Source organism: Nocardioides luti, assembly GCF_014212315.1.
Lineage (GTDB): Bacteria > Actinomycetota > Actinomycetes > Propionibacteriales > Nocardioidaceae > Nocardioides > Nocardioides luti.
In genome coordinates, this window is sequence record NZ_JACKXE010000002.1 from 227,203 (window position 1) to 283,710 (window position 56,508).

The following is a 56,508-nucleotide window of genomic DNA, read 5'->3' on the forward strand; positions in this document are numbered from 1 at the left end:
CGGTGCCGAAGATCGGCCTGCGCATCGGCGCCGGCGAGATGGCCCCCGAGCTGCTCGGCTCGCTGAACGTCCGGCCGGCGGCGCTCGAGGCCGCGGGCTACGTCTTCCGCGACCCCGACGTGACCGCCGTGCTGCGCACCGGGCTGGCCTGAGCCGGGCTCAGGAGCCCGGCACCCAGCGGGCCAGGGTGCTCTCGAGCAGCGCGGGCACCACCGGCTTGGTCAGGAAGTCGTCCATGCCCGCCTCCTGGCAGCGGGCGCGCTCCTCGGCGGTCGCCGCGGCCGTCATGGCGATGATGGGGATGTGGTCGCCGTTGCGCATCGCCCGCACCGCGCGGGTCGCGTCGAAGCCGTCCATCACGGGCATCTGGCAGTCCATCAGGATCGCGTCGTAGCCGTCGGGGTCGTCGGCCAGCGCCGCGACGCCCGCGGCCCCGTTGTCGGCCAGCACCACGTCGTACCCGAGGCGGCGGAGCACGCCCTCGGCCACGAGCTGGTTGACCTCGTTGTCCTCGACGACGAGGACCCGGCCCCGCAGGTCGCCGGCGGGGGCGCTCACCGGCGCCGGGGCCACCAGGTGCTCGGCCCGGCGACCGCCCAGGGTCGCGAGCGCGTCGAGCAGGCGTGAGGGCAGCACGGGCTTGCTGAGGAAGGCGTCGAGGCCGGCATCGGCCAACCACTCCGCCCCCGGCTCGATCGCCGAGGACAGCAGCGCCAGCCGGGTGTCGCGGTGCCGCTCCTCGGCCCGGATGATCCGCGCGAGCTGCTCGCCGTCGGCGCCCGGCATCATGTAGTCCAGCAGGACCACGTCGTACTGCTCGCCGTGCCGGACCGAGGCGTCGAGCTCCACGAGGGCGTCGTACGCCGACTCGACCGCCGTCACGCGCACGCGCCAGGCCTCGAGCTGCTCCTGCAGGATGAAGCGGTTCGTGGCGTTGTCGTCGACGACGAGCACGTGCAGCCCGGACACGGCGTCCTGCAGGGTCGCCTCGGTGGGCAGGGCCTGCGCGACCGAGGGGGCGAACGGCGTGGTGAACCAGAAGGTGCTGCCGGTGCCGGGCTCGCTGTCGACGCCGATCGCGCCGCCGGTGGCCTCGACGATGCGCTTGCTGATCGCCAGGCCGAGGCCGGTGCCGCCGTACTCCCGGGTGGTCGAGCTGTCGGCCTGCGAGAAGGCCGTGAAGAGCTGGCGCTGCACGTCGGGCGGGATCCCGATGCCGGTGTCGCGCACCTCGACGCGGACGCCGGCGGGGTCCAGGCTCGCGCGGACGACCACCTCGCCGGCCTTGGTGAACTTCACGGCGTTCGACACCAGGTTGGTGATCACCTGGCCGAAGCGCACGGGGTCGCCGCGCACCATCGACGGCACCTGCTCGGCGCTGGCGACGACCAGCTCCAGGCCCTTGGCGCTGGCCCGCTCGGCGTTGATGCCCACGCTCTGCTCGACGATGCTGCGGGGGTCGAAGTCGACCTCCTCGAGGTCGAGGCGGCCGGCCTCGATCTTGGACAGGTCGAGGATGTCGTTGACGAGCGCCAGCAGCGCGCGACCGGCCTGGTCCACGCCCTCCGCGAGCCGGCGCTGGTGGGAGGTGAGCTCGGTGCGGCTGAGCAGCTCGCTGAGCCCGATCACGCCGTTGAGCGGCGTGCGGATCTCGTGGCTCATCGTGGCGAGGAACTCCGACTTGGCCCGCGACGCGGCGAGGGCGTCGTCACGCGCCGCCGCGATCGCCCGGCCCGCCTCCTCACGCTCGGAGACGTGCGCGAGGAAGGCCAGCATCTGCGCGAAGATCGCGACGTCGGACGGCTCCGCCTGCTCGCGGACCCCGGTGTCGGACACGACCACGCAGGCGACCCGCTCCCCCACCAGCGCCGGCCCGGCGATCTGGACGATCCCGCCCGGGCCGGGGGCCTGGACGAGCCGCCGCTCGGTGGCGGCGCGCTCGGCCAGCGCCTGCGCGGCGGCCACGACGTCCGCGTCGTGGTCGCCCCACCCGCTCGGGAAGTGCACGAGCCGGCCCTCGTCGGCCGGGTCCGGCGCCGACACGATGATCGCGGGCCAGCGGGCGTGCGGCCGGACCGAGGTGGCGGAGGTCATCAGCACGTCGACCAGGGTCCGGGACTCGTTGGCGGCGGCCGCCATGGCGCTGAGGAACGAGAGACCCTGCTCGGCCTCCTTGCTCTCGGTGATGTCCTGCACGGTGCCACCGCTGCGCAGCGGCCGCCCCTCGGCGTCGCGCACCATCCGGGCACGGGTGCGGACCCAGCGCGTGCGCTCCCCGGGCACCGAGACGAGCCGCGACTCGAGCACGAGGTCGTCGTGCCCCTCGACCATGGCGGCGTACGCCGCCCGGGCGGCCGGCCGGTCGTCGGGGTGCAGGAGGTCGAAGAAGTGCTCGGTCGACGGCTCGAAGGTCGCCCGGACGAGCCCGAACAGGCGGTAGAGCTCGTCGGACCAACGCAGCACGCCGCCGGCGTAGTCGCGCTCGAAGCTGCCCGTGCGCGCGATCGACTGCGCCTCGGCGAGCTGCACCTCGCGGCGCTGCAGCTCCTCGAGGATCCGGCGCTGCTCGGTGTGGTCGCGCAGCCGGTGCAGCCAGCCGCGCCGCCGGCCCTCGTCGTCGACGAGCGGTGTGTGGCTGACCAGGGCCCAGAAGGTGCTGCCGTCCTTGCGGACCAGCAGGCACTCGAGGTCGTCGCCGGGCTCCGGGTCGTCGCGCAGCCGGTCCAGGTGGGCACGGAAGTCGACCCGGCCCGCCTCGTCCAGCGCCTCGACGGCCGGGAGGCCGGGCATCTCGTCGGGGGTACGGCCCAGCATCGCGGCCAGGCGGTCGTTGGCGTACGTCGTCAGGCCGGCGTCGTCGAGCACCCAGAGCCCGTCGGGAACGGCTCGCACGAGCCAGGAGTCGATGCCGTCCATGTCCGTCATCGTCCCGCATCCGCCGCCGCCGCGTCCGGCGGGTCGCGACATTCACCCGGTCGGTGGGGCCGGCCCGACGGCGGCCACCCGCCACCGGCCGCCCGACGCGGAGAACGCGATCCGCCGGGTCGTGGCGCGGTCCCGGGGCAGGGGCGTCCGGAGCGACCCGCGCACCGCCGTACCTCCCGCGAGCCGGTCGGTCACGAGCAGGACCAGCCGGTGCCCCGAGCGCGCCAGCACCCGGACGGCCAGCACCTGCATCCGCAGCCCCCGCACCCGGACGTCGCGCCGCTCCCAGGCCCGCAGCATCGCCACGTCACGACGGCCCGCCCGCGCCCCCGGCACGTAGAGCGCCCGCAGGGCGCCGACGTCGCCCGCGGCCCACGCCGCGGCCCGCCGGGCGTCCCAGGCGTGCAGCACCTCGAGCGCGCCCGGCTCGCCCCGGTCCTGCGGGACCGAGGCCGCGAGCCGGGGCGACGGCGGCCCGCGCAGGAGCGAGGCGGCGGTGGCGGCACCGGTCACCACGAGGGTCAGGACGAGGACGGCGAGGAGCACGCGGGGCAGGGTCGAAGCAGGCAGGGTCACGAGGTCCTCCTACCCGTCCCGCGGGCGTCACCGCGCGTTCTCCACAGGCTCTGGCGCCGGAGTAGGGTCGAGGCCGTGAGCGACCTGACCTTCCGCACCGTCGGCCTCGGTGACGACGCCGTCGACTACCTCGCCGCGTGGGACCTCCAGCGGGAGGTGCACGCCGGGGTGGTGGCCGGCGACCTGCCGCCGACGGTGCTGTTCCTCGAGCACCCGCCGGTCTTCACCGCGGGCAAGCGGACCGACCCGCACGAGCGTCCGGCCGACCCCGGCGGCGCCGCGGTGATCGACGTCGACCGCGGCGGCAAGATCACCTTCCACGGGCCGGGCCAGCTGGTCGGCTACCCCATCGTCGCGCTGCCCGACCACGTCAAGGTCGTCGACTACGTACGCCGGGTGGAGGAGGCCCTGATCGCGGTCTGCCGCGACCTCGGCGTGACGACCGCGCGGGTCCCCGGCCGCAGCGGCGTGTGGCTGCGGGCCGACGAGCGCGGCCCGGAGCGCAAGATCGCCGCGCTCGGCATCCGGGTCAGCCGCGGCGTGACCATGCACGGCTTCGCGATCAACTGCGACGTCGACCTCGGGTGGTACGACCGGTTCGTCCCGTGCGGCATCGCCGACGCGGGCGTCACCTCGCTCTCGCGCGAGCTCGGCCGCGACGTCCCCGTCGGCAACGTCATCCCGCTGGTGGAGCGGCACCTCGGCGAGTACCTCGCCTGGACGGCGTACTCCCCCACGCCCGACTACGAGCCCCGCCCGGAGCCCGGTCGGACCCCGCGCATCGAGCTGATCTCGCCCGCGCGCTGACGGCGCGTCCCCTCCCGGCACAACCTTCTCGCGTGGTTGGCTCGTCTGACGGGTGAGCCGCGGGGGCGGCGCCACGGGGGAGGCAGCATGAGCGACCTGGTCATCGAGACCACCGACCTGGGCAAGGAGTTCCGCACCCGCAAGGGCGGCCTCCGCGTCGCCGTGCGGGGGCTCAACCTCGCGGTCCCGCGCGGTGGGGTGCACGGCTTCCTCGGGCCCAACGGCTCGGGCAAGACCACGACGATCCGGATGCTGCTGGGCCTGGCCCGCGCCACCGAGGGCTCGATGCGCCTCTTCGGCGAGCCGGTGCCCTCGATGCTGCCGTCGGTCATCGACCGGGTGGGCGCCGTCGTGGAGTCACCGAAGTTCTCGCCCAACTTCACCGGCCGTCAGAACCTCTCCCTGCTCGCCCGCTCGATCGGGGTGCCCCGGGCGCGCGTCGACGCGGCCGTCGAGACGGTCAGCCTCACCGGCCGCGACGGGGACCGCTACAAGTCCTACTCGCTCGGGATGAAGCAGCGGCTGGCGATCGCCGCGACGCTGCTCAAGGACCCCGAGCTGTTGATCCTCGACGAGCCGACCAACGGGCTCGACCCGGCCGGCATCCGCGAGATCCGGGACACGATCCGCGACCTCGGCGAGGCCGGCGTGACCGTGCTGCTCAGCTCGCACATCCTGGCCGAGGTCCAGCAGGTCTGCTCGTCGGCCACGATCATCGGCAACGGCCGGATGCTGGCGAGCGGACGTGTCGACGACCTGCTCGGTGGCGGGACGTCGTACCGCCTCGCCGTCGCCGACCCGGCGGCCGCCCGCCGGGTGCTCGAGGAGGCCTCCTTCGTGGTCGCTCCCCCGGCCGCCGGCGACGACGGCCAGCACCTCGTCGTCGAGAGCGACGACCCGGCCGCCCTCACGCGCACGCTGGCCGCGGCCGAGCTGTGGCTCACCGAGCTGACCGCCGTCCGGCCCGACCTCGAGACCGTCTTCCTCGAGCTGACCGCGGCCGACACGCTCGGCTCCGACCGCAGGGCGGTGGGCGCATGAGGGCCCTGCTGAGCGTCGAGCTGACCCGCTTCCGCTGGCGGCGGGCGGTGCTGCTGATCCTGGTGGCCGCCGTCGTGGTGCCCGGCCTGATCTTCGCCGCGACCGCCTGGAACACCCGTCCGGTCTCGGCGTCCGAGGCCGCCGAGGTCCAGCGGATGGTCGAGGAACAGAGGCAGGACCCCTCGGTGCAGAAGCAGCTCGACCGTTGTGTCGCCAAGCCCCAGCGGTACGGCGTGGACCCGAGCGGCGACGTCCAGGCCGCCTGCGAGGAGATGACGCTGCCGCAGCCGGAGTGGTTCTCCACGCGCCAGCCCCTCGACCTGCGCACCGAGCTGGAGCAGGGCTCCCTGCTCGGGGTCGCCGTCGTGCTGACGATGCTCCTGCTGCTCGTCGGGACCACCTTCGTCGGCCACGACTGGAACAGCGGCTCGATGAGCAACCAGCTGCTCTTCGAGCCCCGCCGCGCCCGGGTCTGGGCCGCCAAGGGCGCGGTCGTCCTGGGGACCGGTCTGCTCCTCGCGGGCGTCGTGCTGGCGTCGTACTGGGGTGGCCTGCTCGCCCTCGCCCACGCCCGCGACCTGGCGGTGCCGGACGGGCTGGTGTCGAAGGGGTACGGCGTGGTGCTCCGCGGCGCCCTGCTGGCGGCGTTCGCGGGGCTCGGCGGCTACGCGCTCACCATGCTGTTCCGCAGCACGGTCGCCACCCTCGGCGTGATGTTCGCGGTCGCCATCGCGGGACCGCTGCTCATCACGCTGCTCGGCTTCCCCGGCAACCAGCGCTACATGCCGCAGAACAACTACGCGGCGGTGCTGTTCAAGGACACGACGTACTACGACGAGTCGGCCTGCGCCCAGAGCCCGGACGGGTCCTGCGAGCAGCACCTGCGGCTGGCCGGCGGGACGACCTACTTCGCGACGCTGCTGCTGCTCGCCGGGGTGCCCTCGGTGCTGTCGTTCCGGCGCCGGGACGTGCCCTGACCGCTCCGGTCAGGGCACCTAGCCGACGGTGAAGGCGACGACGTCGGGCGCACCGCCGCCGATGCTCTTGAGGTGCACGTCGAACGGCAGGCCGCGGATCGTGATCTGCACCTGCGCGCTCTCGCCGGGGCCGAGCCGGACCTCGCCGTTCTTCACGGTGGCGAGCTCGGGCGGGTCGACCGTCACCTGGTAGCCGTCGGGCAGCCGACCGGTGTTGGTGAGCGTCTCGGTGATCGTCTCGCCCGGGGTGCCGGAGCGCGGCCCGGTCAGCGAGGAGTCGAACGGGTTCTCGGCGCTGCCCTGGCCGGGGACGGGCGTCGACGTCGCGGGGCCCTCGGGGCCGTTGCCGTCGGTGTTCGCGTCGCCGCTGCAGGCACCGAGCAGGCTGCCGAGGAGGACGGTGGTGGAGGCGGCCACGAGGAGCCGTGTGCGAGTGGAGTTCATGGTGTCCCGACGGTATCCCGGCGGGCGTCGAGGCGAATTGGGCGGCCCTGTCCCCCGGCGTACAGTTGGGCGATGTGACCCAAGCTCCCGCACCAGAAGGCCGCAAGCTCCTCCGTCTGGAGGTCCGCAACGCGGAGACGCCGATCGAGCGCAAGCCGGAGTGGATCAAGACGCGGGCGACGATGGGCCCGGCGTACAAGGAGCTCCAGAGCCTGGTCAAGGGCGAGGGCCTCCACACCGTCTGCCAGGAAGCCGGCTGCCCCAACATCTTCGAGTGCTGGGAGGACCGCGAGGCGACCTTCCTCATCGGCGGCGACCAGTGCACGCGTCGCTGCGACTTCTGCCAGATCGACACCGGCAAGCCGCAGCCGCTCGACCGCGACGAGCCGCGCCGCGTCGCGGAGTCGGTGCAGAAGATGCAGCTGCGCTACGCGACCATCACCGGCGTCGCCCGCGACGACCTCGAGGACGGCGGCGCGTGGCTGTACGCCGAGACCGTGCGCGCCATCCACGAGCTGAACCCCGACACCGGAGTCGAGAACCTCATCCCCGACTTCAACGGCAAGCCGGACCTGCTCCGCGAGGTCTTCGAGTCGCGGCCCGAGGTGCTCGCCCACAACGTCGAGACCGTCCCGCGCATCTTCAAGCGGATCCGCCCGGCCTTCCGGTACGAACGCTCGCTCGACGTGATCACCCAGGCCCGCGACTTCGGCCTCGTCACCAAGTCCAACCTGATCCTCGGCATGGGCGAGACCCGCGAGGAGATCTCCCAGGCCCTGCGCGACCTGCACGGCGCCGGCTGCGAGCTGATCACGATCACGCAGTACCTCCGCCCCTCGCTGCGCCACCACCCGGTGGAGCGCTGGGTGAAGCCCGAGGAGTTCGTCGAGCTCAAGGACGAGGCCGACCAGATCGGCTTCTCCGGCGTCATGTCCGGGCCGCTGGTGCGCTCGTCGTATCGCGCCGGTCGGTTGTACGGTCAGGCGATGGCGGCCCGCGAGGGCGCGGCCGTCTGACCGCCCGCCCGGCAGGGCTCGCCCGCGAGTAGCCTGCTCCCGCCCGCATCGAACCCCGCATCGACCCGCACAGGTAAGGCAGCACCCACATGGCCAAGGCACCGGAGACCGACCCCGAGAAGATGGGTCGTCGGCAGCAGTTCGTCGAGACCTACCGGATGGCGAAGAAGACCGACACCAAGCTCGGGCTCTACCTCCTGGCGTCCTTCCTGGTGGCCGGCCTGCTCGGCTTCGTGGTGTTCTACCTGCTGCCGGGCGACGGCGTCATCGGCGTCGTCATCGCCGTGGTCGGCGGCCTGCTCTTCGGGGCCCTCGCGGCCATGATCGTCTTCGGCCGGCGCGCCCAGTCGGCGGCGTACGGCCAGATGGAGGGCCAGCCCGGCGCCGCCGCGGCCGCCCTCCGGATGCTGCGCCGCGGCTGGAAGACCGACCCGGTCATCGCCTTCACCAAGCAGCAGGACGTCGTGCACCGGGTCGTCGGCCCTCCCGGCATCGTCCTCATCGGCGAGGGCAACCCGAACCGCCTGCGCCAGCTGATGGCCAGCGAGCGCCGCAAGCACGAGCGCGTCGTCTCCGAGACCCCGATCCACGAGATCGTCAGCGGCAACGGCGAGGGCCAGGTGCCGCTGCCGAAGCTGGTCAAGCACGTCACCAAGCTCGGCCGTCAGGTCAAGCCCGCCGACATGACCGACATCCTGAACCGCCTCAAGGCGCTCGACGCCAACCGGTCGGCCATCCCGATGCCCAAGGGCCCGGTGCCGACCAGCATGAAGGGCATGCGCCAGAACATGCGCGGCCGCTAGGCGACCGTCCGGTGGTTGAGGAGGTCGCGCAGCGACCGTCTCGAAACCACCCGACCGCACTGTGTGGTTGATCGGTGTCACCAGGTGACACCGATCAACCACACAGCTGCTTCCAGCCGGCTCAGCCCGCCTGGTTGAACGGCGAGTCCTCGGTGACCTCGCTGGCCGGGGGCGCCTCGATCGAGACGTCCTTGCCGTAGTCGGACAACGTCGTCAGGGTCGAGCCCGCCTGGCCGAGGTCGACCTTGAGCTGCTGGAAGCGACCCTCGGAGTCGAACCACACGTCGTACGGCAGCGAGGCCGGCATGCCGGTGGCCGGGAGGTCCTGGCCGAAGCCCTCGAGGAGCTTCTTGGTGTTGACGGCGGCGGTGTAGTGCCGGGCGGTGCCGCCGGCGAGATCCTCCTCGCCCACGTAGGTGACCTTCTCGATGGCGCCGCCGAGGTTCTCGAGCGCGCTCTTCGGGTCCATGCTGTCGGCGAACTGGCCGCCGAGCGGGTTGTTCGGGTCGCTGAGGTCGAGCTTGGCGAACTTGCCCTTCGTCATCGACCCGAGCTTGAGGTAGAGGATGCCGTCGATGATCCGGGACTCCACGTCCTGGTCGCCGAACAGGTCGCCGGTCATGGTCATCGCGGCGGCCGGCGGGTCGGTGGAGTAGTCGACGTCGCCCTCGCCGTTCATCGCACCGCCCATCACCTTGGAGGTGAGGGTCGCGTGCGCGGTCGTGACCTGGTCGAAGCTCGCCTTCATCAGCGCGGTGAACTCGGCGGGGTCGACGTCCGAGCCCTCGGCGGGCGCCTCGGCCGGAGCCTCGGCGGACGGGCTGCTCGACTCCTCCGGCGTGGACGCCGAGGAGGAGCTGGAGGAGCTCGCGTCGGTCGCCTTCGTGTCGTCACCGCCGCAGGCGGAGAGCGAGGTGAGCGCCAGCGGCACGAGCGCGGCGGCGGCGAGGGAACGGCGGACGGTGTAACGACGGGACACGGTGGTCACCTTTCGACGAGGAAGCTCTCGTCGAGACTATGTCCGCCCCACGGGTCTCAGAAACCTCGGGACGTCCCACGCGCCTCGTCGAGCGTCACCGTGGCCGTCCCGGCCATCAGGTCGTGCAGCCCGCGCCCGTCGGGGCGGAAGACCAGCGGCGGGACGACGGCCGCCACGAGGATGCTGCGCGCCAGCGCGACCAGCAGCCCCACCGGGCGGCCGGTGCCGTCGCTGCGGACCGTGCGGAGGCGCGTGGCGAGCTTGCCGAAGGAGCCGCCGGAGAGCGCCGTCAGCACGGCGGTCTCGACCACGAACACCACGATCGTGAGGATGCCGGGCAGGGCGTCGGGCTGCTGGGACTGGTCGGCGAAGAAGCGGGCCGGGCCGAGGATCACGATGACCACCAGGCTCGAGGCGAACCAGTCGACCAGCAGCGCGAGCATCCGGCGGGGCCAGGACGCGGTCTCCACCACAGCAGGCTCGGTCACACGAGCAGCCTAGGTCGGGTGCTGCGGCGCCCAGAGGCTGGGCCACCTGTTACATCGCAGAAACAAACCCGATACGGTCGGGAAACTGCCCGTGCGTACGTTCGGGCACGTTCGGTGCAGCGCCGCTCCGGACCTCGTTCGCACACTTTCGTGTCGGCTGCCGCAGGTCGCAGCCAAGGAGGATGAATGTTCCAGAACAGCGAGGAGCTGCTCAAGTTCGTCAAGGACGAGGGCGTCGAGATGGTCGACGTCCGCTTCTGCGACCTGCCCGGAGTCATGCAGCACTTCACGGTCCCGGTGTCGTCGTTCGACCAGTCCGTCTTCGACGACGGCCTCAACTTCGACGGCTCCTCCATCCGTGGCTTCCAGGCGATCCACGAGAGCGACATGTCGCTCTTCCCGGACCCGACCACGGCGTACCTCGACCCCTTCCGCAGCGCGAAGACGCTGGTCGTGAACTTCTTCATCCACGACCCGCTCACCGGTGAGGCCTACTCCCGGGACCCGCGCAACATCGCGCGCAAGGCGATGTCCTACCTCGGCAGCACCGGCGTCGGCGACACGGCGTACTTCGCCCCCGAGGCCGAGTTCTACGTCTTCGACAACGTGCGCTTCGAGACCAAGGCGAACGCCGGCTACTACGAGATCAACTCGTCGGCCGGCGCCTGGAACACCGGTGACTCGTTCGAGAACGACAACCGCGGCTACAAGGTGAAGTACAAGGGCGGCTACTTCCCCGTCGCGCCCACCGACCACTTCGGTGAGCTCCGCGACGAGATGGTCATCGAGCTCGAGCGGGCCGGCCTGCAGGTCGAGCGCGCCCACCACGAGGTCGGCACCGCCGGCCAGGCGGAGATCAACTACCGCTTCGACGAGCTGCTCAAGGCCGCCGACGACGTGATGAAGTTCAAGTACATCATCAAGAACACGGCCTGGCGCAACGGCAAGACCGCGACCTTCATGCCGAAGCCGATCTTCGGCGACAACGGCTCGGGCATGCACGTGCACCAGTCGATCTGGAACGACGGCGAGCCGCTGTTCTACGACGAGACCGGGTACGGCGGCCTGTCGGACATGGCGCGCTGGTACATCGGCGGCATCCTCAAGCACGCGCCGTCGCTGCTGGCCTTCACCAACCCGACGGTGAACTCCTACCACCGCCTGGTCCCCGGCTTCGAGGCTCCGATCTCGCTGGTCTACTCCCAGCGCAACCGCTCGGCCTGCGTCCGGATCCCGATCACCGGCTCGAACCCGAAGGCCAAGCGCATCGAGTTCCGCTGCCCCGACCCGTCGGCCAACCCGTACCTCGCCTTCTCGGCGCTGCTGCTGGCCGGCCTCGACGGCATCAAGAACAAGACGGAGCCCGCGGCCCCGATCGACAAGGACATCTACGAGCTCCCGCCGGACGAGATGGCCGACATCGACCAGGTCCCCACGTCGCTCAACGCCGTCCTCGACTCCCTCGAGGCCGACCACGAGTTCCTGACGGCCGGCAACGTCTTCACGCCCGACCTGATCGAGACCTGGATCGACTACAAGCGCACCCAGGAGATCCTCCCCGTGCAGATGCGCCCGCACCCGCACGAGTTCGAGCTCTACTACGACATCTAACCGGGCCGCCGGCTGCGGTCGTTCAGGAACGCTGAACAACCGCAACAAACAGCCGCTGACCTGCAGAAACGCCGCTGAGCGACCCTTTGGTCGCTCGGCGGCGTTTGCTGTTGCTAGCCGCTCGCCTGTTACAAATCCAGTACAAATCTCGGGAGCGCCACCTTCCGCCAGGCTCGTCTCTTGGCGCTCCCCGGGCGGTCCACCCTGGGGGTCTCGGCGTAACTCGGTCGCCCGAATCGTCGCCGTCGCATCGCATGAGCTGACAACCGTCGTAGCGGATGCTCGGCGAGCGCGTTGCCAGATCATTTCCACCTGCGTGATCGCTCCCGCGCGGTTGTCGGACATAGGTGCCCGTAGACCAAACGTTCGTCAACGCCGCGAGGAGGGGCTTGATGATGGCAACAAACTCGAACGTGCCGACTGCGGAACCGGGAGTCTTCGGTCCGCGGCGTCGCGGAAACGCCAGCAGCCGGTCACCCAGGCTGGTCGATGCGCAGGAACTGTGGGACATCGACGATGTCGCGTCTTACCTCGGCGTCACCAAGCAGACCATCTACTCGTGGCGGACGACAGGCTACGGTCCCGCCGGCTTCCGTGTCGGCAAGCACCTGCGCTGGCGAGCAGCAACCGTCATCAATTGGACGGTTCGACTCGAGGAGAATCAGTGATCCCGACGGGTCCTCGGCCAGACCCGGGACCGGCGATAGCGACGGGACATCCGGCAGCACGACTTGTCCCTCGATCGGATTGTGCCGAGGACAGCCATGGCCAGCGTTAGCTCTGGCAGGCCAGCCGACGACGGCAGCCCTCGTTACGTCGTCAACTACCGAGATCCCGAGGGGCGGCAACGCCGCAAGACCTTCCGACGCAAAGCCGAGGCGGTCGCGTTTCGCAACACAGTCGAGGCGGACAAACTCCGTGGAACCTATCTTGATGTCGACGCGGGCAGGATCTCGTTTCGGACGTATGCCGAGGAGTGGCTGGCAAGCCGGACGTTCAGTCCGCTGACCTACGAGGCGACCGAGCTGCGACTCAGGCTCCACGTGTTCCCGACCCTCGGACACCTCGAACTTCGCCAGATCAAGCCGTCGACGATCCAGAAACTTCTCCGGTCGATGGAGATGGCCGAAACCTATCGACGCGTCATTTTCTCAAACGTGTCCGCCATCTTCTCTGCTGCAGTCGATGACGACATGATCGCCAAGAATCCCTGCAAGGCGAGTTCAGTGACACGGCCCGCCACGTCGCGACGAAAGGTTGTGCCGTGGCCGTCAGAGTGGGTTTCCTCCATGCACGACGCGCTGCCACCGCAGTACGGGATCGCGGTGACGTTGGGTTCGGGACTTGGACTGCGTCAAGGCGAGGTTTTCGGCCTGGCAGTCGAGGATGTCGATTTCCTTCGTGGAGTTGTCGAGGTGAGGCGTCAGGTCAAGGTCTTCGGTGGCAACCGCCTGGTCTTCGGTCTGCCGAAGGGCGACAAGACCCGGACCGTCCCACTGCCCGAAAGTGTCGGGACGGAACTCAGCAGCCACCTCGCCGCCTACCCGCGGCGCAGTGTCACGCTGCCGTGGGGCGCGCCCGAGGTTGAGAGGAAGTCGAGCGCGGGGCTCATACTGACGACACGCGAACGCTCGGCCCTCAACCGCAACTACTTCAACACGCGCCTCTGGAAGCCCGCGCAGGCGCGCGTGGGCATCGAGCAGGTGCGGGATAACGGCATGCACGCCCTCCGCCATTGGTACGCATCCGTCTTGCTGGACGCCGGCGAGTCGATCCGCGCGGTTTCTGAATACCTAGGACACAGCGATCCAGGCTTCACCTTGCGGACGTACACGCACCTCATGCCCAGCAGCTCCGAGCGTACGAGGGCCGCCATCGATCAGGCATTCGCGGAAGTGCAGGATGAGAAGCCCACGGCAGTGAATGGCGATGGCATCACCGAACTCGGCGCACCCTGAGAAGATCGACACCCGCAAGCAGCGAGTAACCCTGCACAAGGTTGGTCTTCTACAGAGAAGGTCGATGACCCAACAGGTAAGACGACAATGGGACCCAGGGCCAAGAAGTTCAGCGCCAGCTAGGTCGCATCCGATCCATCGGCTGTGTCAGCCTCAGCAGCATTCGTCGCCTGACTCGCCGTCGACCTCTTGGCCGGGGTCTTCTTCGCGGCCATCGCGCCCGCGGAGGCCTTCGCTGCGCCAGCTACGGAGACCTCCGCAACCGACTCCCCCAGCAGGTAGGCGCGAGCTTGTACCCGAAACTCCGGGTCGATGCCGGTCGCGGTCACCAGGAACCCGCAGACGTCCGCGACCAACTTGGCGGCGATCTCATCGAACTCGTCACCGAACGCGTTCGAGAGCGTCATCCGCTGCCGCGCCGCGGCGAACGCGGACGCAGCCTCGGCCTGCCGGAGCGCGTTCTGCATGTGGTCAGGGCGCCGCATCAGCCGGGTGACGAGCTCCCGGAGCGTCGGGTAGTACTCAGGCAGGTGGTCGCGCTCCTTCGCGCCGTCAGGGCGTAGTGACTGCAGGAGCTGAGCGACCTGCTTCTTCTCCTTCAGCCCGGTCGCGCCGCCGTACAGATACTCCTGGAGCCCGCGGTCGGGGTCAGAAAGGAAAGCACCTCGCACGTGCTCGGTGACCTTGATGAGGGTCACCAGGTACAGCCACGCCAGGTCGAAGAACAGCGACAGGTGGTCGGGGTCCTTCGGCTTGAGGAACTTCACCGCGTCAGAGAGGTGCGCGACGAGCTGGAATGGGTTGCGGTGGTCGTCGTAAATCCAGTAGTCGAAGTCGCGGTAATCGATGAGCGGCTTCAACCGCTTGTCCAGGTTCGTGTACGCCTTCAGGTGCGCTTCTGCTGCGGCCTTGTCGAACAAGATGGCCAGCGGGCTGCCTTCGGGCACCGGCGGACCGTGCAGGGTCTGCATGTGGGCCAGGTCCGCTGAGGGGAGCACCGTGATGCGGAGCTTGTCCGACAGCTGCCTGGTCGAGTCGAGGACCTCGTGCTCGCGCACCAGCATGGCGTCGTCGGCGCCGAACAGGTCAGCGACACCGCGGACCCAGAACATCCGGGCGGTCGGCTTGTCCGACTTGCCAGACTTGCAATCAGCGATGGTCGTCGACAGCCGGTACCCCGGCGTGACGGAGACCCCGAGAACGTCTAGGTCGGTGAACGTCTCTGCCGGCCCTCCGTCAGCACGCTCGTGACCACGCAGCACCACGTCGAGTCGGGTCGAGAAACCCATCGACCACAGGAGCGACCGGACGCCTACCTTCAGGCCCAGATCGAGCTCGCTCACAGAGACCTCGTTCCCATCGCCGCCTCGAAGATCTTGTCGAACTGCTTCGCCGAAGGCTGCGCACTTTTCCGGAGCCGATGCACGGTCTGCATCGGCGCCACGTACGACCGGTCCGACGCCAGCGTTTCCCGCGCCAGCGCGTCATCGACCCGGTGCTCGACCAGCTCACCGTGCGTCAGCAGCTCCCGCGCAAGCTTCAGCGCCTCCCGGTTGTCGGCGGTGTCGATGAACCGAGGAGTCACCCACCGACCGCCAGGCAATGTGTCCGGAGCGAACTCGATGAGGCGGGCGTTCCGCATCAATTCATACTGCCGCTTGTGACCGCTGTGCGGCGCCAAGAACCCCCGGTTCGGGTCCAGCAACTTGTCGATGACGTTGATGAGCCCGGCTGCATCCAGACTCGAATACCCACCGAACGACTCCGCGCACCGCAGACACGCGATGACCGCGAGCGCCTTGTCCAGAACGGGCTTGCGGGCGGTCAGGAGCTTCCTATCCGCGATGTATGGCAGCGCAGCGAACGGCTGCGCACCCCCACCAGGAACGGTCACGGCCGGCGCCATGATGAGGCCCTTCGCAACCGCGTCGGTCAGCAGCGGGTGCGTGGTCGGAGAGATGGCCAGCCCTTGCTTCGCCCGGACCGCGGCGAACTCCTCCGCGAGCTGATCACCACCGTGACTGTTCACGAGCTCTCCGAGCAGGGCCGGGTTCTCGAACCCGAAGAATGGCGAGTACACGATGTCGCCGTCGATGGCCTGCACTTTTTGCATCAGCCCGGAGTCCATGGCCAACTGCACGATCAGCGGGACATCGGCGTGGTCCAGCGCGAAGGTCGACTCGAGCTCCTCCAGCGGCACCGGGGCCTCGGACAGCCCGTCGACAACCACCAGGAGCTGCTTCTCTAGTTCGGTCGGGTTGCGGTCCTGCCACACCTCCCCGAGCCGCGTGTACAGATCGTCGTAGTAGGGGACGTTCTCGGTGAAGGTCTGGATCTTGCCGCCCGAGCGCTGGATACCGCTTACGAACCCGGCGTCGCCCAGGAGCGTGACCACTTCGTTGAACGCCAGCATGTCAACATCAAGCTGGCTGGCCGCGATCGACATCAGCGCCTGCGCGTCCTTGATGACGTCGTTGCCGCGGATGAGGCCCGCGACGGTCGCCGCCATCCCGACGATCCGGGTGTCAACCAGCGGCTGCAGCACCGGCGAGTTCGGGTCGACGTTCCGCACGCCGGAGTGCACGTCCTGGCAACGCAAACCCTCGTCGAAGTGGTCCATCGTCCTGTCCCCGTAGTTCTTCATGTTCGCGCGCGGCAACGGCAACCACACGGACCACATGCGCTTCCTTCGGCGATTCTTCCAGCGCCCACGTTCGATCGCCTAAGAGATTCGGAGTGCCATTCGACCTTTCTGGCGGCGAAACGCCTGGCGAATGCCGCTGCTCGAGTGGCTGATGTCGAGCCTCGCCGATATGCAGACCGACCGTGGCTGGGGAGCATGGCGCGACGCGTACGACGATCTACCTCAGCTGGCGACTATCCCGCCCGAGGTCGCGAACACCCGGACGTCACCGCGACCGAAGTGGAGGAGATGGCTTCTGGCCGGCGACCCGCAGGGTCAGACACAGACGACTCGGCAACACCCACGAGCAGTCCGGAGCCGATCTGCCCGGCACAAATGCTACGCTTTCATTCCCAGAGCATTCCGAGCAGAGGATCGAGATGACTGCATCGAGCGAGGCGAACGAGTTCCCGGTCACCGCGCCGGCGAGCCACGAGGCGGTCGCGCAGGCAGTGGGGAGGCACCTTCCACTCTTCGGTCAGGTCCTCATCGAAGCGTGGGGCGGGTTCGCGACCACCCGCCGCTTGGCGGCGCCGCAGATGGCCTTTGCCGGCGCCTCCTCGCGCGGGATGCTGGTCTCGGACTTCACTCGTGAGCCGGCCCACCGCATCTTCAACCGGGTGCCTGAGGCCACCGTGGAGGACGACCAGTTCGGCCGGCCGTGGGTGAGCCTGGCCGGCGGCGGTCTCAGGGTCCGGTTCCGCAAGCTCACCTCCGAGCTCGGCCTGTGCCGCAGCGACTCCGACCGGGCGCTCAGCCTGGCCTACCACCTCGGCGACCCGTGCCTGCCGGGCATGGAGACGTTCACCGTCCTGACCGCTGGCTACGTCCTGGACACCGCCGAGGAGAACATCTCGCGCCTCGAGTTGGTCTGCCATCTCGGCTTCACCGACGTCTTCTACTCTCTTCCGATCCCACTCACCAGCATGACCAGCACGACCCCTGTTGTTGGCTCGGTCGCCGGCCCGGTGCAGATGCCGCTCGCGCCGCTGTCGCCACCGATCATCCGCTCGGCGCAGACGGCCGCTGCCAAGCGCCTCGCAGCCGGCTCTCGCCCCGGAGGAGGTCGTGGTGTCTGACCAGGCACGGCCGCGGATGGTGACCCTCGTGCGGGAGTCGCTCGGCCTGACTCAGCTCGACCTGGGCGAGGCCGCCGGTCTGAGCCAGGGCTACATCTCCAAGGTCGAGTCGAGCCTGCTGCCCCTGACCGGTGAGAACCTCCTCAAGGTGGCGGACGCGTTGAAGTGCCCGGTCGAGCTGCTGGTCGACGACACCCCCGTGCAGGGGCTGGAGGTCACCTGCATGCACCACCGGCGCCGGCACTCCAAGATCAACGCCTCCACCAAGCGGCGCATCGAGGCCCTCACTCACCTGACCCGGGTCTCTGTCGAGGGCCTGCTGCGCGGCATCGAGCTCGTACCCGACACCGAGCTGCACCGTCTCGACCTCGACCTGTTCGACGGCGACCCCGCGGCCGCGGCACGCGCCGTACGCGCCTCCTGGCGAGTCCCGACCGGCCCGATCCACAACGTCGTCGAGGTGCTCGAGGCCGTTGGCATCATCGTGGTGGCACGGTCGCTGGTCACCAACGCCCAAGACGCGGTGTCCACCTGGCCACGTGACGGTGGGCGCCCGCCGATCATGGTCGTCAACCTCGGTCTGCCGGCCGACCGGCAGAGGTTCACCACCTGCCACGAGCTCGCTCACCTGCTCCTCCACACCATCCCCGAGGACGACCAGGAGAAGCAGGCCGACATCTTCGCTGCGGAGTTCCTCGCCCCGGCCGAGGAGATCGCACCGCAGCTGGCCGGCCTGACCACCCGCGACTTCCCACGGCTCATCCAGCTCAAGGCCCAGTGGGGCATGTCGATCGCGGCACTGATCCGGCGCGCCTACGACCTCGACGAGATCTCCGATCGGCAGTATCGCCAGTTCCAGATCCGGCTCAACCAGCTGGGCTGGAAGCAGCTCGAGCCCGGTGCCCTGCCGGCCGAAACTCCCAGCACCCTGACCAGGGTGATGGAGGTGCACCTGAGCCAGCACGGCTACACCATCGACGAGCTCGCCAAGACCGCCGGGATGCTCCCAGCCCCGTTCAAGGCCCACTACCGACCGCCCCGCGAGACACCTCCCGCGACCCCGCTACGGCTGGTGCAGCCATGAACGGCCAGGCACACAACCCGGCCGCTGACGCCGACGGCGCAGTCGTCCACAGGAACGATCAGACAGCGACTCATGCACAACCGCCGCTGAACACCGTCGAGCCGTCGGCCTCGCGGCCTAGGCTGTCCACACCCAGCCAGGTGGAAGGAGCAAGACCCCGGATGCAGATCCGCAGCAGCATCCACCGCGGAGCCCGCGACGACAGCCACGCCCACCCGGCCGCAGGGCGCGGTGTAGTGATCGGCCGCGAGGTCGACGTCCTGTCCGGGCAGATCGGAGAGGTCGGGGCCAGGTCCGCCGCAGGCCGCTTTCCGAGCCCGAACCCGCTGTTCGCAGGCTGCCCGTCCCTTTTCTTGCAGACCGCGTGCGCGACACGTCACCTCAGCGCCGCGGCTGCCCTGGTCGCGGTTGAGGAGACCGGCCTCCTGCTCACCTTGAACCCGCGGATGAAGGACCGCATCAAGGAACTGCGGCGCGTGGTCAGTGAGTGCCGAGTCACGATCGCCGCAGCCGCTCCTGCCGATGCATCCGCCCAACCGGTGCGCGCGGAGATTGTCGTGCTAGCCGACGCAAACAGGTATGCCGGGAAGAACCGAGCTGTCGCCACGGCTACGGGCTCAAACCTCGACCCGGCATGGGTCGCCGTGCAGCGCGAGCTCGGCCTTTCCGCGGCCCTCACTGATTCCCCCTACGTGCCGGCGGAGAAGCAGACGGCTCTTGCCGCGGTTCTCGACGAGGCACGCGCTCTCGGGCCTGACGTGGTCGCCGTGCTCCCACTCCATCTCGACTGGCTCAAGAAGGACGTCGCCAGCCTGATCGCCGAGATCAACAAAGCCGCAGTCCCGGTCGCGCTGGTGCTCGAGCACGACAACGACCCACTCGGCGTCCAGGACGCCGTCGCCGGACTGGTCCGACTGCTCGCCGAGGCCGAGGTCAAGATCGCGTTGCTGCGCTGCGACATCTCCGTGATCGGCGCAGTCGCCTTCGGTGCGAGCCTCGGCGCCGTCGGGACGACCACGGCGCTGCGACACCTCTACCCGACCAAGGAGAAGGGCGGCGGGTTCAACGGCGGAGCGCGGATCGGGATCTACGTGCCCCGTTCGATGGCCTACCGGGCCCTGGACACTCTCAACACCGCGATCGCGCTCGACCAGGAGCACCAGGAACGATGGATCTGCGGGTGCCATCGTTGTTTCAACCGGCCCCTGAGCCACATCCACGACGAGGTCGCGGCATACCAGCACTCACTGACAGCCATCGCAGAGCTCGGCCAGAACATCCTCGACGCCTCGAGCCCGTTGCACCGTCAGCACGCCTGGGTCGGCCAGTGCAACCACGCGCAGGTCACCAACATGGAGATCGCCGCAGAGACCGGCCTTAACTGGGATCCGCCCAAGTTCCAGGGCGCGTGGCACAAGCTCGCGCCGAGTCTGCCGCCACTGTCCTAGCCTCCGGCTCAGCCGCAGCGCTCGTTCAGCAGGCTGGCGTGACGCCCGTTCGGAGAGCCACGTCGAACAGTTGCTCCTCCATCAGGCGACGTTGGTGCGCAACCCCGCCCTCGGAGTGCTTGGCGCGTCCGAGGCCCTCGACGACCACTCGAGCGCCGACCGGGTTGACCTCGGCCACGGTGAACCCGTAGTAGTCGCACTCGAAGACATCCCAGCCATCTGCCCCTGGGGGCGAGGGGGCGGCCGCGACCGCCGATGCGTAGGCCGAGGCAGCAGCTAGTGCACCCCGCGCCGCCGACAGCGGCCACAGGGTTATGAAGGCCTCCATGCGCAGGACGGCAGGCTCGATGTGGTCGCGCCCGTGCTCGAGCCGGTCGGCCAGGATGGAGCGGTACAGCACCGGACCCCGCCCAGTCGCGACCCGCCCCTCAAGAGCCTCGACGTCCCACGACACCACCGGCACCAGCAGGCCGTCGCAGAACCACACCGCCGGCAGGCACACCCCTGCACCGACCACGTCACGGCGTACGAACTCGGCGGCCTCGGCCGGCTGCAGATCGTGCCAATGCGCCAAACCGCGTGGCGTGGGCTTGGCGATGCCGAGCCGCTCCCGGGTCAGCATCTGCACCACCCCCAACGATCCTCTCCACCCACGTCACTGCGGTGCGCCTGAGCCGCGCCCCGGGCGACATCATCCGTCAGCGCGACCGCGGGGGTAACCCCCCACCCCCGCAACGAGACGCCGCCGCCAGCTGCTAGTCGGCGGGCCGAATGGCCCAACGCCCGGAGTATCACGACACACCTGCTGGAGTGACTACGCCGCGGCCCGCGAACCTACCCGCCCGCGCAGTGGGCAGCTCACGCAACATGACCTTCGCTTGAGGGACCACTCGCATCCCTCGGTCCTGGCCGAGCGAGCTGACGAACACCCAGTCATCAGGCTTCATCCCAACCCGCTCCATCAACAGCTTCGGCAACGTCACCTGCATCACCTCCGTCACCATCCGCGGTCGAACAGGGTCACGCCGCGCCGCGGCGCCGGGATCGTCCGGAGCCGGCACCGGCGTGAGCACAAGAGCCCACCGCCGGTCATCAGCAAGGCCCACCGTGACCCATACCCTCGGCCTGATCCCCGACAGCACCGCCAGCTCCATCGGAAGTCCAACACGACGTTTCTCGTTGACGCGCCGGGACACCTCCATAGTGTTCATACTAACACTACGCGAGCCTGATGCTGAGGAGACACACTTCGGACAGGGATGGCTTTCACCTCTCACGATTCACCTCCGGTCGGCGCAGCTGCTCACGCCTCGCCTCCCCACAGCAGGTCGAGGTCCGGATCGTGGATGACGTCGAGGCGCTTGTCGGGGGCGTAGGCCGTGGGCTCAGGCACCACCAGGCGGCGCAGCTGGCGCTCTGTCGCGCTTAGCTGGGTGGCGTCTATCTGGTCGATCGGGTCTGTGTCGTCGTAGTTCATCGCGGTCTCCTCAGCGGCCCGGGGCCCGGCGGTCGGTGGTGGGCTGGGTGCGCGGCAGATCCCGCTGCTTCTCGGGAGGCTTGGGCACGAAGGACTCGTCGAGCTCGCCGGCGAGGTCCCGCATCTGGGTCTGATACCGCTCCCACTCGCGAGGGTGGATCCCGTTCTGCAGGGCGGAGGCGACGACGGCGGCCATGGAGTAGGGCCGGTCGGCGGGCACCTGGTCGAGTGCGCACCAGGCCTTGGCGCCGTCGCCGTGCAGCCAGCTGGCGAAGCCGAGCATGGAGGCCGGCGCCGCGCGGACCTCGTCAGGGGCGCGGCGGGTGAGGTCGTTCCAGATCGCCATGTGGGAGGTGTGGTTCTCCTTGGTCATGCCCTCCCACAGCGCGTCGCGGGTGCCGATCTTCTCCAGCGCGAGGAGCATCCGTGCGCCGTCGACGTCGGAGAGCCGGTTGCCGTCGGTGTGGAACTGCTCGAGACGGTCCAGGGCCCAGTCCCGCTCCGCGGCCGGCGAGCTGGCCGCGGCTTCTGCTCGAGCTGCGGGGATCAGCTGGGCGATCGGCTCGCGGTCGCCGACCATGGAGGCGGCCAGCGAGGACCGGCTGGAGGCCGGTTGGGCGGCGCCGGACAGCACGGTCGTGGCCGCGATCCGCTCGGCGGTCGCCTGGGTCTGCAGCCCGGTGGTGCCGGTGTTGAACTCCCGCCACCGCTCCCCGTCGGAACACAGCCGGATCTGGGTGGTGATGCCAACGGTCTCGAGTCGGTTGGACAGGTGCTGGCTGGCCAGCTCGGCGCTGCGGCGGTCCCCGGTGAAGCAGAGGATGCCCAGCCGAGCTCCGGGGCGGGCGTGGCGGCCGTAGGGGCCGCTGATGGCGTCCCAGACCTCCTCGCGGGCGGTCGCGCTGGTCGGGAGGTCGACGCGGGTGATCGGGAGCCCGGGCCCGAACGGGACCAGGACGATCGACTCCTCGGGCTTGAAGCCGAGGACATGCGGGACGGCGGCGAGCAGCTCGTCCGGGGACTGAACGACGAGATCCATCGGAACCCTCCCCGCGGTCAGCTGGCCTGGGCCGGGCGGGCGGCGCGATCGATGCGCGCGGAGACGTACTTGAGCGAGACGCCGACCTCGCCGAAGCGGCTGTCGACGACCACGACGTCCTTGGTGCGCTTCTCGCCGGTCTCCTTGTCCGGCCAGCTCTCGGTGCGCTCGAGGCCGTGGACGAAGATCGGGTCGCCGGATCCGCAGCTGTCGTGCACGTGGGTGGCGGCCGAGCCGAAGATATTGAAGTTGTGGGCAGTGGGCCCGTCGTTGACCCACTCCCCCTCGTCGTTCTGCACGCGCCGGTTGACCAGGACCCGGCAGCTGACGAACGGCTTGTTCTCGCGGGTGTAGAGCAGCTCGGGAGCCTCGGCCAGGTTGCCGGCGAAGGTGACGGTGGTGGACATGAGTTCCTCCTAGGTGACTGCGAGACGTCGGAATCGGTCCCGCAGTCACCTAGGTCCCGTCGGGCTCCCGCAGCGATCACCTGGGCCGAACTTGTTCGTTTCCGCTCGTGCTCGCGAAGGAGCTGCTCCTCAGGGCGCAGTGAGGGCGCAAAGAAGCGCCCCGACCGGCTCTCGGGTACCGGATCGGGGCGCTGAGAAGGACGCGAGAGGCAGGGATCGACACAACTGTGCCGGCCACCAGCTGGGCCTACCGTGCCGGCCGCCGCCGCGGCGGTCGGTTGCTGAGCTTCTGCGGTGGCGGAGGCAGGTCGTGGCCGAGCCGCCGGCGGGATTCCTCGCCCGCGGCGATCACCGCTTCCTGGGCGAACGCGGAGCGGGCGAGCATCCGGCCGAGCTCCTGGCGGTCGGCCACGAGCGCGTCTTCGACGGCCTCGATGGTGGAGGCCGGCAGGTCGTGCTTCTTGTTGAAGCTCTTGCGGGTCACGCTGACCAGGGCGGGATGCTTCTCGCTGGCGGCCGCGAGCTCGGCGCGCTGCTGGGGCGAGCGCCGGGCGTGCAGCTCGAGCGCCTGGGCGAGCCAGCCGACGAACGATCCGGGCGAGTCGGGGTCGGTGTCCAGGTCGGCGACGTAGGCCGATCGGGCGAGGTCCCACACGCCGGGCTTCCAGTAGATGCCGACCGGGGTCGTGGTCTGGCTCCTCATGCCGCCACTCCCCTGGCCCAGCGCCAGCTGCAGCACCTGGCGCTAACACCAACGCCGCTGCATTCCCGGGCGGGGCCGTGTGCAGCCGTTCCCACTCTCGCTCGATTCCTTCCGTCCAGACAGCTACGAGGGTGCAGCTGCGCCGCGTCGCCGCAGCGGAGTCCGCCTCCGTAGGAGCGGGGTGTTCCCCACCCTCCGGACGTGCCCACCTTTCCACAGGTTCGCGCTGTGAGCCGGTAGGCGTCGGCCCCGTTGGGAGACTTGGTCCTGTCAGTTCTTTCTATTCTACTCACGGAGGACAGCCGCATGACCGACACCATCCAGACCGACGCCGTCACCACCACTGAGGGCACCGACGCCGCCCCGGCTGAGGAGTTCCTGCACCTGGACCCCGCCGACATCATCATCGGCACCAACGTCCGCACCGACCTGCGACCCGACCACAAGGAGTTCCGCAAGTCGATCAAGGAGCGCGGCGTCATCGAGGCCGTCACGGTCTACCGCAACGATAACGGCCAGTACGTCCTGCTGCGCGGCCAGCGCCGCACCGTGACCGCCGCCGACGTCGGCACCCCGACCGGCCTCATCCCGGCGCGGGTCGTCCCCCAGCCCGCCGAGACCGACCGGATCGGTGACCAGATGGTCGAGAACATCCACCGAGCCGGGATGCGCGAGACCGAGATCGTCGCGGGCGTGGAGCAGCTGGCCCTGCTCGGCGTGAGCGCAGCGCAGATCGCCAAGCGCACCAGCATCGACCGCCCGACCGTGAACGCCGCCCTGGCGGTCACCAAGGCCGACCAGACCCGCAACCGGCTCGACTCCGGCGATCTGACCTTGGAGGAGGCCGCGATCTTCGCCGAGTTCGAGCACGACCCCGAGGCCGTGGAGCGCCTGGAGTACGCCAAGCGCTTCCGCCGCTCCCTGACGCACGAGGCACAACAGCTGCGTGACGAGGTCGCCGAGCGCGAGGCCGACGCCGCCGAGGTCGAGCGGCTGCGCGGCGAGGGCCTGCCGGTACTGACCGCCGAAGAGGTCGCGGCGGCTGACGAGGTGCTGCGCATCGAGCGTCTGCTCAACGCCGAGGGCGAGCCGGTGCCGGAGGAGGAGTGGCCCAGCGTCCCGGGCGCTCGCGTCCACGTCGTCAAGGAGTGGGTCTACCCCGAGGACGAGTACGACGAGAGCGAGGACGACACCGACGACGAGGCCGACGACGAGGCCGACGACTACGAGCCCGCCGAGCCCTACCAGCAGTACGTGCCGGTGTGGGTCGTTACCGACCTCGACGCCTCCGGCCTGCGGCGTCGTGGCGGCGTCAGTGGCGGCGCGAGCAGCGGCAGCACCGCCGACGAGGACGCGGGCGAGAGCGAGGAGGAGGCCGAGGCCCGCCGCGAGGAGCGCCGCCGTGTGATCGCCTACAACAAGGCGTGGGCCAGTGCGGAGACGGTGCGCCGCGAGTGGCTGGCCGGGTTCGTCGCTCGCAAGACGGCCCCGGAAGGAGCCGAAGCCCTGATCTGCGAGGCGGTCGTCACCGGCCACCACTCGCTGAGCAAGGCCATGGACCACCGGCACCCGATGCTGTTCACGCTGCTCGGCATCCCGGCCCCGACCGGCTACTACGGCGCAGGCCAGGACGAGTGCCGCAAGATCACCACCAAGGCGACCACTCCGAAGGCCGCGACCATGACCACGCTCGCCGCCGTCGTCGCCGCATGGGAGGCGACCACCGGCAAGCACTCCTGGCGCAACCCGAGCGCGTGGGACGCCCGCGTGCTCGGCGCGCTCGTGGAGTGGGGTTACCAGCCCAGCGAGGTCGAGTGCATCCTGCTCGGCGAGGAGCCCGAGCCGGACGCCGACACGGAGGGCGAGGCCAACGCCGACGAGGCCAGCGACAGCGCCGCCTGACGCGTCGCCCCTCCCCCACCCGAGGCCGGTTCTCCCTGTGGAGAACCGCCCTCAGTGGAATAGAAACCATAGAATGAACTCAGTTCGTTTGATCCGCTACCCGGGAGGACCCCGCATGTCACACGAGATCGAGACCCACGGCACGCACGCTGCCGCCGTCTTCGCCCGCAAGGACGCCTGGCACCGGCTGGGCACAACCGTCCGCGACCGCGCATTCTCCGCCGAGGAGGCCATGACGCTCGGCCACCTGGGCGGCTGGGAGGTGCGCAAGTTGCCGCTCACCACCGCCGAGGTCAGCGAGGGCGGCGTCACGCCGATCGAGGTCCCCGGGTTCGCCACGGTGCGCACTACCCCGTTCACCGGCCAGCCCGAGGCGCTCGGCGTCGTTGGCGGCGGCTACACCCCACTGCAGAACGAGGACCACGCCGAGTTCCTGAACCTGCTGGCCGACGAGTCCGGCGCGATCTTCGACACAGCCGGGTCGCTACGCGGCGGGCGGCAGGTGTTCATCACCATGCAGCTGCCGAACTCACTCACGGTCGGCGGCACCGACCGCGTCGACCTCAACATCGCCGCGCTCAACAGCCACGACGGCACCAGCGCGTTCCGCATCCTCGTCACCCCGGTCCGCGTCGTCTGCGCGAACACCCAGAGCGCGGCCCTGAGCAACCACGAGTCGTCGTTCTCGATCCGCCACACGCGCAACGCCAAGGCCGCCGTCCAGGCCGCCCGCGACGCGCTCGGGCTGACCGTCACCTACGTCGACGCGTTCCAGGTCGAGGCCGAGCGGCTGATCCAGCAGACCATGACCGACGCCACGTTCGACGCCCTGATCGACGCCACGTTCGGCAAGGCCGAGGGCAACGCCACCAACCGGGTCCGCGAGACCGAGCGCCGCCGCCGCTCCCGGCTGCACTGGCTGTTCGCCGACGCCGACACCCAGGCCGGCATCCGCGACACCGCGTGGGCCGGCTACCAGGCCTTCGCGGAGTACGTCGACCACTACGCCCCCGTCCGAGCTAAGGGCGACGAGGCCACCGCCCGCGCCACGCGAGTGCTCACCAGCGACGACCCCGACCGGATCAAGCGCCGCGCCTGGACCGCGCTCGCCCCGGCCTGACCATCCGCGCCAGTTCTTCCGGTGGCGGGCTGAGACCCCGAGTCCGGCCCGCCACCGGCCCAACCGAAGGAGGAGCCATGACCGAAACCACCGCCCTCGATACCGAGCAAGTCCGCGCATGGGAACTCCGGCCCACCGACACCCTGGTCGACCCCACAACCGGCGTCGCGTTCCCCATCACCACCGTCTCCGTGGATGAGCCCGGCCGCGCGGGACGCAGGGTCCACATCACCGCCCTGGTCCTCGGCGCCCGCATCCTGCCGCTCAACCAGTTCGTCACCATCGCGAAGCGGGACAACACCCCGACTTCCCCTGCCGCCGACGTCGAGGCCAGCGCCGCCAAGGACCGGCACACCCTCAGCGAGACGGCCTGCGACCTGATCGTCATCGAGCACCGGCTGCGCGACGTGCGCCGCTGGACCCCCGAGACCGCCAGCGCCCACCTGGACGCGGCCCTGTCCAGCGTCGCCACGGCGCTGGACGCCCTGCACGCCGAGTACGCCCACCGCACCACCACCGAACAGGAGCAGTGATGTCCAAGCAGACCCAGCCGGAGCCGACCGGCACCGTGATCAGCGAGCGCGACCAGCGCCGCATCCTCGCCGCCATGACGCGGATGCCGTACGCGGCCAGCAGCCGCGTCCCGAAGCCGTGGACGGCGCTGCGCGAGACCGTCACCGCCGATGCCGTCTTGGCGTTCCTCGACGGCCTCGCCGAGGTCCTGACCGAGGTCGCCGCAGAGAGCGACACGCACCGCCGCCGCCTGTTCTCCCTCGAGGCCGACATCGAGGCGTTCCGCCGCCTCATCGGCACCGCGCCCGCCGAGGTGACCCCGTGAGCGCGCACATCGAGTGGCTGGCCGCCCGCGAGACCAGCGTCCAGGTGTTCACACCCGGCGACGACTGGATCGGCGCCGGGGAGCACCGCCAGCCCGTCCTGACCCTCGCCGGTGACGAAGTGGTCGCGATCCAGGGCACGCCCGCCGAGTTGCGCGCACTGGCCGCCCGGATCACCGCCGTGGCCACCGCCGCGTCCGGTCGGCTCGACCTGGCCGCCGCACGAGAGGACCAGCCCGCATGAGCGACGACGCCAGCCTCCGCGCCCTGGAGGAGCGCGCGACCCCCGGCCCCTGGACTCCGGACGGCGACAAGATCCGTGCCACCGCCGCCGACGCCCTGATCCCGGACAACATCCTCGCGGCCTACTACACCGGCCACCGTCACCGGCTCGGCCTCGAGACCACCGGCCACGCCGCCGACGTGGAGTTCATGGCCGCTGCCCGCACCGCGCTGCCTGACCGGCTCGACCGGCTCGACCGCATTCGCGCTCTTCACGCCAAGTGGGGCGAGCAGTCGCCCGAGGACGCGGACGGCTACCTCGACCTGTGGGAGACGCTCGGTCGGCTCCTAGACGGCGAGCCCGGCTGACCAACAACCGCAAGGCCGCCCGTGCCATCGGTGCGGGGCGGCCCTCTGCGTCCGGCTGGTCACCACAGGGTCAGTTGCTCGCCCAGCAGCTCCTGGAGCCGCGTGAGGTCGTCGGCTACGAGCTGCGGGTCCTCACGCGCCAGGTCACGCAGTTCCCGAGCCCGCCGACGCGGCCCGCGCGGGTCGGCCAGCGGGCTGTACGGCAGTCGCCGTTGGACGGCCCACTCCTGCCGGTTCTTGCGCGCCGTCGAGACCACGACGTGTTCCGGCGCGATCCGCTGGCACAGCGGGTTGTGACAGCGGTGCCCGAGCAGCCGCGCCTCCGCGAGCGCGTCCACACCGTGCATCACCGCGTACGCGAACCGGTGGGCGATGATCACCCGACCCGGCGCGTACCAGAACCGGCCATGGCCACCGCCGTCGGTGCGCTCCCGCTCGGACCGACCCGAGACCGCCCCGGTCCACCACAGGCACTCACTGCCCGGCACCGTGGCCACCTTCGCCCGGTAGCGCGTGAGCACCGCCGGGTCTGTGAGCGCCGCCGCGACCGCCGCGAGGCCGGCGTCATCGAGCCGCCGAGCCGGCACCCGCTCCCCCGCTCTCGGCCGCCGCGTCGGGCTCCCCCTCGGCGGCCGGGCCGCCCTCGGTCTCCGCGCTGCCGGCCGGTGCGGCCAGCCGCCGCAGCCGCGTCGCCTCCCGCACGGTGATCGTCTCGCCGCACCACTCGACCGCCTCGCCCAGGGACAGCCCCTCGACCTCGGTCAACTCCCGCAGCGCATCCCCAGCGCGCTTCTCGGTCTCGGCCACCGCCGCGTCCCGCTGGCCGATCGCCACCATGACCTGTTCGGCCAGGTCGACCACCCGGCGCTCGCGCTCCTCACGCTCGCGCCGCCTCTTGTCGGCCATCTCCCGCGCCGTACGCCGCGCCTGCTGCTTGATCGTCTGCTGACTCATCGGTCCTCACTCCGTGTCGACATGGACTCTGACAGTCACCTACGACAAATCCCGGTCCCCGTGCGATCACCTCCGGCCAAGAAGCCTTCCGAACCCACCAACCTCGACCCCAGCCAGCCCGTTCAACTCCCGCAGCCCGACCCGACGCCCCAGCCGTCACCGACACCCCTCAGCGTCCCCCCAGATTTCCGCGACCTTCCAAGTGCCACACACCTCTTGCATTCTCGGTCTGCCGAATAGAAAGAACACATCAGCAATCCGACCGGAAGTGATCGCAGCGGGCGCCCGCGCGCACGTAGGTGACCGTGACGATGAGCCTCCACAAGCTGACGGCGGGGTCGGGGTACGACTACCTGACCCGCCAGGTCGCAGCGATGGACGCCACGGATAAGGGCCACACCGGCCTCGCGAGCTACTACACCGAGAGGGGCGAGACTCCCGGCGTGTGGGTCGGCTCCGGCATGGAGGGACTCGAAGGGCTCGACGCCGGCGACGTCGTCACCGCTGACCACATGCAGAGCCTGTTCGGCTCCGGTCACCACCCGCTGGCCACCCAGCGGACCAAGGACCTGGACCTGCGCATCGGCCGCGACGGCGTCGACCGGCCGACCGACGCGGACTACAAGACGGCCCGCCAGCTCGGCACGCCGTACAAGGTCTACGAAAACGACATCAGCCCGTTCCGGATCGAGGTCGCCAAGCGCATCGCGGCCCTCAACGAGGCCGCCGGCCTGCCGGGTGACTGGCCGGTCCCCGCGGCCGACCGGGCCAAGGTCCGAACCGAGGTCGGCACCGAGTTCTTCCGTGCTGAGCACGGCCGCGAACCCGCCGACGCACGCGAGCTGGCCGCCGCGATCGCCAGGCACTCCCGAGCGAAGACCAACGCGGTGGCCGGCTACGACCTGACCTTCTCCCCGGTCAAGAGCGTCTCGGTGTTGTGGGCGATCTCCGACCCGAAGACCGCCGCGGTGATCGAGCGGGCCCACCAGGCGGCGATCAAGGACGCGCTGGGCTTCATCGAATCCAAGGCACTGTTCACCCGCCGGGGCACCAACGGCGTCCGCCAGGTCGACGTCCGCGGCCTGGTCGCCACGGCGTTCACCCACCGCGACTCCCGCGCGGGAGACCCTGACTTGCATACGCACGTCGCCGTTGCGAACAAGGTCCAGACGCTCGACGGCAAGTGGCTGGCCATCGATGGCCGGCCGCTGCACAAGGCGGTGGTCTCGGCCTCGGAGACCTACAACACCGCGCTCGAGCGGCACCTGGTCGACGCCCTCGGCGTGCGGTTTAAGGAGCGGCCGAACGAGGACGCCCGCAAGCGGCCGGTGCGCGAGATCGTCGGCGTCGACCCCGAGCTGAACCGCCGCTTCTCTAAGCGCCGCGCCAGCGTCGAGGACCGCCGCAAGGTCCTCGCGGCCGCGTTCCATGCCACCCACGGCCGCCCGCCGACGCCGGTGGAGACCATCCAGCTGTCCCAGCAGGCGACGCTGGAGACCCGCGAGGCCAAGCACGAGCCGCGCTCGCTGGCCGAGCAGCGCGAGACCTGGAGCCGTGAGGCCATCGAGGCGCTGGGCACCCCTCAACGGGTCAAGCAGATGGTCCACGGGGCGCTGAACCCGAAGGGCGCAGCGCGGTCGCTGGCCGACTCGGCCTGGTTCGCCAAGACGACCGACCGGATCGTGGCGACGATGGAGGGAGCTCGGAGCACCTGGCAGTTCTGGCACGTCTACGCCGAGGCCCAGCGGCAGGTCCGGGGCGCCAACGTGCCCACCAACCAGGTCTCCCAGGTCGTCGAACTGCTCGTCAGCGAGGTCCTCGACGGCCGCTCGGTGAGCATGGCCCGACCCTGGGACGCCATCAGCGAACTGGTCGAGCTGCGGCGCGCGGACGGGGCCTCGGTCTACACCCAGAGCGGCGCCGTGCTGTTCACCTCGGGCAAGGTACTCGCCGCCGAGCAGCGTCTGGTCGAGGTCGCCGGCCGCCACGACGGGTACGCCGTCGAGCCGTCCTCGGTCGACCTGGCGCTGCTCGAGTCGACCGCCAACGGCATCACCCTCAACGCCGGACAGGCCACGCTGGTCCGCGAGATGGCCACCTCCGGTGCCCGGCTGCAGCTGGCGATCGCGCCCGCCGGATCCGGCAAGACCACCGCGATGCGAGCCCTGGCCAGCGCCTGGGCTGATGGTGGCGGCACCATCATCGGTCTGGCTCCCTCAGCGGCGGCCGCGGACGCGCTCCGCTCGCAGATCGACACCCAGACCGACACCCTGGCCAAACTAACCCACTCGCTCGAGCAGGCCCGCGAGTCCGGCGCCGCGATGCCCGCCTGGGTCGCCGGCATCGACGCCTCCACCCTCGTGGTCATCGACGAGGCCGGGATGGCGGACACCCTCTCGCTGGACGCGGCGGTGTCCTACATCCTCGAGCGCGGCGGCAGCGTCCGCCTGATCGGCGACGACCAGCAGCTCTCCGCGATCGGCGCCGGCGGCGTCCTGCGCGACATCCGCGCCACTCACGGAGCACTGCAGCTGACCGAGCTCGTCCGGTTCAAGGACCCCGCCGAGGGCGCCGCCTCGCTCGCGCTGCGCGAGGGCAAGCCCGAGTCGCTCGGCTTCTACCTCGACCGCGACCGCGTCCACGTCGGCGACCTGGCCACCATGACCGAGGACGTCTTCGCCGCCTGGCAGGCCGACCGTGCCGCCGGCCTGGACTCGATCATGCTCGCCCCCACCCGCGACCTGGTCAGCGAGCTGAACCAGCAGGCCCGCGCCCACCGGCTCGAGGGGATCGACCCGGCCGACCCCGACCATGAGTCCGCCAGCGGCCCGGTCCGCCGGCTCGCCGACGGCAACGAGGCCTCGATCGGCGAACTGATCATCACCCGCGAGAACGACCGTCGCCTGCGTACTTCGGCTACCGACTGGGTGAAGAACGGCGACCGCTGGAACGTGCTGGAGATCCACGACGGCGGCGACCTGACCGTCCAGCACACCCAGCACGGCCGCACCGTGCGGCTGCCCGCTGACTACGTCGCCCGATCCTCCGAGCTCGGCTACGCGTGCACCGTGCACACCGCCCAGGGCGTCACCGCCGACACGATGCACGGCCTGGCCACCGGCAGCGAGTCGCGCCAGCAGCTCTACACGATGATGACCCGCGGCGCGCACGCGAACCACGTCTACCTCGAGGTCGTCGGCGACGGCGACCCGCACTCGGTGATCCACCCGACGCTGGTCCGGCCGCTCACGCCGACTGACATCCTCGAGTCGGTGCTGGCGCGCGACGACACGCAGCGGTCCGCAACCAGCCTGCTGCGCGAGCAGGCCGATCCGGCCACCCGGCTCGGCGAGGCGTCCCAGCGCTACCTCGACAGCCTCTACGTCGCCGCAGAGGATCTCCTGCGCCATGACCACGTTGGCCAGGACGCCAACGGCGCCCCGATCAACGTGGTCGATGCCCTGGACAACGCGGTCGAGACGCTCGTCCCTGGGCTCTCGGAGGAGGCCGCCTGGCCGACCTTGCGTGCCCATCTGCTGCTGCTCGGCGCGGCCGGCGAGAACCCTGTCGACGCGCTCCGGGCGGCCGCCGGCGACCGGGAGCTGGAGACCGCGCACGACCGCGCCGCGGTCCTCGACTGGCGCCTGGACGCCTCCGGCCTGCGCAACGCCGGCGCAGGGCCGCTGCCGTGGATGCCCGCGGTCCCGGCCCGCCTGGCTGAGGACCCGCACTGGGGCGCCTACCTCTCCCAGCGCGCTCACCTGGTCGAGCAGCTCGCCGACCAGGTCCGAACGCGGGCGACCGACCAGGCAGCACTGCCGGCGTGGGCACAGAACGGCCTCCGGCCCGAGGCCGCCACGGTCGCCAACGTCGAGGTCTGGCGGGCCGCCATGCGGGTCCCGGTCGACGACCGGCGACCAACCGGTGCACCGCAGCTGCAGAAGGCCTCCGCGACCTGGCAGCGACGGCTCAACCGCGCCGTCACCGGCGACCACACGCCGGCGCTCAAGGAATGGCGCCAGCTGCTCTACTCGCTGGCCCCGCAGGTCCGCGACGACGAGTTCACCCCGCTGCTCGCCGAGCGGCTGGCCGCGATGTCCCGCGCGGCCGTCACCGCCCACGAGCTGCTGCGCACCGCCACTGCGGCCGATCACCCGGCCGGGCCGCTGCCCGATGAGCACGCCGCGGCGGCCGTGTGGTGGCGCATGGCCCGTCAGCTCACCCCGGCCGTTGCCTCCCAGATCGGCGACGGTTCCCACGGTGAGAGCGTCACCACCGAGTGGACTCCGCGGCTCGCGGATCTGTTCGGTCCCGAGCGCGCCGCGAGCATCCAGGCCAGCACCTGGTGGCCCGCGCTCGTCGCGAACGTGGACCACGGCGTGCAGCGCGGCTGGCAGGTCGAGGCTCTGCTGGGTGCCGGGCGGGCGATGCCGAGCGACGGCTGGGAGGGCGTCGACGAGTGCCAGGCGCTGGTCTGGCGGACCTCGATCGCGCTGGAGACCGCTCCCGACGAACCACCCGCAGAGCTGTGGGACGGGATCGAGCCGGACCCGGAGACGCTCGTCGACCACGCCGCCGACCCCGACTGGGCCGACTGGCCGCTCGCCGAGGACCCCGGCCCGTACGACGAGCACGCGGCCGACGAGCACGTGGCCGACGAGCACGTGGTCGACGCCGTCGCTGGCGACCTGGTCGACGTCGACGAGGACCAGTTCGTCGAGCCCGACCTGACGCTGGCCGCCTACATCCGCGACCTCGGCGGCAGCCGACTGGAGCCCACCGACGCCGACCTCCGGGTCATGTACCAGCGGGCCGACGAGTGGCACTCCTCCCCCGTCTCGCGTGAGCGCATGCTCGAGATCAACGACATGGCACGGGCCTTCTTCGAGGCCCGGTTCACCGACTCGTGGGGCCGCGACTACCTCACCGGACGGTTCGGCATCGACCTCGCCGGCGACGAGCGGTTCCGTCCCGGTCAGGCGCCAGCCGGGTGGACCAACCTGGTCGACCACCTGCGCGGCCGCGGTGTCAGCGACGCCGAGATGGTGGCCACTGGCGTCGCCACCGAGGCCAGCACCGGTCGCCTCATCGACCGGTTCCGCGACCGGGTGATGTTCCCGGTGATCCACCAGGGCGAAGTGCTCGGCTTCGTCGGCCGCCGCCGGCCCGACCTCACCCACGCCGACAAGGGCGGCCCGAAGTACCTCAACACAGCCGCCACCCCGCTGTTCCACAAGGGCGCCCAGCTATTCGGTGTCGTCGACGAACTGCTGGCCGAGGGTGCGGTCCCAGTGATCGTCGAGGGCCCGATGGACGCCGTGGCGGTCACGCTGGCCAGCGCCGGCCTCTACCTCGGCGTGGCGCCCCTCGGCACGTCGCTGACCGATGAGCAGGCCGCCCAGCTGGCTGCAGTCGGCCGAGACCCGATCGTGGCCACCGACGCCGACCTCGCTGGCCAGGTCGCGGCCGAGCGCGACTTCTGGATGCTCACCCCGCACGGCCTCGACCCCGGCTTCGCGCGGTTCCCCGACGGCCTCGACCCCGCCGACCTACTCGCCCAGCGCGGGCCCGCCGCGCTCACTGCCGCGGTGGCCAGCGGCCAGCCCGCCTTCCGCTCGCTCGGTGACCAATTGCTCACCGAGCGGCTGGACAACCTCGCCCCGGAGCAGGCACATCTGGCCGCCATGCGGGTCATCTCGGCACGTCCCAGCCGCGCCTGGGAGCCGGGCGTCAACCAGGTCCGGGCCCGGCTGCAGCTCTCCCAGTTGCAGGCGCGACGCGACCTGCGCGACGCGATCAAGACCTGGGATGCCGACCCGCGGAAGGCGGCACTGGCCGAGCTCCACAAGAGCAGCGAGGTTCGCACACGGCTCTCGGCCGCGGCCGAGAAGACCCCCGCCGAGCGGTGGGCCACCTTGGCTCGCGAGCTCGACCCGCGGCTGCTCGAGCAGGGCGACTGGCCGGCCACCGCCGCGATGCTGCAGCAGGCCCACGAGCAGGGTCAAGACGTCGGCGCCGCCACGCGCGGCCTGGTCGCTGAGAAGCCCCTGGGCGACAGCCCTGCGCGTGACCTGCGCTACCGGATCGTGTCCCGCCTCGAGATCCCGATCGACACCGGCGAAAGCACCCCGGCGCCGACCCAGTCGCCGGGCGTGGCACGAGATCGGCAGGACGTGAACCGTCCGCGGCCGCCCCGCCGCGGTACCCCTCGCCGGTGACCCGCTCCGGAAGCCCGCAGGCTGGCGTCACGGTAAGACCAGCTGCACGATCCTGTGGTCGCGGTGACAGCGGCCTCCGCAGCCGGTCTCGTCGATCAACGTCTTGGCCTCCAACGCACTATCAGCCGTCTGGTGCAGGGACACGGCTCCGTGCCGGTACCTGACAGGCCCAGAAGGTCTGCACGCCACCAACGCGATAGCTCCTTCGCCGGAGACCCACGGAGCGTCGTTCCAGATGCACTTCGCCATCGTCAGAAAGGTCCTGTGCTCACGTGAGCAATTGTGCTGCCGCCAAACTGGTCCCAGATCGGTTGGAGTCACGATCGTCATCCTCACGCAGCGAAGAAGCCAGGGTCTACCCAGGCCGCGGCCGACCGGATGGACTACGTCGGCTGCCAGCCGCTGAACGGGCCAACGAGGTCGGCCCGGCTGCTACCAGAGGTGTTTCGCCGCCGCGTTCGAGAAGTCACCCAAGGCGACTGCGCATGGCTGCGAGCCGCGCCTGCGGCTCGGGGTGGGTTGCGAACCACCGCCGCTCCAGCCGCGACCACGCGGGGCCGCCGTCGGGCGTCGGCCGCGCCAGGCTTTTCTCGTAGAACCGCATCAGCTCGGCGGCCGCGTCCAGGTCGCGAGTCAGGTCGATGGCGAAGAGATCGGCGGTGGCCTCTTCGCGCCGGTCGAAGGTGAAGCGGAGACCGAGAAACGCCACGGCCGCACTCATCGTGGCCAGCAATGAGGGGCCGGCCAGCTGGGGCGAGGCCGCAAGAGCAGCTGCAGTGAGACCAGCGCCTGCCAACACGAGGAGTAGGTAACCGACCAGCCACGAGTACCGCGCCGCGGCCGAACTGCGCTCGCGGCGGATGACGTGGCCGAGCTCGTGGGCGGCCAGGCTCTGCACTGCGCGGGCGCTGAGGCCGGTGAGCGCGGCCCGCGCGAACACCACGGTGGGGGGACGACCAGCCCGGAAGCGGGTCACCGCGAGACCACCATCGCCCACGGTCCCATCGGCTTCCCCGGCGACCGGGGCGCCCAGGATCGCAACGACGTCGGTTGCCGGAGGCGGGACGTTCGCGACTGCGGCGACGGCGGCCATCGCCGCGGCGGCCCGCTGCTGCAGCAGGACGTCGACCGGGCTTGTTTGCGCGCTGGTGCGCCAGCTGACCGACCAGGCGAGCAGGACCTTCGCAAGCGCCACGATCAACAGAACGGCTCCGCCGAGGTAGGCGATAGTCACCACGATGAGGAGCGCTGAGGTCAGCTGATCCGGCATCAGTCCTACGCCTGGGAGGTCGAAGGGGCGAGAACGCTCAGAATGGCTCTCCCACAACGAAGCGGTGTGTGACTACCCGCTGGCAGGGGTTGCCGTTCTCTCAGCGGCGTTCTAACGCCGTCTTGAGCCCGTCGTGCCCACTTCATCGCGATGCAGTGGGCGCGAGCTCCACGTCTGGGGTCGCCGACGTCGATGGGATTGCGCGGTCCTCGGCCGCTCGGCCGCGGGCGGCTGTCGCAGGCTCCTCGAGGTCCTCGGTCGCCTCGACCATTTGACGCTGCTCCTCTGTGCTCGGTACGCCGTATCGGCGATTGGCCATCGCCTCGACCTGTGCAACGGCGTTCCACACGTACTCACCCGAGCCGTGGGAGTAGCAGGCGTTGACGTGTTCGCGCGCGTGGCCGAGCTCCTTCTTGCTTGAGCGCGGGTGCTCGCCGAGAGCCTTGAGGGCGCGCTGGGCTCGGCGGATGGCCTCGGAGCGTTCGTTCATCTGCATCATTCGCGGGGTCCCTTCTCGGTGCGGGTGCGCGGCAGAGCGCCGCCCAGCTCGTCGTCGTGGATTTCGCCGGTGTCGAGGTCGACGAGGCCGAGCCGCGGTGGACCGGCCGGCGATTGTTCGTGTGCCCGCCGGTTGACGGGCAGAGCGTCGATGTCGTGGGCGAACGTGTTCTCGCGGCGCTGGCGGCTGGCGTCGGCCAGGTGCTCGCTGTGGCGCGGCTTGGCCGGCCAGCTCTTGTGCTCGTCGTCGCAGTGGGTGCGCAGCCTGTTGCGCATCCGGTCGGTGAACGCCGCCAGGCAGTAGCGGTGCCACTCCTCGAGCGCGTCGCTGGTCATCGCCAGGCCGGCCCGCCGGCGCTGGTCGGCAAGGACGGCGATCTCGTGGACCAGGTGCGGGTGCAGAGGCCAGCAGCTGGGGATGAGCCCGGAGACGTCCCAGGTGTACTCGCGGTTGAGCCAGATCACGACGTCCTCGAGCCACTCCCACAGGTCGTGACGCAGCTCGGGGTCCAGGCAGGTCGACGGCTCCCAGGGCCGCGACAGCAGCGCGTGGTTACCCAGGGCCTTCTTCTCCTCCTCGGTCCCGTTGATGGCGATGTGGAGCTCGCGGTAGGCGAGGCGGACGTGGTCCCCGGGGACGGGGAACGGGAAGACCATCAGCGTGGGTGCCGCCCGGCGGGTCTGCTGCTCTGTGGTCACAGTTCACTCCTTGCGTGGTCGGTCTCGTCGTCGACGAAGCCGAGACGGCGTGCCTCGACGAGCGCGGCGGTGGCTCGGGCCTCGGGGGTGATGACCATGCGCCGGTCGTTGGTGAGGCGCTCGCGCAGCGCCCGCTGGTCGGCCAGCAGGCGTTCCCCGGCCTTGCCTTCGACGCAGCGGTGCAGCTTGGCGATGATCGGCTTGCCGTTCTCGGCGACGACCAGAGCTTGGCGTTCGGGCAGTTGCCGGACTTCCTCGGGCCGCATGATCGGGATGTCGTCGCCGGAGAAGCTGCGCCCACCGCCACTGGCTCCGCCGGTGGAGTGGGTGACCCGCCCGATGCGGACCGTTCCGAGGAGGTCGGAGATCTCCTGGTTGAAGGCGACGTCCTTGGAGCCGCCGAACATCACCAGGGCGTTGGTGAGGCCGAGCAGTGCTCGGGCCTCGTGCTCACCGAAGATGCTGGTCAGCTGGGGCCGAGTCTGGGCGGCCCAGATGAACGACAGCCCCAGGGCGCGCTCGTTGGCCATTCGGGTGCGCAGGGTCGGAAGCGGCGCGGTCGACGGCAGCTCGTCGAGCACCGAGACCAGGGGCGGGCACAGCCGGCCGCCCCACGGTGAGCTGTTGGCCAGCAGCAGGCCGGTGTCCAAGACGTGCTCGGCCACGGCGGTCATCAGGGGGCTGGCCGAGGCGTAGGGGTCTTCGCGGCCGAGCAGGTAGATGGTGCCGCGTCGACGGATCACGTCGGCGAGGTCGGTGGCGGGACGTCCGGGGCTGGGAATGCAGCGGCGGCGGATGTCGGCCTGGAAGAACAGCGAGACCGCCTGCTGCACTGTGGTGACGGTGTTGCCGGCGGTGCGGTCGTCACCGTTCAGCGCACCGTGCAGGAGGCCGTGCCAGAACGGCTCGGCGTGCGGGTGCCGCCGCAGGATCTCCATCGGCTGGGTGGCTGCGGTGGGGTTGGCGACCCACTGCAGCACGTCCTCGAGCGTCCTACCGGTCAGCGCCGCGGCGTGGAAGTAGCCCTGCAGCACCTTCGCGGACTCGGCGGCGTAGAACCGCGCAGCATCGTCGCCGGTGCCGCCGGTGATCGCGCCCTTGACGGTGCCGGCGGTGAAAGCCTTGGCGCGCCGCTCGGCGACCTTGGGGTCCACGCAGCCGGCGATCGGGTCCCAGATCAGCTCGTCGACGACGCCCTCGGCCAGGCCGAAGGGGTCGAGCACCACGCAGGGCCGGTCGTCGCGGGAACGCTCGGTGAGGCTGAGCAGCAGGTCCTCGACCTTTGTCAGTGTCACCAGGGCGGCACCCGGAGCGCCGAGCAGCGCAGGGGTGAGCAGGTCAAGGGTCTTGCCGGATCCCTGCGGGCCGATTACGCCGGCGGTGCGGTCCCACGGCACCCACAGCTCGCCGCCTCGCGGCTCGTGGGCATCACCGATGCGCCAGCCCACGTCCCAGGGGTCGAACCTCAGCTTCATCGCGCCACCTCGGGAACGGTGTCCCCGCACGGGGCGAGGCAGCGACGGCAGATCACCGCACGGCCGTGGCGTTCTTCTTTTCGGCGGCCGAGGAGCGGGAAAGAGGTGTCGGACAGCAGGTCGCGCGCCTCGCAGAGGAGTTCCACCTGGCCGGCAGCCACGTAGTAGTGGCGCCCGACGAGGACCGGCCGGTGTCCGCGGCGGCGACAGCTGATGCCGCCCAGGCGGCGGCCGCGGGTGCGAAGTGTCGGGTTGTCCTGCAGTGGGGTCTCGTTGCTCATCGGTCTTCCTTCGTTCGCCGGCCATGCAGGAGCCACGGGCTGAGGCCGTGGCCCAGCTGCGGGCCGGGTTGTTCGGTGAGGTCGCCGGCGGTGCGCTGGACCGGCGCTGCTGTCGCGGCGGCGTGCTTGCCGTAGAGGTCCGGGCGGACGATGCCGGCGACCTTGCGGAGCCGGGTGACGCCGAGCAGCTTCTCGGCCTCGGCTGCGGTCGCCATGCCGCGCATGCGGCCCGGGCCCCAGCGCTGGTAGGCCCACGCGCCGAGCCACATGGTCGCGGTGAGCAGCGCGACCTCAGTCAGGGCGAGGCTGACCCAGACCAGGCCGCTACCGGCCAGACCGTCGGGGGTGGGGCTGGGCAGCCCGGCGTCGGCGTGTCCGCCGAGGACGCCGGGAAGGCTGGTCCAGAAGGCGGTGCCGATGGGTGAGGGGAACGCGCCGGCGTTGGCGTCGGGCCATGTCCATCCGGCGCCGGCGACCAGGTTGGCGACTGATCGTCCGAGCTGGATGCCAATGACGATGATGAACAGGGTCGCCAAGGCCACCGCTACGGGGATCTCCCAGGTCCACGGGTAGGGGTCTCGTCGTCGCTCACGCTGCATCGGTCTGGCCACCTCCAGGCGGTCGTGGGTCGTTGGGCCTCGCTGGTCACCTATGTGCTGTCAGGGCTCCGGTGCGATCACACGGCGTGACTCGGGCGTGATGCGTTCTCTGCGAGCCAGGTCGAGGGGTCGACGTTGTCGGGGTCGTAGATGGAGCCGTTCTTGAGGTGGACCTCGAAGTGGAGGTGGCAGCCGGAGACGTTGCCCTCCTTGCCGACCTGGCCGATCGGCTCGCCGGCTGCGACGGTCTGGCCGCGGCTGACGCTGACGGTCGCCATGTGGGCGTACCACGTGGTCAGGGACCCGGCGCCGGTGGTGACCTTGACCAGCTGCGGCCCAGCCCAGGAACGCTGGGTGGTGTCGATCTCGATGGTGCCGGCGTGGGCGGCGTAGACGGTGGTTCCGCAGGGTGCGGAGAAGTCGGTGCCGGTGTGCCACCTGGACCAGTAAGGGCCGGTCTCGTGCCAGTTGTGGTTGTCGGTTCCGACATACTGCGCGGGCACCGGATAGACGACCTCGTCGCAGGAGGCGCCCTCGAGGCCGACCGGCTGGACGGAGGCGCCGGGCTTGACGTTGATGTGGACATGGTCGAGGTGGTTCTCGGTAGCGCTCCCCCGGTCCTCCATCGGCCGCCAGCCCTCGCCTGCGCGGGCGACCGACCAGATCCGCTGGTACCAGATGACGTAGTCGATGCCGAGCTTCTGGGCATTGGCCTTGGCGTAGGCGGCGAGACGGTCGCCCTGCGCGCGGCCCGCCGCGTTGAGTGGCACCATGAAGTCGGCCGCGAGCCCGGCCGGGTGGCCGTTGGGGTCGGTGGCGCTCTCGCGGTAGCCGCCGACGGTCTTGATGTCGAACATGGGGCCGAGGATGTTGACCAGCTGGGTCAGCTGCGGCTTGACCGGGCCGAGGTTGTACTTGGCCTCCGCGGTGCCGGAGTCGACTGCGCACCCGGCGCTGCTGCCGGCGGTGGTGGCGGTCACCAGCGGGTGGTCGGCGATCTTGCTGGCCTGGGTGATGGTGTCGACCGCGGCGCTGGCCCAGGTGAGGTTGGCGCCGTAGACGTGGTCGATCGGCGCGTCCTGCTTGGGCTTCTTGCAGGGGTCGGCAGAGCCGCCGAAGGCGTTGCTCAGCTCAGGGGTCAGTGCGCAGTGCGAGGAGTTGCTGCCGTCCTTGCCGTCGTTGAAGTCGCCGAGGATCACCGAAGGGGTGCCGGTGCCTGCGAGCTCGGTCATCGTGGCCAGCTGGAGGCGCAGCGCCTCCTGGCGGTGCCCGGCGGCGTTCCCGTGGGTGTTGGCCGGGTTGTGGATGCTCCAGACCCAGATCAGCTGCCCGGTGGTCGTCGAGGTCAGCTGTACCAGGGGCATGCCGACGTCCTTGCCGCCGAAGTACGGGATGTCGACGAGGCGCCCGTCGGTCTGCTCCCACTCGTTGTGGTCCCAGATCACCCGGTTCTGTGCCTTCCCGCTGGCCGGGTAGATCCCCCACTTGGCCGCGTACTGGTTCTCCAGCGCTTGGGCCTGCGGGCCATGCACCTCCTGGAGGCCGGCGATCGAGATGCCGGCGTTCTCGATCGTGCGCATGGCGCCGGGCAGTCGCTTGTCCCAGGTGTCGTACCCGGGCCGCTCCCCCGGCTTGTCGGTGTGGCCGGCGCCGAGCAGGTTGAGGGTGCCGACGGTGATGGGGTTGACGGTCTCGCCCTGGCAGTTGGCGACGTTCGTGGTGGAGCCCTCGGAGTCAGAGCCGGGCAGGTCCGGCAGGTCGCCGCCGAGCAGATCGGTGATGTCGCCGGCGACGTCCTCCCACTGGGCGTAGGCGTCTGGGTAGCCCGAGCGCTGGACGGCCTGCGCGGCCTGGGTGAGCGGCATGTTCTGCCAGCCGGGGATGTCGAGGAGGCCGGGGTTGCCGGTGTGCTGGGCCTGGCCGAAGAACGCGCGGGCCGCGAGGAGGGGGTTGGTGATCTCGGCCCGGCTTCCCCAGCCAGCCGAGGGGCGCTGCTGGAACAGGCCGCCGGAGTCGCGGTCACCTCCGGTGAGGTTGACCAGCTTGGACTCCTGGATCGCGGCGGCGATCGCGATCTGCAGCCCGTAGCGGGGAATCTCGAGGTCTCGGGCGACCTGGGCGATGGTGATCGCGTTGCGGGCCTGCTCGGCGGTCATGGTCGGGTAGTTGGACGCGAACCGCAGCCGCATCAGCTGGGCGAGCACGTCGCGGGCCGGCGGCTCGGCGGACGTCCGGGCGGTGGTCGCCGCGGGCACGATCCCGTCGGTCGTGGTGGTGGTCTCGGGCGCGCTCTCCGGGCCGGCGCCGTTCATCGCGATGCGAGCCGAGAGCCAGTGGTGGTCCGACACCATCGTGCCGTCCCAGCCCTGCTCGAGGCGGGCGCCCTGGTGGTGCGGGAAGAAGATGAAGTCGACGCCGTGGTTGTGCCATCCGTAGCCGGCGGCCTTCATCTTCGCGGCCGCCGTCCAGGGGATGTTGGTGTAGGAGGCCTGGGTGTTCATGTCGCCGCCGATCAGCACCGGACCGTGGGCGGCCAGCGAGTTGCGCAGCTGCAGCAGGATGACCATTCCGGCGCCGTACTGCTGGGGCCGGGTCAGCGGCGGGTTGCCGTGCTGCTTCGGCCAACGGTGCGGGTTGGTCATGTGGTGGGTGGAGACCACCGAGACCACGGAGCCGTCGGCGCGGCGCAGCATCACCCATGTCGCGAAGCGGTCCCACGTGACCGGACGCCCGTCGTAGAAGGTCTTGTCGTCGTCGACGAGCTGGACCCGGCCGCCGTTGACCTTCGTCCAGGTCGAGCTCTTCCAGAGCACGACGTTGCCCATGGCCTGCTCGGCGCCGGTGCCGGTGCCGGCCGGGGCTGCCACCCGGAAGGCTGAGTAGCCCGGCGTGGCGGCTTCGATCTGCTCCAGGCTCCAGCCGCTGGCCTCGTTGAGGGTGACGAACTCGGGGTTCTTGGACAGGACCTTGGGCATGGAGGCCCGGAACCCGTCGAGGCCGGAGCGGCGCGGGATGTTGGCCTGCGCCATGGTGATCTTGCCGTTGACCGGGCCGCCCACCGGGCCGTCGATGGCTCCGAGGTCACCGAGCTCGGTAGGCACGGTGCCTTGGCTGCTCTGGGTGCGGCACTCGGCGGCCGCGGTGGTCGTCATCACCACCATCAGCGTCACCAGGAACGGCAGCCCCATGAAGATGATCAGGACGGGCAGTCCCGCGAGCAGCAGCTTCTTCATCACAGGTCAGTCCCGAGGTCGCGCGCGCTCAGGCGGCGGACTCGATGGCCTCGTTGGTGTAGTAGAGCTTCTTCTCCAGCGGGTGGAGCACCGTCTGGACCTTGTAGGTGGCGTCGCCGATGCACCACAGGGCGCGGCCCTTGTCCTGCATGGCCCACCCGGAGACGAGGTCCTGGGCGATCGGGCCGAGCCCGAGCATGGAGTCGAGCTCGCGGGCGACCCGGGGCTTCTGGGCACCGAGGATCTTGATGTCGGCCAGCTCGAGGAGGTCCTTGGCGATCATCGCGGCCTGGGAGTCGGCGTCGCCGACCGAGAGCAGGTCGGAGGGCTTGTGGAGGTTGCAGAACTGGATATCGCCGCCCTTGCCGGCCATGCCGCGTGAGAGCCGCAGGTCGGCGTCGAAGCTCGCCACTGCGGCGGTTCCGAGGCGCATCTGCTTCCAGACCTCGTCGCGCACCACGATGCGCAGGTCGCCTGGCTCGGCGATCTCCCGCAGACCACGCCCCCAGGAGTTCATGCACAGCAGCGCGATGCCCACGGCCTCATCGCCCAGGCCGTCGAGCCGGGAGAGGCTGAACGACTGGATCGGGGCCCGCCAGTCGACCTCGATGTTGGTGAAGTCGTCGAAGAGGCCGGCGAGGGTGCCGGTGACCAGCTCGCCAAGCGCGTTGCGCAGCAGCCGGGTCTCGTCGAGGAACTGACGGGTGTTCGCGTATTCGCAGGCCCGGACGAGCTCCTCGGTGGGGTTACGGAGCAGGTCCCACAGCCGCGGGATGGTCGTCTCCTGCAGGACGCTGTTGTCGGCGGCGTAGCCGGTGAGGATCGCCAGCGCGTTGCGCACGACGTCGCTCTCGTCGGGGCCGAACGGCACCCGGCGCTCGTCGTCGATCTTCATGCTGCCGACCAGGCCTCGGACCAGGACGAGCCACCGCTTGAAGATGATCGTGGCGCGGCGCTGCGCCTCCTCGGCCGAGAGCTTCTCCCACCCGTCGCCGAGCGGCCCCATGGACAGCGGGTTGACCCGGGCCCAGAAGCCGGGGGCGATGACGAAGGGTTCGACACCGAGCGCGCGGCACAGCGACTCGTACTCGTCCTTGACGTCGCCAGTGACCAGGGTGCGGTAGCCGAACGGCGTCATCCGGGTGCAGAACGCCTTGGTGGTGCCGGACTTGCCACTTCCCGGCTTGGCGAACTGGAAGATGTTGGGGTTGGTCGCGGGCACGTCGTCGCGCAGCACCCAACCGAACGGGTCGCAGTAGAAGCTGCCGCCGGAGAGCTGGTCGACGCCCATCTGGGCGCCCGTCGGGGGCAGGGCGGGAGCCGAGACGAAGGGCCAGAACACCGGGGCCTGGTCGCTGGTCATCCGCCAGGCCATCGCCGGGGCGGTGGCAGCAGCCCAGCCTCGGCCGCGGCGGGTGGCACCGCGGCGCGGCGCGTAGCGGAAGAGCCGGGGCTCCTTGGCCTCCGGGGCGAGCGTGGGGATCGTGGGCAGGTCGTGCCCGAAGTCGGAGAGCAGGGCAGCCATGTCGCGGCCGCCACGGCGGTTCCGGCGGGTGGTGGTCATCAGGCGTCTCCGCTCCGGGTCAGGCTCGTGCCGAGGGGGATGGTGGACGCGGCGAACCCGACGTCCTGGGCGAGGTCGAGGCGCAGCGGTGCGAACCCGGCGCGTCGGACCGAGGCGTCCAGGCGGCGCCCGAACTCGGTGATCCGCATCGACTTGGGGACGGTGACCGTGCACACGCCGTAGGGCCGGGTCAGCGAGTTGCCGCGGGCCAGCTTGGCGTCCAGGCCGCGGGCCTTGTGGGCTTCGTCGCGCTGCTTGGCGCGGGTCTTTCGGCCGAGCTTCTCGTTCATCCCCTCGGCCAGGTCGGCGGCCCACTCGGCGTTGCCGGACTGCCGGTCGGCCTTGGTCTGAGAAACGATCGGGTACGCGACGACGAACGATCGCCGCTCACCGAACTCGCTGGGGGTGAGGATCGGTGCCAGGGCACCCATCGCGACGTCGCGGGTCGGCAGCTTGATGGTGGCGCTGACCGAGTTCCAGGCGTCGTGGCTGTAGTGCCGCACCGTGGCGTCGGCACCCGAGGGGCCGGCCATCGCCCACGGGACGTCGGCGTTGACGCTCGGGTCCTTCTCCCGCAGCGAGAGGGCCTCGACGATGCCGGCGCGGTCGCCGGGGGCGAATCCGGTCCGGCAGGCCAGCGCAAGCTCGGGGCTGGTGAGCCAGCGCACCGTCGTCATCCCCATCGGGCCGCGCAGCTGGGCCTCGATCTCGGCCATGAGCAGGTAGAGCTCGCGGCAGCGGCCCTCGAAGCCGCCCCCGGACTCTTTGGCCGACCTCGCGATCCGGGTCTCCGGGATCACGACCGTCACGAATTGCTCGGTGCGCACCGATGCCTGGGTGAGGCCGTGGGCCAGGTCGCTGTTGACGACCTCCGACAGCCCCGGGGCGTTGGGGCGGCGGTGGCGGTTGACCCACAGGTCGCGCTCGGCGCCGTCCTCGGGGACGGTGCGCACCATGAAGAGGATCTCGTCGACCTTCTCTGTGCGACCGGCGACGTCGAGCAGCCCGGCCAGCGCCTCGCCGTAGCGGGCGCGCTCTTCGGTGTCCTTCATGCCGATGCCCGGGTGCACGATCGAGGCCGTGACCGCCCAGGTTTTCATGGCGTGGTCCTCGATGATCGCTACGCGCTGCAGCTGCGAGCCGTGCGGCGGGCCGTCGTGGATCCGGACGCCCTGGAGGACCCCGGGCAGGTCCGGGGTGTCGAGGTCGTCGCCGCGGCCCTGGGCGGCCTTGGCGCGGAACGAGGTCCAGCCGAACAGGCCGCCGACGGCGTACATCGTCGAGGCGAACACCCAGCCGGTGGCCGAGCGGCCGCGCACCGGGATCACGGTGATGGCCAGCAGGAACACCCAGACCAGAGCGAACAGAAACGCGGAGAACCACGCTCCGCGGCTGATTGCCCAGAACGCCGGCAGGCTGGCCAGCGCCAGGAACATCAGCTGGCCTCCGGAGAGGCCGAAGAACCAACCGATGCGGTCGCGCTGGTAGTCGGCGTAGGTGGTCATCGTCGGCTTCCCTTCTGGTCAGTGAGATCGGTGGGTGTCGATCGGTGCTCGAGCTGGGGCGGTCGGCGCATCGGTTACACCGCCACCGGTGGGATGCCGCCAGCTGCCGCGCCGGCGCCGCCGGCACTGCCAGCCGCTCCCCCACCGCCGGCGGCCGGGGTCTTGGGAGCGGCGTCAGCTCCTCCGCCGCCCTGGCCGCCTGAACCGCCGCCGGGGCCGCCGCCGGTGGGCAGCGTCGTCGGGGTGGGCGGCGCAGGAGGCGTGGGCGGGGTCGGCATCGACGAGTCCTCGTCGCTCCGGTCGCCGTTCTGCGACCCGGGGTGGGTCCCGCCCTGGCCGCCGGACTGGCCACCGGACTGCCGTCCACCCAGGCCGCTGAAGTCGGGGCCGTAGGTGCTCTGGCCCACACCGGCCTGGTTGCTCTCGTCCGACATCAGAGAGGTCGCCTTCGCGCCGGCGGAGTTGATCCAGCCCATGCCGGTCGACAGGGCCTGGCCGACCGGCCCGAAGCTGCCCAGGGCGCCCTGGGTCGACTTGCTGAACCGGTCGCCGGTCGAGGCTTCGGCGCTCTGCTCGCCCGAGGAGCGGCCGTTGGCGTCAGTGGTCGACGCAGCCGACGAGCCGCCACCTGCGCCGCCGCCGCTGAGCAGGCCCTGGAGGCCGCCCTGGATGGCCATGCCCTGGCGGAACGACGCGCCGCTGGGGGTGCCGGGGTCGACGAAGGCCAGGAGCTTGAACAGGGACAGCGGGGCGACGACGCTGATCAGGATCGTCATCACGGCCGGCAGCGCGGTGCCGAACGCCTTGGCTGTGTCCTCGGCCAGGTGGGCGGCGACTCCGTTGGCGAACTGCACGCCGATGCCCAGCACCATCACCATCAGCACCGGGGTGAACGCCGCGGCGTGGAACCAGCGCAGCGACTTCCAGAACCAGGAGCGGGTGAACTCCGAGACCAGGCCGGCGGCCGCGAGCGGCCCCGTGGCGGTGAGCACCAGCAGGGACGCCGCGCGGGCCAGGTAGACCAGGACGTGCCCGATGGCGGCCAGCCACAGGAAGATCCCCAGGAAGGCAAGAGCGGTGGCCACGCCGGCGTCGGCGATGTCGTCGATGCCGAGTCCGCCGAGCGGGTCCCAGTCGGGCCAGGTCTGCACCTTGAGCAGCGACTTCATCAGCGCCTTGGTCAGCGCCCCGCACGCCGCGATGATCATGACGCAGTACCCGAACCAGCAGGCGCACACCAAGACGAACTGGCCGGACCCGATGAAGGCCCGGGCGAGGCTCTTGCCCTCGCGCTTGAAGGCCGCGGCGCCGAGCTGGATCATCGCCAAGATGACCACCAGGGCCAGCGCCAGCCACAGGGTGAAGGCGTAGACGTCCTTGCCCGGGCCGTCGGCGCTCAGGTCCGGAGTCAAGAACAGCTCACTGAACGTGAGCACGATGCGCAGCACGAACAGGCCGGAGTTCCAGATCGCGAGCATGGCCGCGGTCCAGGCGTCGGCCGCGGCCTTGGCGATGACGTCGCCGATGGCCTCGAACGGGTTGGGGATGTCACCGAGACCGGGGATGCCGCCGCCGAAGAGGTCACCGACGTTCGGCAGACCGGGGATCCCGGGCAGCCCAGGGACGCCCGGAAGCCCGGGCAACCCGCCGATGTTGCCGCAGATCGCGTCGAGGATCCCGCAGCCGTCGGGGAGCAGATCTCCCGCGCCGTCCAGCAGGTCGCCGGCACCGTCCTTCACATCGCCGGCGGCGTCCTTGCCGCAATCGATCGGGTCCTTGGCGCAGTCGACGGCGTCGCCGCCGAGATCGCACAGGGCGTCGGGCCCCGGGCAGCCCATCTTGAGGTTGCGGGCCGGCAAAGTGCCGCTGGCCACCACCGGGGCGATCGGAGCGAGGTGCGCCGTGCTGGCGGCCGGCTCGCTGGCCGCTGCGGCGGGAGGCTGGAGGGTCGAGGCAGCTCCGAGGAGCGTGGTGAGCACCAGGAGCGCCAGGGCGGCGTTGGCGAGTCGGCTCGCCCGGCGCACGGCGGTGATGACGGTGCTCACTGGGGAGCTCCGTTGATCCGGATCCAGCCGGCCTTCGCGAACTCGGGGGTGCCGGGCGCCACCGCCTGCGGCTGGCCCTCCGAGACCAGGTGCTCGATGTCCGCTTCGCTGCCCTGGACCAGTCGCCAGTCACCGTCGAGCCACCGCATCAGCTGGGTGCCGGCGTAGAGGCTGTCCTTGACCTGGCCGTCAACGGTGGTGAGGGTGACGTAGCTGAGCAGGTTCACCGCGTAGTAGCCGGTGTCGAGCTCCTCGAGTGTGAAGGCGACCGGGGTGACGGCGTACGACGCGGGGGCGGGCACGTCGCCCTCCTTCGCGACGCCGGCCTGCTGGCGGCGCAGCGCGACCGCGGCGCGGGAGCGCTCCTCGAAGACGGCCTTGTCCTCGGGATTGGCGTAGAGGCGGGCGACGGTGACGGCCTGGTCGAAGTCGAACCCGAGCTGTGCCTTGGCCAGCTCGACCTGAAGCGCCACGGCGCCCAGGTCGGTGGCCGGAAATCCCGTCGGGTAGCCGTCGACCTGGTCGTCGCCGGTCGGGATTACGACTCCGTCGACCGGCGCGGTGTCCGGTGCGACCTGCTCGACCGATGCGTTCTCGACCGTCTGGCTCGAGTTGTCCCCGCCGGTGGCGTCGGGGCCGCCGGAGTCGTCGTCGGCCCGGGTGCGAGCACCGAGCCAGACGACGGTGGCCACCATGCAGGCGATCCCCACCAGGATGCCGATGCGCACCAGGGTGGCCCGCGAGTCGTCGTTGCCGGTCGTCAGGTTCTTCATCAGTGGTCCCCTTCGATGTGGTCAGGGTCAGTGGTGTCGTCGGTCGACCAGGTGCGCCAGCCGGCCTCGTGGGCCAGCTGCGTGCCGGGCCAGGTCGCGGGGGCGGGTGCGGGCGGGGCGCCGGGAGCGACCATCCAGCGCCCGCCGACCCACTGCATGCGCTCGCAGTGGGCGAAGGCGATCTGGCCTTCCTGCTTGTAGGAGGCGGTGACCTTCATCAGCACGCAGACGGTGGTCCAGTCGGGCCCGTCGGTGCCCTTCACGAGCGCGGCGGCCGGCTCGAGGGAGACCGAGGCGCTGGGGTCCTTGACCTCGCCCATTCCGGTGCTGGTCAAGAAGGCCTGGACGCTGGCGGTGATCCACCACTCCTCGGCGCGGACCCCGCCGGGCAGAGCCCAGGCGTTGTAGACCTCCGCCGCGGTGGTCAGGCTCATCGACTGCAGCACCGCCAGGTCGATCTGCGCGAGCTGCCCGATCGCGCCCTCGGGGGTGTGCGGGAACCCGGTCATCACGAACGCCGGTCCGTTCACACCGGTGCCAGCCGGGACTTTGATGACGGGCACCTTGGCGCTGGGGGTCGCGGCCGGGAAGGCGGCGCTCTCGGGAACGGCCAGCATCGGCTCGGCCGCTACCTCGTCGCGATGCACGGCACCCTGGGCCACCGTCGAGCGATCGGTCTCGCCGGTGGCGACGTCGGTGTTGGCGCTGGCTTCCTCACCGATCCCGGCGACGGCCAGGTAGACCGCGTAGCCGAGGCCACCGAGCAGGAGCACCGCCACGACGACGGCGGCGACCAGGATTCCGAGCAGGCGGCGCCGGCCCCACTCCGTGGCACCTTCGGCCTTCTTCGTGGCTGCGCGCCGCATCAGATGCAGCCCTTGCCGAGGATCCCGTTGAGCATGCCGGGCAGGACCAGGTAGGCGATCGCGCAGGCGAACACGACCACCACCGAGATCACCCCGACCTTGGAGGCGTGCGGCAGGGAGAACACGCGGCCGGCGATGATCGCGCCGATGGCGATCACGATGCCGAGGCCGAACAGGACGATGACGCCCCACAGCACGTAACTGGTGATCTCGTTGGTGGGTCCGACGGCACCCGGCGGCGCCTTCGGGCAGACCTGGGCGGCCATCGGGAGGAGAGCGGTCATGACGTCCATGGGTGGACTTCCTTTCTGGGTTTGCTTGACTCGGTGCGGGTCAGGCGCTTTCGCTGGTGTCGGTGGACAGGTGGGCGGGCTCGAGCAGCTGACGGGCTGCCGAGATGAGGGGGGCCGGGACGGGCCGGGAGTCCAGGCCGTTGACCGCGAGCTCGCGTTCCTCGGGGATCTCCACGCACCGGTCCGCGACCAGGGCGCGACGTACGGCGGGGCCGCCGGCGTGCTCGAGGCCCCGGGGCCACTTCTTGCGGCGCGGCCCACGCACGGCGAGGGCGATCTGCTCGGGCTGCCAGTGGTTGGCCAGCAGCTCGAGCGCGACCGAGGCGCGACGCATCCCGGGGACGGTGGCGGTGGTGACCAGGACGACCTGGTCGGCGGTGCGGACGGCCTCGGCGAGCCAGCAGTCGGTGGCCAGCAGCAGGCCGGCCTCCCAGCCGACGTCGAGGATGGTCAGCTGGGTCTCGTTCTCGGCGTCGATCGGCAGCGGAATCTCGTCGACGCCGGCGAGCACCTCGCTGGCCCGCTCGAGCAGGACGTGGTCGCGCTTGCCCTGACGCCAGTCGGTCGGGTGCAGGCCGAGCTCGGCGGTGCTTGCGGCGGCGAGACCAGAGGCGGTGACCGAGCAGCACTCGATCACCCGGACCGGGCCGGCGGCAGCCAGGCCGGCAGCCAGGGCGATGGTGCTGGCCCCGACCGACCCGGCGCATCCGATCACCGCGATGGTGTGCTCCCCCGCGGCTGGCGACCAGTCGTCCGCGGCGGCGGGGCCGCGGCCGCGGGGTCCCTTGCCGGCGCCGACGCCGGTGCGGAACTCGCCGGCGTTCACGGCATCCCAGGCCCGCTTGAGCTCGTCGACCCCGACCGGGCGGCTTGAGATCTGGGTGCTCACTGGGCCTCCCCGATGCCGCCGCGGCGGAACTCAAGCGCGGCGCGGACCTCAGCCGGAGTCAGGCTTGCCAGCTGTGCCTTGGCGGCCTGGACCTCGTGCAGCTGGGCGACGCAGCCGGTGAGCTGCTCGATCGCCTCGGTCTCGCGGCCGGCGATCGCGAACAGCTCGGCAACCTGCTCCGGCGTCCGGCTCTCGCGGTCGTCCTGGGTGTTCGTCATGGGCTTCACCACCTCCAGTCGCCTATGTGTAGTGGGGCGGTGGGAGCGATCACGGTTGCGCTCATTCGTCATGGCCGAACTTCCTCGGGGCGGCCGCGGCGAGGGCGCGCATGCTGCGCGAGCCGCGGCGACGGACGGTTGCCTCGGACACCCCGACCCGCGGCGCGACCCGGCTGGACACCTCGTTGCTCAGCAGACCGCCGTAGCCGCGAGCAAGGTTGCGGGTCTCGACCCGGTCGGCCTCGTCGACCAGGCACAGCAGCAGGTACCGGTCGGCCGGGCTGATCACCTGGTTCTCGCAGGCCCACGCCAGCAGCTCCAGCAGCTCCTCGGTGGCCGACGGCTCCTCCTGCTCCGGGCCGGCGTCGGCGAGGATCTCGGGACGGTGGAACAGGGCGCCAGCAACCCGTTCGGTCGGCATCGCGGCGGCGCTCCACACTCCTGCGTCGCCGTCGGCCAAGTCTCCGGACGAGAAGAACTCCACGAGGGTGGTGTTCGCCCACGTGCGGTCGGCCCGGGAGACGTAGAAGAAGTCCCCGACCTCGCGGAGGACGCCGACGCGAGTGTTGATCAGGATGTTCGCGGCGACCTTGCGCAGCCGGCGCCACTTGAAGGTCCGAACCTCGATCCACAGCTGGGAGGCCACCAGCTCGTCGATCCGCTCGACGGCCGACCAGGAGCCTGCCGCGACGGGCTGGCTGTCGCGGAAGACCTCGCGGGGAGGGAGGGTGCTCAGCCAGCCGGCGAGCCGGCACGCGCCGGGCAGCAGGCACTTGGCGAGCGCGGCCGCAGCAGCGATGTCGTCGCCGCCATCCGGAGCCGCCAGCATGGCCAGCGCCAGGAGGACCTCGTCAGAGGCTGCGCTGTCCACCGAGGGCAGCCAGGCCCGGAGGTCGTCGAACTCCTCGACGACTCCAAGCCGTGGATCCGCGGCCACCCAAGCCGGCCACTTCTGGCGGGCCTGGTCGAGCAGTTCGCTGTTGTCGTCGAGGCCGAGCTGGTCACCCACACTCATCGCACTCGCTCCCCTTTCGTCCGTGGCTGTGCACGGCAGAAAGGTCGCGAGCGGGCGTCCCCGCATCCGTCCCCCCAAACCCCCGATTTGGAGGGGGGACGCAGAGGAGGGACGCGCGTTTCCGCAGGTCAGAGGCCGTCCCCCCGAAAATTGCAGAAACTTCTTGACCAGGGTGGCGCGGGGCCTATTCGTCGAGATGCGCCGAACGTTTCCAAACGCGACGCACCTACCTTTCAACACAGAATCGGTAGGGATTCGCTCCGCGGCAGCGCCCTGGTGACAGACGGACGGGTGACCGCGCGGGTCGAACCCGCCGTGTCGCTGCGCGTTGCTACCTTGAGCCGTCCGTCGAACAGTGGAGTCGTCCGTGAAGCACCAGCTGCAGTTGTTGTGCCCCGGTGCCTTTCAGTCGATGGCCGCTGCGCTGGCGATCGCCGAGTTCGGCCCAGGTGTCCAGGTCATGGGCGCTGGCAAGGACGGCGGCCGCGATCTGTACTTCGAGGGCAACCTGAAGTTCGCCTCAGCACTCGAGCCCTCAGAAGACACCTTCAGCGGTTACACCGTCTTCCAGGTCAAGCATCACGACAAGATCTCCGACTCGGAGACCACCAATGCCTCGTGGTTGTGGGGAGAGGTCAAGAAGGAACTCGACGCCTGGGCTGAGTGGGATAGGAAGGACCCGCGCGATCCCCTGCCCGATCAGCTCGTCTTCATCACCAACGTCGCACTCACGCCCGTTCAGAACACGGGCGGCCACGACGCCATCCGCAAGAACATCAAGGCCTACCGCGACAGACTCAACGACCCCAGCCGCGACATCGACGATCAGGATGCAATTCTCGATAGGGTCCAGCGGCGCAAGCGGATCGCGCACATCAAGACGATCCGATTCTGGGACGGCAACCAGCTAGACGCTCTGTTGAGCACGCACGAAGGCGTGCGCCGCCGGTTCGACGCCTTCTTGACCGCCAGCGACGTCTTCACCTTCATCTCTGAACTCACGGGCAACATCGCCCTTAAGGACAGCGAACCGGTTCTGCTTGACCAGGCACGCACCGAACTACTCTCCGACGGGCTCGTGTACTTCGACGACGCCGGTGACCGCGAAAACCGCGGCATCCCGGTACACGAGGTCGCCATCGATCTCCCCGTGACCTTCCCGGGCGGAGGCCACAGGAGCACCGTGCTGCGGCATGTCTTCGAGCGGGGAGACAACCTCCTAGCTCGAGACATCACAGCTGTGGACGGGCCACGCCACATCGTCCTCACCGGCCAGCCGGGCAACGGGAAGACCACGATCTCCAAGCTGATCGTGCAGGCATACCGGGTTGCAGCGCTCAAAGGCTCCACGGCACTAGCGGCCAACCACGACACCGTGATCACCGGGACCGTGGACGTGCTGCGGAGGCTGGGGCACCAACTCCCGCGGCACCGGCGCTGGCCGCTGCGCATCGACCTCGCCGACTACGCGGAGGAACGAGGCCACAAGCTCGACCAATCGCTGATGCGATACGTGGCCGAACACATCAGCAAGAAGTCGAACCATGGCACCGTCACTCCCGCAACGCTGACCTCCTGGCTGCGCGCTTGGCCCTGGCTAGTCGTATTCGATGGCCTGGACGAGGTCACCGAGCCAGAGACGCGGCGCACGGCGATCGAGCGCGTCGTGGAGTTCGTCAACAACGCAGAGGGAGACCGATGCGACCTACTCGCCGTCATCACGACCCGCCCGGTTGGCTACACCGAAAACATCGACCCGACGTCGTTCGAAACCATCGGACTGGACGACCTGACACCCGCTGAGGCCGTCGCCTTCGGAACTAAGGCCGCCCAAGTACGCCTTAGCGGCGACGACGAGCGGATCGGCAAGGTCGTCACGGCCCTTCGGAACGCTGCGCAGGATGAGAACCTCGTCAAACTGCTGCGGACGCCGCTGCAAGTACTCATCCTGTCGATCATCGTCGACGGCGCAGGGACCATCGCACCAGACCGGTACAGCCTGTTCTGGAGCTATTACGACACCGTCGTACGACGAGAGCGCAACAAACCGACGATGGTCCGCACGCTCCTGACCAAGTACGAGCCGTTCATCCACCAGCTTCACGAGCGCGCCGGCTTCGTGCTTCAACAGCGCAGCGAGACGGCCGACCACTCCACGGCTGTTCTAACAGAGCCGGAGCTGCGCGACATCGTCTGGCACATCCTCAACGACGCCGAGTTCAAGCCCGACGGGCACCACTCCGACGTCCTGGACTCGATCATTAGGTCTGCCACACAGCGACTGGTCCTGATCGCGCCCCGGAACGACGGCTTCGGTTTCGACGTGCGCTCACTCCAAGAACTCATGGCGGCCCGGCGAATCAGCGACGCGCCCCTTGAGACCCTGATCAACCGGCTACGTCTCCTGGCCCCCAGCCCACATTGGCGCAACACCTGGTTGTTCGCGACAGGAAAGATGTTCGCGGAACCTCGCGCCCACGAACATCAGGCCGTGGTCGAGCTCATCGAGACGGTCGACCAGGAGGCTCCCGAACGATTCGGATCGCATCTACCGATCGGCCCCGAGGTAGCTCTCGACGTCCTTGACGACGGTATGGCGCGCGCATGGCCGAACTGGAGCCGCCGCATCTTGGCTCACGGGCTCCACGTACTGGACGCGCCCTCTACGTTCAACCTGGACCGGTCGCTACGCATCCTTCTGCGCTACGCCGACAGCGGTGCCGAACAACGAGACGCAGTAGCACGAATGATGCGTGACGACCTCACAGCCACCGCAAACCGTCTGACGGTCGCCAGCGCGGCAGAGATGGTGTCCGCCATCGAGCACGATCTGCAGGTCAACGAGCGCACACTGGGACTCGGCTTGGTCCTGAACCAGCTGGCCAGCACTCCCCCCCCCCCCCCCCCCCCCCCCCCCCCCCCCTGCCCGCCGGGCGTGGACTGGACAGCGTTCGACGACGAGCTCGACACCAGCCCCCACCCCGCCGCTCTCGACCCTGTCATCCGTGGCGCTGCCGCCGCGATGAAGGCAATCAAGGACGAGGTCTTCGTCGAGGAGCACGAAGCCGACCTCATCGCCTGCCTGAACATCCCCGAGGCGGCAGCAGTACTGAGCGCAGCTGTCGCTCACGTGCTCCCCGGCGACGTGTCCCTGTTCCTCCAACTCAGATCCGTGCTCTCGCAGCGCTTCCGCGCCCCACTCGCCGACTGCATCCTCGCCTGACTTCCTGCCGGACCAAGCGGCCGTCAGGCCACGCTGTGTCGAGGGCGAGCTCGCAGATCGGCGGACCCCAGACCGCCAGAAGGGCGGGCACCCAGGTCACGTGACGGGCCAGCTGGCCCCCCGAAGGCGAGCGTCTAGGTCCGCGCGATTTCCTATTCATCAGCGCAGGCGAGCCACCCCATGCTCTACTTCTCGCGATCCCCAGGTGACCCGAGACGCCTGGGGCTCTTTCACGTCCAGCAGCGGCAGCACGAGCAGCTCCGCTCGGCAGGCCCGGTACCTCGGGGCGCGCTCGGGCAGCGAACGACACAGGTCCCCTTCCTGCTGAGAGGACGAGACCTGTGTCGGTGGGTCGGTCGGCTAGTACAGGGTCACTGGGTCAGCACCTGGGCCTCCCCGATGCGGATCGGGAGGGGCTCGGTGGCAAGGTCGAACTCGATGGTTCCGGACTGCCCGCCACCGGTCCACTCGACCACCCAGTGACTGGCCGCGGTGACCTGGTACGCACCCTCGGGCTGGTCGGTCGACATCTTCGCGTAGCGGTGCCCGCAGGTCGGGGAGTCCTGCTTGCCGTAGTGATCGGCGTACGGCGTCCCCTTGCCGGTGCAGGTCACCTTGGTGCCGTCGCCCATGTTCCACACGATGCTGGAGACGCTGGCGGTGGCGCTGACCGAGACCGGCCCTTCGCTGGCGGACGCGGTGATCGGTCCGAACGTGTCATCGGTCGGGCTGTCGACCCACATCCACACCGGCAGACCAACGAGTCCGATCCGGTTGGGGCCGGGCTCGGGAACGATGCCGATCCTGATCGGATCCAGGTCCATCGACGCGATCGCGCGATTGGCGAGAACCACCGGGTCGATCGTGACCGTGCCGTTCTGGATCCAGACCGGATC

The 56,508-nt window shown here is 70.2% G+C and carries 52 protein-coding genes (2 of these 52 cut by a window edge); 20 read left to right on the forward strand and 32 right to left on the reverse strand.

What is annotated here, in order from left to right:
• Positions 1-152 carry the final stretch of a TIGR01777 family oxidoreductase gene (locus tag H5V45_RS20050; RefSeq protein ID WP_185254936.1) on the forward strand. The gene continues 739 nt to the left of window position 1, outside the view, so the window shows 152 of its 891 coding nt (coding positions 740-891); its start codon lies beyond the left edge, outside the window; its stop codon occupies positions 150-152.
• 7 nt (positions 153-159) lie between these two features.
• Here the strand turns inward: H5V45_RS20050 and H5V45_RS20055 are convergent, their stop codons facing one another.
• Entirely contained in the window at positions 160-2,916 is a 2,757-nt protein-coding gene (locus H5V45_RS20055) for a PAS domain-containing hybrid sensor histidine kinase/response regulator (protein WP_185254937.1), read from the reverse strand.
• 51 nt (positions 2,917-2,967) lie between these two features.
• Positions 2,968-3,501: a hypothetical protein gene (locus tag H5V45_RS20060; RefSeq protein WP_185254938.1), complete on the reverse strand. Its 534-nt coding sequence runs from the start codon at positions 3,499-3,501 to the stop codon at positions 2,968-2,970.
• 75 nt (positions 3,502-3,576) lie between these two features.
• Between H5V45_RS20060 and lipB the strand changes: the two genes are divergently transcribed.
• The 3 genes from lipB to H5V45_RS20075 all read left to right on the forward strand — a co-directional run bounded on the left by lipB (position 3,577) and on the right by H5V45_RS20075 (position 6,326).
• Positions 3,577-4,308: a lipoyl(octanoyl) transferase LipB gene (gene lipB, locus H5V45_RS20065; protein ID WP_343061660.1), complete on the forward strand. Its 732-nt coding sequence runs from the start codon at positions 3,577-3,579 to the stop codon at positions 4,306-4,308.
• Positions 4,309-4,395: 87 nt separating this feature from the next.
• Entirely contained in the window at positions 4,396-5,349 is a 954-nt protein-coding gene (locus H5V45_RS20070; protein ID WP_185254939.1) for an ABC transporter ATP-binding protein, read from the forward strand.
• Positions 5,346-6,326, forward strand: coding sequence for an ABC transporter permease subunit (locus H5V45_RS20075; protein WP_185254940.1), 981 nt, complete (start codon positions 5,346-5,348; stop codon positions 6,324-6,326). Before H5V45_RS20070 ends, H5V45_RS20075 begins: the two co-directional genes overlap by 4 nt.
• An 18-nt stretch (positions 6,327-6,344) precedes the next feature.
• Here H5V45_RS20075 and H5V45_RS20080 read toward each other — a convergent pair whose 3' ends face one another.
• Positions 6,345-6,770 (reverse strand): hypothetical protein, encoded by a 426-nt coding sequence (locus H5V45_RS20080; RefSeq protein WP_185254941.1) that lies wholly within the window; start codon positions 6,768-6,770, stop codon positions 6,345-6,347.
• 74 nt (positions 6,771-6,844) lie between these two features.
• Here H5V45_RS20080 and lipA point away from each other — a divergent pair, with 74 nt between their 5' ends.
• Positions 6,845-7,786: a lipoyl synthase gene (lipA, locus tag H5V45_RS20085; protein ID WP_185254942.1), complete on the forward strand. Its 942-nt coding sequence runs from the start codon at positions 6,845-6,847 to the stop codon at positions 7,784-7,786.
• An 89-nt stretch (positions 7,787-7,875) separates the two neighbouring features.
• On the forward strand, positions 7,876-8,589 hold the full coding sequence (locus H5V45_RS20090; RefSeq protein ID WP_185254943.1) for a DUF4191 domain-containing protein: 714 nt from the start codon (positions 7,876-7,878) through the stop codon (positions 8,587-8,589).
• Positions 8,590-8,710: 121 nt separating this feature from the next.
• Here the strand turns inward: H5V45_RS20090 and H5V45_RS20095 are convergent, their stop codons facing one another.
• Positions 8,711-9,568: an SCO4651 family lipoprotein gene (locus tag H5V45_RS20095; RefSeq protein ID WP_185254944.1), complete on the reverse strand. Its 858-nt coding sequence runs from the start codon at positions 9,566-9,568 to the stop codon at positions 8,711-8,713.
• 56 nt (positions 9,569-9,624) lie between these two features.
• The gene (locus H5V45_RS20100) at positions 9,625-10,056 is read right to left on the reverse strand and encodes an RDD family protein (RefSeq protein ID WP_343061661.1); all 432 of its coding nucleotides are present in this window, start codon (positions 10,054-10,056) and stop codon (positions 9,625-9,627) included.
• Positions 10,057-10,242: 186 nt separating this feature from the next.
• On the opposite strand from H5V45_RS20100, the gene glnA reads away from it, so the two are divergent.
• The 3 genes from glnA (at position 10,243) to H5V45_RS20115 (ending at position 13,625) form a co-directional block, all read left to right on the forward strand.
• Positions 10,243-11,667, forward strand: a complete 1,425-nt coding sequence (gene glnA, locus H5V45_RS20105) for a type I glutamate--ammonia ligase (protein ID WP_185254945.1) — start codon at positions 10,243-10,245, stop codon at positions 11,665-11,667.
• Between the two features lie 392 nt (positions 11,668-12,059).
• Complete coding sequence (locus tag H5V45_RS20110) at positions 12,060-12,335, forward strand: helix-turn-helix transcriptional regulator (RefSeq protein WP_082563595.1); 276 nt, start codon at positions 12,060-12,062, stop codon at positions 12,333-12,335.
• A 96-nt stretch (positions 12,336-12,431) separates the two neighbouring features.
• Positions 12,432-13,625 (forward strand): tyrosine-type recombinase/integrase, encoded by a 1,194-nt coding sequence (locus tag H5V45_RS20115; RefSeq protein WP_246416624.1) that lies wholly within the window; start codon positions 12,432-12,434, stop codon positions 13,623-13,625.
• Positions 13,626-13,744: 119 nt separating this feature from the next.
• Here H5V45_RS20115 and H5V45_RS20120 read toward each other — a convergent pair whose 3' ends face one another.
• Positions 13,745-14,968, reverse strand: a complete 1,224-nt coding sequence (locus H5V45_RS20120; RefSeq protein WP_056678525.1) for a hypothetical protein — start codon at positions 14,966-14,968, stop codon at positions 13,745-13,747.
• A complete protein-coding gene (locus H5V45_RS20125) occupies positions 14,965-16,245 on the reverse strand; it encodes a hypothetical protein (RefSeq protein ID WP_056679442.1) in 1,281 nt (426 codons plus the stop codon). Before H5V45_RS20125 ends, H5V45_RS20120 begins: the two co-directional genes overlap by 4 nt.
• Before the next feature lie 443 nt (positions 16,246-16,688).
• Here H5V45_RS20125 and H5V45_RS20130 point away from each other — a divergent pair, with 443 nt between their 5' ends.
• From H5V45_RS20130 to H5V45_RS20140, 3 genes are all read left to right on the forward strand, one after another.
• The gene (locus tag H5V45_RS20130) at positions 16,689-17,387 is read left to right on the forward strand and encodes a hypothetical protein (protein WP_056678527.1); all 699 of its coding nucleotides are present in this window, start codon (positions 16,689-16,691) and stop codon (positions 17,385-17,387) included.
• Positions 17,380-18,471: a helix-turn-helix domain-containing protein gene (locus H5V45_RS20135; protein WP_156393524.1), complete on the forward strand. Its 1,092-nt coding sequence runs from the start codon at positions 17,380-17,382 to the stop codon at positions 18,469-18,471. The genes H5V45_RS20130 and H5V45_RS20135 overlap by 8 nt, the downstream gene beginning before the upstream one ends.
• A gap of 161 nt (positions 18,472-18,632) precedes the next feature.
• Complete coding sequence (locus H5V45_RS20140; protein ID WP_056678532.1) at positions 18,633-19,919, forward strand: hypothetical protein; 1,287 nt, start codon at positions 18,633-18,635, stop codon at positions 19,917-19,919.
• A gap of 25 nt (positions 19,920-19,944) precedes the next feature.
• Here the strand turns inward: H5V45_RS20140 and H5V45_RS20145 are convergent, their stop codons facing one another.
• The 6 genes from H5V45_RS20145 to H5V45_RS20170 form a co-directional block, all read right to left on the reverse strand.
• Positions 19,945-20,550 carry a hypothetical protein gene (locus H5V45_RS20145; protein WP_185254946.1) on the reverse strand — a complete coding sequence of 202 codons (606 nt, stop codon included), beginning with the start codon at positions 20,548-20,550 and terminating at the stop codon, positions 19,945-19,947.
• 160 nt (positions 20,551-20,710) lie between these two features.
• The gene (locus H5V45_RS20150; protein ID WP_156393525.1) at positions 20,711-21,121 is read right to left on the reverse strand and encodes a hypothetical protein; all 411 of its coding nucleotides are present in this window, start codon (positions 21,119-21,121) and stop codon (positions 20,711-20,713) included.
• A 101-nt stretch (positions 21,122-21,222) separates the two neighbouring features.
• Complete coding sequence (locus H5V45_RS20155; protein ID WP_185254947.1) at positions 21,223-21,396, reverse strand: hypothetical protein; 174 nt, start codon at positions 21,394-21,396, stop codon at positions 21,223-21,225.
• A gap of 10 nt (positions 21,397-21,406) precedes the next feature.
• Entirely contained in the window at positions 21,407-22,435 is a 1,029-nt protein-coding gene (locus H5V45_RS20160) for a DUF4192 domain-containing protein (protein WP_056678543.1), read from the reverse strand.
• 17 nt (positions 22,436-22,452) lie between these two features.
• Positions 22,453-22,842 carry a single-stranded DNA-binding protein gene (locus tag H5V45_RS20165; RefSeq protein ID WP_056678545.1) on the reverse strand — a complete coding sequence of 130 codons (390 nt, stop codon included), beginning with the start codon at positions 22,840-22,842 and terminating at the stop codon, positions 22,453-22,455.
• A gap of 247 nt (positions 22,843-23,089) precedes the next feature.
• Positions 23,090-23,545, reverse strand: coding sequence for a hypothetical protein (locus tag H5V45_RS20170; protein ID WP_082563665.1), 456 nt, complete (start codon positions 23,543-23,545; stop codon positions 23,090-23,092).
• Between the two features lie 306 nt (positions 23,546-23,851).
• Here H5V45_RS20170 and H5V45_RS20175 point away from each other — a divergent pair, with 306 nt between their 5' ends.
• From H5V45_RS20175 to H5V45_RS20200, 6 genes are all read left to right on the forward strand, one after another.
• Positions 23,852-25,447, forward strand: coding sequence for a ParB/RepB/Spo0J family partition protein (locus H5V45_RS20175; protein ID WP_056678551.1), 1,596 nt, complete (start codon positions 23,852-23,854; stop codon positions 25,445-25,447).
• A gap of 115 nt (positions 25,448-25,562) precedes the next feature.
• Complete coding sequence (locus H5V45_RS20180) at positions 25,563-26,567, forward strand: DUF932 domain-containing protein (protein WP_185254948.1); 1,005 nt, start codon at positions 25,563-25,565, stop codon at positions 26,565-26,567.
• A gap of 77 nt (positions 26,568-26,644) precedes the next feature.
• Complete coding sequence (locus tag H5V45_RS20185; protein WP_056680676.1) at positions 26,645-27,100, forward strand: hypothetical protein; 456 nt, start codon at positions 26,645-26,647, stop codon at positions 27,098-27,100.
• Positions 27,100-27,405: a hypothetical protein gene (locus H5V45_RS20190; protein WP_056680673.1), complete on the forward strand. Its 306-nt coding sequence runs from the start codon at positions 27,100-27,102 to the stop codon at positions 27,403-27,405. Before H5V45_RS20185 ends, H5V45_RS20190 begins: the two co-directional genes overlap by 1 nt.
• Entirely contained in the window at positions 27,402-27,647 is a 246-nt protein-coding gene (locus H5V45_RS20195) for a hypothetical protein (protein ID WP_056680670.1), read from the forward strand. The genes H5V45_RS20190 and H5V45_RS20195 overlap by 4 nt, the downstream gene beginning before the upstream one ends.
• Positions 27,644-27,994 carry a hypothetical protein gene (locus H5V45_RS20200; RefSeq protein WP_056680667.1) on the forward strand — a complete coding sequence of 117 codons (351 nt, stop codon included), beginning with the start codon at positions 27,644-27,646 and terminating at the stop codon, positions 27,992-27,994. The genes H5V45_RS20195 and H5V45_RS20200 overlap by 4 nt, the downstream gene beginning before the upstream one ends.
• 59 nt (positions 27,995-28,053) lie before the next feature.
• Here H5V45_RS20200 and H5V45_RS20205 read toward each other — a convergent pair whose 3' ends face one another.
• Together H5V45_RS20205 and H5V45_RS20210 are read right to left on the reverse strand one after the other, a co-directional pair.
• Complete coding sequence (locus tag H5V45_RS20205) at positions 28,054-28,581, reverse strand: hypothetical protein (protein WP_056680664.1); 528 nt, start codon at positions 28,579-28,581, stop codon at positions 28,054-28,056.
• Positions 28,559-28,948 carry a hypothetical protein gene (locus tag H5V45_RS20210; RefSeq protein WP_056680660.1) on the reverse strand — a complete coding sequence of 130 codons (390 nt, stop codon included), beginning with the start codon at positions 28,946-28,948 and terminating at the stop codon, positions 28,559-28,561. Before H5V45_RS20210 ends, H5V45_RS20205 begins: the two co-directional genes overlap by 23 nt.
• Positions 28,949-29,259: 311 nt before the next feature.
• Between H5V45_RS20210 and mobF the strand changes: the two genes are divergently transcribed.
• The gene (mobF, locus tag H5V45_RS20215; protein WP_056680657.1) at positions 29,260-35,166 is read left to right on the forward strand and encodes a MobF family relaxase; all 5,907 of its coding nucleotides are present in this window, start codon (positions 29,260-29,262) and stop codon (positions 35,164-35,166) included.
• A 466-nt stretch (positions 35,167-35,632) separates the two neighbouring features.
• Here the strand turns inward: mobF and H5V45_RS20220 are convergent, their stop codons facing one another.
• From H5V45_RS20220 to H5V45_RS20295, 16 genes are all read right to left on the reverse strand, one after another.
• Entirely contained in the window at positions 35,633-36,436 is an 804-nt protein-coding gene (locus H5V45_RS20220) for a M48 family metalloprotease (RefSeq protein ID WP_056680653.1), read from the reverse strand.
• 142 nt (positions 36,437-36,578) lie between these two features.
• Positions 36,579-36,926, reverse strand: coding sequence for a hypothetical protein (locus tag H5V45_RS20225; protein WP_156393578.1), 348 nt, complete (start codon positions 36,924-36,926; stop codon positions 36,579-36,581).
• 5 nt (positions 36,927-36,931) lie between these two features.
• The gene (locus H5V45_RS20230; protein WP_056680647.1) at positions 36,932-37,633 is read right to left on the reverse strand and encodes a hypothetical protein; all 702 of its coding nucleotides are present in this window, start codon (positions 37,631-37,633) and stop codon (positions 36,932-36,934) included.
• Entirely contained in the window at positions 37,630-39,108 is a 1,479-nt protein-coding gene (locus tag H5V45_RS20235; RefSeq protein ID WP_056680644.1) for a type IV secretory system conjugative DNA transfer family protein, read from the reverse strand. The genes H5V45_RS20230 and H5V45_RS20235 overlap by 4 nt, the downstream gene beginning before the upstream one ends.
• The gene (locus H5V45_RS20240; protein WP_056680641.1) at positions 39,105-39,389 is read right to left on the reverse strand and encodes a hypothetical protein; all 285 of its coding nucleotides are present in this window, start codon (positions 39,387-39,389) and stop codon (positions 39,105-39,107) included. Before H5V45_RS20240 ends, H5V45_RS20235 begins: the two co-directional genes overlap by 4 nt.
• Positions 39,386-39,925, reverse strand: a complete 540-nt coding sequence (locus H5V45_RS20245; RefSeq protein WP_185254949.1) for a hypothetical protein — start codon at positions 39,923-39,925, stop codon at positions 39,386-39,388. The genes H5V45_RS20240 and H5V45_RS20245 overlap by 4 nt, the downstream gene beginning before the upstream one ends.
• Before the next feature lie 140 nt (positions 39,926-40,065).
• A complete protein-coding gene (locus H5V45_RS20250; protein ID WP_185254950.1) occupies positions 40,066-43,221 on the reverse strand; it encodes a VldE C-terminal domain-containing protein in 3,156 nt (1,051 codons plus the stop codon).
• A 28-nt stretch (positions 43,222-43,249) separates the two neighbouring features.
• On the reverse strand, positions 43,250-44,785 hold the full coding sequence (locus H5V45_RS20255) for an ATP-binding protein (RefSeq protein ID WP_185254951.1): 1,536 nt from the start codon (positions 44,783-44,785) through the stop codon (positions 43,250-43,252).
• A complete protein-coding gene (locus H5V45_RS20260) occupies positions 44,785-46,290 on the reverse strand; it encodes an SCO6880 family protein (RefSeq protein ID WP_056680628.1) in 1,506 nt (501 codons plus the stop codon). The genes H5V45_RS20255 and H5V45_RS20260 overlap by 1 nt, the downstream gene beginning before the upstream one ends.
• A 74-nt stretch (positions 46,291-46,364) precedes the next feature.
• Entirely contained in the window at positions 46,365-48,335 is a 1,971-nt protein-coding gene (locus H5V45_RS22785) for a type IV secretion system protein (protein ID WP_056680625.1), read from the reverse strand.
• Entirely contained in the window at positions 48,332-49,108 is a 777-nt protein-coding gene (locus H5V45_RS20270) for a hypothetical protein (protein WP_056680622.1), read from the reverse strand. Before H5V45_RS20270 ends, H5V45_RS22785 begins: the two co-directional genes overlap by 4 nt.
• On the reverse strand, positions 49,108-49,974 hold the full coding sequence (locus tag H5V45_RS20275) for a hypothetical protein (protein ID WP_056680619.1): 867 nt from the start codon (positions 49,972-49,974) through the stop codon (positions 49,108-49,110). Before H5V45_RS20275 ends, H5V45_RS20270 begins: the two co-directional genes overlap by 1 nt.
• Complete coding sequence (locus H5V45_RS20280) at positions 49,974-50,267, reverse strand: hypothetical protein (RefSeq protein WP_011755687.1); 294 nt, start codon at positions 50,265-50,267, stop codon at positions 49,974-49,976. Before H5V45_RS20280 ends, H5V45_RS20275 begins: the two co-directional genes overlap by 1 nt.
• 40 nt (positions 50,268-50,307) lie before the next feature.
• Positions 50,308-51,156, reverse strand: a complete 849-nt coding sequence (locus H5V45_RS20285; protein ID WP_056680616.1) for a hypothetical protein — start codon at positions 51,154-51,156, stop codon at positions 50,308-50,310.
• Complete coding sequence (locus H5V45_RS20290) at positions 51,153-51,374, reverse strand: hypothetical protein (protein WP_056680613.1); 222 nt, start codon at positions 51,372-51,374, stop codon at positions 51,153-51,155. Before H5V45_RS20290 ends, H5V45_RS20285 begins: the two co-directional genes overlap by 4 nt.
• 61 nt (positions 51,375-51,435) lie before the next feature.
• Positions 51,436-52,389, reverse strand: a complete 954-nt coding sequence (locus H5V45_RS20295; RefSeq protein WP_056680611.1) for a hypothetical protein — start codon at positions 52,387-52,389, stop codon at positions 51,436-51,438.
• 367 nt (positions 52,390-52,756) lie between these two features.
• Here H5V45_RS20295 and H5V45_RS20300 point away from each other — a divergent pair, with 367 nt between their 5' ends.
• Positions 52,757-55,612 (forward strand): NACHT domain-containing protein, encoded by a 2,856-nt coding sequence (locus tag H5V45_RS20300; RefSeq protein ID WP_185254952.1) that lies wholly within the window; start codon positions 52,757-52,759, stop codon positions 55,610-55,612.
• A gap of 371 nt (positions 55,613-55,983) precedes the next feature.
• On the opposite strand, the gene H5V45_RS20305 is transcribed toward H5V45_RS20300, so the two are convergent.
• Positions 55,984-56,508, reverse strand: the 3' portion of a protein-coding gene (locus H5V45_RS20305) for a hypothetical protein (RefSeq protein WP_185254953.1). 372 nt of this gene lie beyond the right edge of the window; 525 of the gene's 897 nt are visible here — the last part of the coding sequence; the start codon falls outside the window, past its right edge; it ends in the stop codon at positions 55,984-55,986.

Bases quoted from the DNA above. Each gene is read 5' to 3' on its own strand.
- H5V45_RS20055 (WP_185254937.1), bottom strand. From the start codon at position 2,916: ATGGACGGCATCGACTCCTGGCTCGTGCGAGCCGTTCCCGACGGGCTC.
- H5V45_RS20070 (WP_185254939.1), top strand. From the start codon at position 4,396: ATGAGCGACCTGGTCATCGAGACCACCGACCTGGGCAAGGAGTTCCGC.
- H5V45_RS20075 (WP_185254940.1), top strand. From the start codon at position 5,346: ATGAGGGCCCTGCTGAGCGTCGAGCTGACCCGCTTCCGCTGGCGGCGG.
- H5V45_RS20080 (WP_185254941.1), bottom strand. From the start codon at position 6,770: ATGAACTCCACTCGCACACGGCTCCTCGTGGCCGCCTCCACCACCGTC.
- H5V45_RS20090 (WP_185254943.1), top strand. From the start codon at position 7,876: ATGGCCAAGGCACCGGAGACCGACCCCGAGAAGATGGGTCGTCGGCAG.
- glnA (WP_185254945.1), top strand. From the start codon at position 10,243: ATGTTCCAGAACAGCGAGGAGCTGCTCAAGTTCGTCAAGGACGAGGGC.
- H5V45_RS20110 (WP_082563595.1), top strand. From the start codon at position 12,060: ATGATGGCAACAAACTCGAACGTGCCGACTGCGGAACCGGGAGTCTTC.
- H5V45_RS20115 (WP_246416624.1), top strand. From the start codon at position 12,432: ATGGCCAGCGTTAGCTCTGGCAGGCCAGCCGACGACGGCAGCCCTCGT.
- H5V45_RS20125 (WP_056679442.1), bottom strand. From the start codon at position 16,245: ATGGACCACTTCGACGAGGGTTTGCGTTGCCAGGACGTGCACTCCGGC.
- H5V45_RS20130 (WP_056678527.1), top strand. From the start codon at position 16,689: ATGACTGCATCGAGCGAGGCGAACGAGTTCCCGGTCACCGCGCCGGCG.
- H5V45_RS20140 (WP_056678532.1), top strand. From the start codon at position 18,633: ATGCAGATCCGCAGCAGCATCCACCGCGGAGCCCGCGACGACAGCCAC.
- H5V45_RS20150 (WP_156393525.1), bottom strand. From the start codon at position 21,121: ATGGAGGTGTCCCGGCGCGTCAACGAGAAACGTCGTGTTGGACTTCCG.
- H5V45_RS20155 (WP_185254947.1), bottom strand. From the start codon at position 21,396: ATGAACTACGACGACACAGACCCGATCGACCAGATAGACGCCACCCAG.
- H5V45_RS20160 (WP_056678543.1), bottom strand. From the start codon at position 22,435: ATGGATCTCGTCGTTCAGTCCCCGGACGAGCTGCTCGCCGCCGTCCCG.
- H5V45_RS20165 (WP_056678545.1), bottom strand. From the start codon at position 22,842: ATGTCCACCACCGTCACCTTCGCCGGCAACCTGGCCGAGGCTCCCGAG.
- H5V45_RS20170 (WP_082563665.1), bottom strand. From the start codon at position 23,545: ATGAGGAGCCAGACCACGACCCCGGTCGGCATCTACTGGAAGCCCGGC.
- H5V45_RS20175 (WP_056678551.1), top strand. From the start codon at position 23,852: ATGACCGACACCATCCAGACCGACGCCGTCACCACCACTGAGGGCACC.
- H5V45_RS20180 (WP_185254948.1), top strand. From the start codon at position 25,563: ATGTCACACGAGATCGAGACCCACGGCACGCACGCTGCCGCCGTCTTC.
- H5V45_RS20185 (WP_056680676.1), top strand. From the start codon at position 26,645: ATGACCGAAACCACCGCCCTCGATACCGAGCAAGTCCGCGCATGGGAA.
- H5V45_RS20190 (WP_056680673.1), top strand. From the start codon at position 27,100: ATGTCCAAGCAGACCCAGCCGGAGCCGACCGGCACCGTGATCAGCGAG.
- H5V45_RS20200 (WP_056680667.1), top strand. From the start codon at position 27,644: ATGAGCGACGACGCCAGCCTCCGCGCCCTGGAGGAGCGCGCGACCCCC.
- H5V45_RS20210 (WP_056680660.1), bottom strand. From the start codon at position 28,948: ATGAGTCAGCAGACGATCAAGCAGCAGGCGCGGCGTACGGCGCGGGAG.
- mobF (WP_056680657.1), top strand. From the start codon at position 29,260: ATGAGCCTCCACAAGCTGACGGCGGGGTCGGGGTACGACTACCTGACC.
- H5V45_RS20220 (WP_056680653.1), bottom strand. From the start codon at position 36,436: ATGCCGGATCAGCTGACCTCAGCGCTCCTCATCGTGGTGACTATCGCC.
- H5V45_RS20225 (WP_156393578.1), bottom strand. From the start codon at position 36,926: ATGAACGAACGCTCCGAGGCCATCCGCCGAGCCCAGCGCGCCCTCAAG.
- H5V45_RS20235 (WP_056680644.1), bottom strand. From the start codon at position 39,108: ATGAAGCTGAGGTTCGACCCCTGGGACGTGGGCTGGCGCATCGGTGAT.
- H5V45_RS20240 (WP_056680641.1), bottom strand. From the start codon at position 39,389: ATGAGCAACGAGACCCCACTGCAGGACAACCCGACACTTCGCACCCGC.
- H5V45_RS20250 (WP_185254950.1), bottom strand. From the start codon at position 43,221: ATGAAGAAGCTGCTGCTCGCGGGACTGCCCGTCCTGATCATCTTCATG.
- H5V45_RS20255 (WP_185254951.1), bottom strand. From the start codon at position 44,785: ATGACCACCACCCGCCGGAACCGCCGTGGCGGCCGCGACATGGCTGCC.
- H5V45_RS20260 (WP_056680628.1), bottom strand. From the start codon at position 46,290: ATGACCACCTACGCCGACTACCAGCGCGACCGCATCGGTTGGTTCTTC.
- H5V45_RS20270 (WP_056680622.1), bottom strand. From the start codon at position 49,108: ATGAAGAACCTGACGACCGGCAACGACGACTCGCGGGCCACCCTGGTG.
- H5V45_RS20275 (WP_056680619.1), bottom strand. From the start codon at position 49,974: ATGCGGCGCGCAGCCACGAAGAAGGCCGAAGGTGCCACGGAGTGGGGC.
- H5V45_RS20280 (WP_011755687.1), bottom strand. From the start codon at position 50,267: ATGGACGTCATGACCGCTCTCCTCCCGATGGCCGCCCAGGTCTGCCCG.
- H5V45_RS20290 (WP_056680613.1), bottom strand. From the start codon at position 51,374: ATGACGAACACCCAGGACGACCGCGAGAGCCGGACGCCGGAGCAGGTT.
- H5V45_RS20295 (WP_056680611.1), bottom strand. From the start codon at position 52,389: ATGAGTGTGGGTGACCAGCTCGGCCTCGACGACAACAGCGAACTGCTC.